General features: G+C 63.5%; 55 protein-coding genes (1 of these 55 only partly in view). 23 read left to right on the forward strand and 32 right to left on the reverse strand.

What is annotated here, in order from left to right; translation table 11 throughout:
- Positions 1-325 precede the first annotated feature (325 nt).
- The 3 genes from ASD99_RS16520 to ASD99_RS16530 all read left to right on the forward strand — a co-directional run bounded on the left by ASD99_RS16520 (position 326) and on the right by ASD99_RS16530 (position 3353).
- Entirely contained in the window at positions 326-1312 is a 987-nt protein-coding gene (locus tag ASD99_RS16520; protein WP_056592322.1) for a sulfate ABC transporter substrate-binding protein, read from the forward strand.
- A 358-nt stretch (positions 1313-1670) separates the two neighbouring features.
- Positions 1671-2120, forward strand: coding sequence for an RrF2 family transcriptional regulator (locus ASD99_RS16525; protein WP_056592326.1), 450 nt, complete (start codon positions 1671-1673; stop codon positions 2118-2120).
- Between the two features lie 81 nt (positions 2121-2201).
- Positions 2202-3353: a hypothetical protein gene (locus tag ASD99_RS16530; protein WP_056592329.1), complete on the forward strand. Its 1152-nt coding sequence runs from the start codon at positions 2202-2204 to the stop codon at positions 3351-3353.
- On the opposite strand, the gene ASD99_RS16535 is transcribed toward ASD99_RS16530, so the two are convergent.
- The 7 genes from ASD99_RS16535 to ASD99_RS16565 form a co-directional block, all read right to left on the reverse strand.
- The gene (locus ASD99_RS16535; protein ID WP_056592332.1) at positions 3348-3896 is read right to left on the reverse strand and encodes a gluconokinase; all 549 of its coding nucleotides are present in this window, start codon (positions 3894-3896) and stop codon (positions 3348-3350) included. The genes ASD99_RS16530 and ASD99_RS16535 overlap by 6 nt on opposite strands.
- A 2-nt stretch (positions 3897-3898) precedes the next feature.
- Positions 3899-4885, reverse strand: coding sequence for an ABC transporter permease (locus ASD99_RS16540; protein WP_056592335.1), 987 nt, complete (start codon positions 4883-4885; stop codon positions 3899-3901).
- Positions 4882-5862, reverse strand: coding sequence for an ABC transporter permease (locus ASD99_RS16545; protein WP_056592338.1), 981 nt, complete (start codon positions 5860-5862; stop codon positions 4882-4884). The genes ASD99_RS16540 and ASD99_RS16545 overlap by 4 nt, the downstream gene beginning before the upstream one ends.
- Positions 5859-7406 carry a sugar ABC transporter ATP-binding protein gene (locus ASD99_RS16550; protein ID WP_056592341.1) on the reverse strand — a complete coding sequence of 516 codons (1548 nt, stop codon included), beginning with the start codon at positions 7404-7406 and terminating at the stop codon, positions 5859-5861. Before ASD99_RS16550 ends, ASD99_RS16545 begins: the two co-directional genes overlap by 4 nt.
- Positions 7407-7486: 80 nt before the next feature.
- Entirely contained in the window at positions 7487-8614 is a 1128-nt protein-coding gene (locus ASD99_RS16555; protein ID WP_056592345.1) for a sugar ABC transporter substrate-binding protein, read from the reverse strand.
- A 290-nt stretch (positions 8615-8904) separates the two neighbouring features.
- A complete protein-coding gene (locus ASD99_RS16560) occupies positions 8905-9933 on the reverse strand; it encodes a LacI family DNA-binding transcriptional regulator (RefSeq protein ID WP_056592348.1) in 1029 nt (342 codons plus the stop codon).
- 182 nt (positions 9934-10115) lie between these two features.
- A complete protein-coding gene (locus ASD99_RS16565) occupies positions 10116-11345 on the reverse strand; it encodes an MFS transporter (RefSeq protein ID WP_056592350.1) in 1230 nt (409 codons plus the stop codon).
- A gap of 178 nt (positions 11346-11523) precedes the next feature.
- Here ASD99_RS16565 and ASD99_RS16570 point away from each other — a divergent pair, with 178 nt between their 5' ends.
- A complete protein-coding gene (locus ASD99_RS16570; RefSeq protein ID WP_057144299.1) occupies positions 11524-11814 on the forward strand; it encodes a DUF3175 domain-containing protein in 291 nt (96 codons plus the stop codon).
- 17 nt (positions 11815-11831) lie between these two features.
- Here ASD99_RS16570 and ASD99_RS16575 read toward each other — a convergent pair whose 3' ends face one another.
- The gene (locus tag ASD99_RS16575) at positions 11832-12608 is read right to left on the reverse strand and encodes a FadR/GntR family transcriptional regulator (RefSeq protein ID WP_056592356.1); all 777 of its coding nucleotides are present in this window, start codon (positions 12606-12608) and stop codon (positions 11832-11834) included.
- Positions 12609-12853: 245 nt separating this feature from the next.
- Positions 12854-13750: an NAD-dependent epimerase/dehydratase family protein gene (locus tag ASD99_RS16580; RefSeq protein WP_057144331.1), complete on the reverse strand. Its 897-nt coding sequence runs from the start codon at positions 13748-13750 to the stop codon at positions 12854-12856.
- Between the two features lie 119 nt (positions 13751-13869).
- On the opposite strand from ASD99_RS16580, the gene ASD99_RS16585 reads away from it, so the two are divergent.
- A complete protein-coding gene (locus ASD99_RS16585; RefSeq protein WP_056590344.1) occupies positions 13870-14808 on the forward strand; it encodes an NAD(P)-dependent oxidoreductase in 939 nt (312 codons plus the stop codon).
- A gap of 24 nt (positions 14809-14832) precedes the next feature.
- Here the strand turns inward: ASD99_RS16585 and ASD99_RS16590 are convergent, their stop codons facing one another.
- Together ASD99_RS16590 and ASD99_RS16595 are read right to left on the reverse strand one after the other, a co-directional pair.
- The gene (locus ASD99_RS16590; protein WP_056590341.1) at positions 14833-15615 is read right to left on the reverse strand and encodes a FadR/GntR family transcriptional regulator; all 783 of its coding nucleotides are present in this window, start codon (positions 15613-15615) and stop codon (positions 14833-14835) included.
- 181 nt (positions 15616-15796) lie between these two features.
- On the reverse strand, positions 15797-16786 hold the full coding sequence (locus ASD99_RS16595) for a sugar-binding protein (RefSeq protein ID WP_056590338.1): 990 nt from the start codon (positions 16784-16786) through the stop codon (positions 15797-15799).
- Positions 16787-17254: 468 nt separating this feature from the next.
- Here ASD99_RS16595 and ASD99_RS16600 point away from each other — a divergent pair, with 468 nt between their 5' ends.
- From ASD99_RS16600 to ASD99_RS16655, 12 genes are all read left to right on the forward strand, one after another.
- Entirely contained in the window at positions 17255-17995 is a 741-nt protein-coding gene (locus ASD99_RS16600; protein ID WP_056590335.1) for an ATP-binding cassette domain-containing protein, read from the forward strand.
- 41 nt (positions 17996-18036) lie between these two features.
- A complete protein-coding gene (locus ASD99_RS16605) occupies positions 18037-19035 on the forward strand; it encodes an ABC transporter permease (protein ID WP_056590332.1) in 999 nt (332 codons plus the stop codon).
- A 13-nt stretch (positions 19036-19048) separates the two neighbouring features.
- Entirely contained in the window at positions 19049-19816 is a 768-nt protein-coding gene (locus tag ASD99_RS16610; protein ID WP_056590329.1) for an SDR family oxidoreductase, read from the forward strand.
- A 181-nt stretch (positions 19817-19997) separates the two neighbouring features.
- Positions 19998-20825, forward strand: a complete 828-nt coding sequence (locus tag ASD99_RS16615; RefSeq protein ID WP_056590327.1) for an AraC family transcriptional regulator — start codon at positions 19998-20000, stop codon at positions 20823-20825.
- 137 nt (positions 20826-20962) lie between these two features.
- Entirely contained in the window at positions 20963-21406 is a 444-nt protein-coding gene (locus ASD99_RS16620) for an SRPBCC family protein (RefSeq protein WP_056590324.1), read from the forward strand.
- A 13-nt stretch (positions 21407-21419) separates the two neighbouring features.
- A complete protein-coding gene (locus ASD99_RS16625) occupies positions 21420-22214 on the forward strand; it encodes an FAD binding domain-containing protein (RefSeq protein WP_056590317.1) in 795 nt (264 codons plus the stop codon).
- Between the two features lie 60 nt (positions 22215-22274).
- Positions 22275-22757: a (2Fe-2S)-binding protein gene (locus ASD99_RS16630; RefSeq protein WP_057144300.1), complete on the forward strand. Its 483-nt coding sequence runs from the start codon at positions 22275-22277 to the stop codon at positions 22755-22757.
- Positions 22758-22770: 13 nt separating this feature from the next.
- Entirely contained in the window at positions 22771-24138 is a 1368-nt protein-coding gene (locus ASD99_RS35145; protein WP_056590310.1) for a xanthine dehydrogenase family protein molybdopterin-binding subunit, read from the forward strand.
- A gap of 1 nt (position 24139) precedes the next feature.
- The gene (locus tag ASD99_RS35150; protein WP_023756899.1) at positions 24140-25144 is read left to right on the forward strand and encodes a xanthine dehydrogenase family protein molybdopterin-binding subunit; all 1005 of its coding nucleotides are present in this window, start codon (positions 24140-24142) and stop codon (positions 25142-25144) included.
- 8 nt (positions 25145-25152) lie between these two features.
- On the forward strand, positions 25153-26034 hold the full coding sequence (locus tag ASD99_RS16645) for an AAA family ATPase (RefSeq protein WP_057144301.1): 882 nt from the start codon (positions 25153-25155) through the stop codon (positions 26032-26034).
- Between the two features lie 5 nt (positions 26035-26039).
- Positions 26040-27158: a vWA domain-containing protein gene (locus ASD99_RS16650; protein WP_244497774.1), complete on the forward strand. Its 1119-nt coding sequence runs from the start codon at positions 26040-26042 to the stop codon at positions 27156-27158.
- Positions 27158-28045: an amidohydrolase family protein gene (locus ASD99_RS16655; protein ID WP_057144332.1), complete on the forward strand. Its 888-nt coding sequence runs from the start codon at positions 27158-27160 to the stop codon at positions 28043-28045. The genes ASD99_RS16650 and ASD99_RS16655 overlap by 1 nt, the downstream gene beginning before the upstream one ends.
- 54 nt (positions 28046-28099) lie before the next feature.
- Here ASD99_RS16655 and ASD99_RS16660 read toward each other — a convergent pair whose 3' ends face one another.
- The 7 genes from ASD99_RS16660 to ASD99_RS16690 form a co-directional block, all read right to left on the reverse strand.
- Positions 28100-28507: a carboxymuconolactone decarboxylase family protein gene (locus ASD99_RS16660; protein ID WP_056590301.1), complete on the reverse strand. Its 408-nt coding sequence runs from the start codon at positions 28505-28507 to the stop codon at positions 28100-28102.
- Positions 28508-28792: 285 nt separating this feature from the next.
- A complete protein-coding gene (locus ASD99_RS16665) occupies positions 28793-30289 on the reverse strand; it encodes a sugar ABC transporter ATP-binding protein (RefSeq protein ID WP_056590298.1) in 1497 nt (498 codons plus the stop codon).
- Positions 30289-31344: a hypothetical protein gene (locus tag ASD99_RS16670; protein ID WP_056590294.1), complete on the reverse strand. Its 1056-nt coding sequence runs from the start codon at positions 31342-31344 to the stop codon at positions 30289-30291. The genes ASD99_RS16665 and ASD99_RS16670 overlap by 1 nt, the downstream gene beginning before the upstream one ends.
- Complete coding sequence (locus ASD99_RS16675) at positions 31341-33464, reverse strand: ABC transporter permease (RefSeq protein WP_057144303.1); 2124 nt, start codon at positions 33462-33464, stop codon at positions 31341-31343. Before ASD99_RS16675 ends, ASD99_RS16670 begins: the two co-directional genes overlap by 4 nt.
- 82 nt (positions 33465-33546) lie before the next feature.
- A complete protein-coding gene (locus ASD99_RS16680; protein WP_056590288.1) occupies positions 33547-34572 on the reverse strand; it encodes a sugar ABC transporter substrate-binding protein in 1026 nt (341 codons plus the stop codon).
- 62 nt (positions 34573-34634) lie between these two features.
- Positions 34635-35621: an ABC transporter permease gene (locus ASD99_RS16685; protein WP_057144304.1), complete on the reverse strand. Its 987-nt coding sequence runs from the start codon at positions 35619-35621 to the stop codon at positions 34635-34637.
- A gap of 270 nt (positions 35622-35891) precedes the next feature.
- Positions 35892-37325, reverse strand: coding sequence for a DHA2 family efflux MFS transporter permease subunit (locus tag ASD99_RS16690; protein WP_056590283.1), 1434 nt, complete (start codon positions 37323-37325; stop codon positions 35892-35894).
- Between the two features lie 121 nt (positions 37326-37446).
- Between ASD99_RS16690 and ASD99_RS16695 the strand changes: the two genes are divergently transcribed.
- Positions 37447-38448 carry an ornithine cyclodeaminase family protein gene (locus ASD99_RS16695; RefSeq protein WP_057144305.1) on the forward strand — a complete coding sequence of 334 codons (1002 nt, stop codon included), beginning with the start codon at positions 37447-37449 and terminating at the stop codon, positions 38446-38448.
- On the forward strand, positions 38445-39926 hold the full coding sequence (locus ASD99_RS16700) for an HAL/PAL/TAL family ammonia-lyase (RefSeq protein WP_057144306.1): 1482 nt from the start codon (positions 38445-38447) through the stop codon (positions 39924-39926). The genes ASD99_RS16695 and ASD99_RS16700 overlap by 4 nt, the downstream gene beginning before the upstream one ends.
- Positions 39927-39935: 9 nt before the next feature.
- Here the strand turns inward: ASD99_RS16700 and purU are convergent, their stop codons facing one another.
- The 12 genes from purU to ASD99_RS16760 all read right to left on the reverse strand — a co-directional run bounded on the left by purU (position 39936) and on the right by ASD99_RS16760 (position 52095).
- Entirely contained in the window at positions 39936-40814 is an 879-nt protein-coding gene (gene purU / locus ASD99_RS16705; RefSeq protein WP_056590273.1) for a formyltetrahydrofolate deformylase, read from the reverse strand.
- Positions 40811-41611, reverse strand: a complete 801-nt coding sequence (locus ASD99_RS16710; RefSeq protein ID WP_057144307.1) for a 3-methyl-2-oxobutanoate hydroxymethyltransferase — start codon at positions 41609-41611, stop codon at positions 40811-40813. Before ASD99_RS16710 ends, purU begins: the two co-directional genes overlap by 4 nt.
- 34 nt (positions 41612-41645) lie before the next feature.
- On the reverse strand, positions 41646-41960 hold the full coding sequence (locus ASD99_RS16715; protein ID WP_057144308.1) for a MocE family 2Fe-2S type ferredoxin: 315 nt from the start codon (positions 41958-41960) through the stop codon (positions 41646-41648).
- 17 nt (positions 41961-41977) lie between these two features.
- Positions 41978-43060, reverse strand: coding sequence for a fatty acid desaturase family protein (locus ASD99_RS16720; RefSeq protein ID WP_057144333.1), 1083 nt, complete (start codon positions 43058-43060; stop codon positions 41978-41980).
- Between the two features lie 49 nt (positions 43061-43109).
- A complete protein-coding gene (locus ASD99_RS16725) occupies positions 43110-44291 on the reverse strand; it encodes an aldose 1-epimerase family protein (protein ID WP_057144309.1) in 1182 nt (393 codons plus the stop codon).
- Positions 44292-44349: 58 nt separating this feature from the next.
- Entirely contained in the window at positions 44350-45264 is a 915-nt protein-coding gene (locus tag ASD99_RS16730; RefSeq protein ID WP_056590262.1) for a sugar phosphate isomerase/epimerase family protein, read from the reverse strand.
- Positions 45265-45290: 26 nt separating this feature from the next.
- Complete coding sequence (locus ASD99_RS16735) at positions 45291-46388, reverse strand: Gfo/Idh/MocA family protein (RefSeq protein WP_057144310.1); 1098 nt, start codon at positions 46386-46388, stop codon at positions 45291-45293.
- Between the two features lie 35 nt (positions 46389-46423).
- Positions 46424-47494: an ABC transporter ATP-binding protein gene (locus ASD99_RS16740; protein ID WP_056590256.1), complete on the reverse strand. Its 1071-nt coding sequence runs from the start codon at positions 47492-47494 to the stop codon at positions 46424-46426.
- A 1-nt stretch (position 47495) separates the two neighbouring features.
- Positions 47496-48587, reverse strand: a complete 1092-nt coding sequence (locus ASD99_RS16745) for an ABC transporter ATP-binding protein (protein WP_057144311.1) — start codon at positions 48585-48587, stop codon at positions 47496-47498.
- Positions 48584-49543: a carbohydrate ABC transporter permease gene (locus ASD99_RS16750; protein ID WP_057144312.1), complete on the reverse strand. Its 960-nt coding sequence runs from the start codon at positions 49541-49543 to the stop codon at positions 48584-48586. Before ASD99_RS16750 ends, ASD99_RS16745 begins: the two co-directional genes overlap by 4 nt.
- The gene (locus ASD99_RS16755; RefSeq protein ID WP_057144313.1) at positions 49540-50400 is read right to left on the reverse strand and encodes a carbohydrate ABC transporter permease; all 861 of its coding nucleotides are present in this window, start codon (positions 50398-50400) and stop codon (positions 49540-49542) included. The genes ASD99_RS16750 and ASD99_RS16755 overlap by 4 nt, the downstream gene beginning before the upstream one ends.
- Positions 50401-50481: 81 nt before the next feature.
- Positions 50482-52095, reverse strand: a complete 1614-nt coding sequence (locus ASD99_RS16760) for an extracellular solute-binding protein (RefSeq protein WP_057144314.1) — start codon at positions 52093-52095, stop codon at positions 50482-50484.
- A gap of 335 nt (positions 52096-52430) precedes the next feature.
- On the opposite strand from ASD99_RS16760, the gene ASD99_RS16765 reads away from it, so the two are divergent.
- On the forward strand, positions 52431-53459 hold the full coding sequence (locus ASD99_RS16765; protein WP_056590241.1) for a LacI family DNA-binding transcriptional regulator: 1029 nt from the start codon (positions 52431-52433) through the stop codon (positions 53457-53459).
- A gap of 149 nt (positions 53460-53608) precedes the next feature.
- Here ASD99_RS16765 and ASD99_RS16770 read toward each other — a convergent pair whose 3' ends face one another.
- Positions 53609-54067: an aconitase X swivel domain-containing protein gene (locus tag ASD99_RS16770; RefSeq protein WP_057144315.1), complete on the reverse strand. Its 459-nt coding sequence runs from the start codon at positions 54065-54067 to the stop codon at positions 53609-53611.
- Positions 54064-55314: an aconitase X gene (locus tag ASD99_RS16775; RefSeq protein WP_057144334.1), complete on the reverse strand. Its 1251-nt coding sequence runs from the start codon at positions 55312-55314 to the stop codon at positions 54064-54066. Before ASD99_RS16775 ends, ASD99_RS16770 begins: the two co-directional genes overlap by 4 nt.
- Positions 55315-55485: 171 nt before the next feature.
- On the opposite strand from ASD99_RS16775, the gene ASD99_RS16780 reads away from it, so the two are divergent.
- The 3 genes from ASD99_RS16780 to ASD99_RS16790 all read left to right on the forward strand — a co-directional run.
- A complete protein-coding gene (locus tag ASD99_RS16780) occupies positions 55486-55701 on the forward strand; it encodes a hypothetical protein (protein WP_244482917.1) in 216 nt (71 codons plus the stop codon).
- Positions 55702-55832: 131 nt separating this feature from the next.
- Entirely contained in the window at positions 55833-56126 is a 294-nt protein-coding gene (locus ASD99_RS16785; protein WP_056590229.1) for a hypothetical protein, read from the forward strand.
- Positions 56127-56311: 185 nt separating this feature from the next.
- Positions 56312-57222, forward strand: partial view of a sensor histidine kinase gene (locus ASD99_RS16790; RefSeq protein ID WP_057144316.1) — the 5' portion only. The gene runs 160 nt beyond the window's last position; 911 of the gene's 1071 nt are visible here — the first part of the coding sequence; the start codon lies at positions 56312-56314; its stop codon lies off the right edge, out of view.

Below are 57222 nucleotides of genomic sequence, written 5' to 3' on the forward strand. Positions count from 1 at the left end.
GAGCGCCAGCGGGTCGAAATCGAACTGCCGGTCGACCACCCCGCGGCCCAGAAAAGCCGGGTGGCGTTCCGCCCCGGACGCTGGAAGCTGTTTCCGGCGGCCTGATCCCGTCACCTAAACATCGCCTCGGGAAGGATTGTGCGCGCAATCAGCGTCGTTGCAGCCCCCCGAAGAGAATCCGTTTGGGTGAAAATCCTAGTCTCAGGCTGTTTCGGCGATATTTTTTCTCGCCGGACCCTCACAGGGCCGCTGCGTGTGCCTAGTCGCCCACACCGCGCCACGGCTATGATTCAATCATAAACGCATTGCATTGGAGCCTGTTTTCATGAAGCGATTTTTCCTCGGGCTCGCCACCGTCGCCAGCCTGTTCCTCGCATCCTCCCAGGCCTGGTCGGCCGACAAATTGCTCAACGCATCCTATGATGTCGGCCGCGAACTGTTCGCGCAGGTCAACAAGGCTTTCATCGCGCAGCATCCGGGCGTCACCGTCGATCAGTCGCATGCCGGCACTTCGGCGCAGGCCCGCGCCATCGCCGAGGGCCTTGGCGCCGACGTCGTTACCTTCAACCAGATCACCGACATCGACTTTCTGGTCAAGAAGGGGCTCGTCTCGGCCGACTGGCAGAAGGATTTTCCCGATAACGCTTCGCCCTTCTATTCGCTGCCGTCTTTCCTGGTGCGCGCGGGCAACCCCAAGCACATCAAGGACTGGAACGATCTCGTGCGCGACGACGTGCAGGTGATCTTCCCCAACCCGAAAACCTCCGGCAATGCGCGCTACACCTATCTGGCGGCCACCGCCTACGCCAAGGAAGCCTTCAAGAACGACGACGCCAAGGTGAAGGAGTTCATCACCAAGCTGTTCAACAACGTACCGATCTTCGACACCGGCGGTCGCGCCGCGACCACCACCTTCGTGCAGCGCGAGATCGGTGATGTGCTGATCACCTTCGAATCGGAAACGCGCGGCATCCGCAAGGAGTATGGCGACGACAAGTTCGAGCAGGTCACGCCCTCGGTCAGTCTGCTGGCCGAATTCCCGGTCGCGATCGTCGACAAGGTCGCCGACGAGCATAGCACCCGCGATCTGGCCAAGACCTATCTCGACTTCCTCTACACCCCGGAGGGCCAGGACATCCTGGCCCAGAACGGCACCCGGGTTCGCGATGCAGCAGTGGAGGCCAAGTACAAAGCCCAGTTTCCCGATGTCCGCCTGCTGACGGTCGAAGATGTCTTCGGCGGCTGGGACAAGGTGCAGAAGGAGCATTTCGCCGCCGGCGGCCTGCTCGACCAGACCTACGGCAGCCGCTAAGAGTTGCGGCATCCCCGGAGCAATTCCAGGAAAAGCGCATAGCGCTTTCCCTCGGGAATTGCGTCAAAACAAAGAATTGGAGTGGTTCGCCGTTTCCGCAAAACGGTGAACTGCTCTAGTGGATGAGAAAGCCGGCGCTTTTGCCGGCTTTTCGTTTTCGCGCGCCGGCGATCTAGTTTTCAGCGGGACGTCGGCACCGTCCGTGCAAAACGTTACAAAGAATCAACGCGTTTGTGCCTAACGTGCGATCCGGCGGCTTGTTTTCGCGAAACATCATCGAGTGGCGAAAAACGTCATTATTTGCACACAAACAGTCGCCAGATGCGAGTGGTTGGGGCTTCAATGGGTTGATCTGGGCATGCTGACAAAAAAAGGCAAATACGGCCTCAAGGCCCTCGTGCATCTGTCCGGCCTGCCGGTCGGCCAATTGGCCTTCGTCAACGATATCGCGATGGCCAACAACATTCCGAAGAAATTCCTCGATGCCATCCTGGGCGAGCTGCGCAATGCGGGCTTCGTCCAGAGCCGCAAGGGCAAGGAAGGCGGCTATCGCCTCGCCCGGCCGGCCTCCGAAATCAAGATCGGCCATGTCGTGCGTGTGCTTGACGGGCCGCTGGCGCCGATTCCCTGCGCCAGCCGCACACAATACCAGCGCTGTGAGGATTGCGACGAGGCGACCTGCCAGGTCCGGCACATGATGCTGGAGGTGCGCCAGGCGATCGCCGAAGTGCTTGACAATCGCAGCCTCGCCGCCATGCGCGATGCCGACAATGATGATTTTCCGGTCGAGCTGACGTCGCAGATATAAACCACTGACGCGTTCGCCATCGCAAGGTTGCGCGGTCCATGCCGACGCAGTAAAGCGGGGTTCGAAGAACGGGCTGGACCGATGAGGCTGTCGTGGTTCGCAAAATCCCGCAAGGCGGCCCGCAAGCCGCCATCGGCAGCCAGTTTCCGCACTGAAATCATCGCTGACGTCTTCGTCCCGGAACGGGCCGAGGAGGTGCGTTTCTTCACCCGCAAGCTGGTTCACCCCGGCCGGCTTCGCCGCTTTTCCAACAGGGACCTCCGCGAAAGCCTGCTGTCCGTCTTCTATCTCATGGTCGCGACGGCCCTGCCGGTGCGTTGGTGGGCGCCGATCTGCGGCCGCATGTCCAGGTTTCGCCTGAAGCGCCATATGCGCAAGGAATTTCCCGCTTACGCTGCCGCCACACGCTCGGTGCTTGGTGACGGCACCGATGCACGCAAGCTGTTCGAGGGATTGCTGGCTGCGCGCCATCGCCGCCGCCTGCAGCTCGCCGCACATCTGGTGGCTCGCCGCTGGTCGCCGACGATCCGGCTGGAGGGATTGGACGGGCTGCAGTCGGCCTTGCAGCAGGGCCACGGCGCGATCCTCTGGTGCGATCAGTTCACCGCCCAGACCATCATCGGCAAGCGCGCTTTGTACGAGGCCCGTATCGAGGCGCATCAGGTGAGTGTCCACACCCATGGTATTTCCGAAACGGCATTCGGCCTGCGTTTCCTCAACCCGCCGCTGATCAATGTCGAGAACCGGTACCTGAAAAGCCGGGTCGCCTTTGATCGCGACGACGCCTATCAAGTCACAATCCGCATCCAGAAGATCCTGAAGCAGAACGGCGTGGTGACGATGACCAACACCATCCATGCCGGCACGACCTTCACCGAGGCCGCCATGGGCGAAAGCGGCTGGACCCATCTCGCCTCGGCGCCGGCGAATTTCGCCGCCAGGGGCAGAACTGCCCTATTTGCCATGTCGACCTTTGAAGTGGTTCCCTTCATCGAATACCGTGCCGTGCTCAGCCCCGCGCTGGCGCCGGAGGCGTCGGTCACCCCGGCCACGGACATGGCCAGGGATGGAACCAAGAACATGGCCGTGCAGGCGCTCTACATCCTGCTCAAGCGCGACCGCCTGCTGGAAGCGCTGAAGCGCTACCCCGAGCAGATGATGACGTGGTCCCGTCGGCAGCGGTTGACCGAGGCTCAGGACAGCACCGGCATCGGCACTGACGAAGGCTCATGACCGGCGCGTCTGGCGGACAGCGGCAGCGACGACTTCACCGACCGGGCGTGTCGCATCGAGCGTCAGTGCCCGCTCATCGGCTGCCGGCGGCTCGAGGATGGCGAACTGGCTGTCGACCAGGCTCGCCGGCATGAAGTGGCCCTTGCGGTTGCCGACGCGCCGCCTGGCCGTGGCAGGGTCGATCCGCAGGTAGAGGAAGACAATCTGCGGGCAGAAGCCACTCAGCCGGTCACGGTAGCTGCGCTTCAGTGCCGAGCAGGCGGCAACCACGCCTTCGCCCTGCCCGACCGACGCCGCGATGCGCTCGCCGATCGCGTCAAGCCAGCCTTCACGCAGTTGATCGGTGAGTGGCTCGCCGCTTGCCATGCGTGCGACGTTTTCCGGCGGATGCAGCCTGTCGCCCTCGATAAAGGTAGCGCCCAGCGCGGCCGCCAGTGCTACACCGACGGCCGACTTGCCGCAGCCGGCGACGCCCATCACCACGATGGCCGGAGGCACCGAGCCGGTAGCGCCAACTGGCGCCTGTGCTGCCTTTTCGTCCACTGTCAGCGGCTTGCCGGCGCGCGGCCGTAGAGCAGCAGCATGGCGACGATGACGACGCCGTAGATAATCTGCCGCCCCGCCTCCGGCATCTGCATGACCGACAGGATGGATTGCAGCAGCGTGATCAGGATGACACCGGCAACGGTGCCGAGATACGAGCCGCGCCCGCCCAGGATCGAGGTGCCGCCAAGCACGACAGCGGCGATCGATGGCAGCAGATAGGCATCACCCATCGATTGCGCCGCCTTGGAGGCATAACCGGCGAGCAGTACGCCGCCGAAGGCCGAGAGCCCGCCGGAGACGGCGAAAGCAATCATCACCACGCGCCGTGTATCGATGCCGGAGAGATAGGCGGCGCGCTCGCGATTGCCGATGCCGTAGACGGTGCGGCCGAAGCTGGTGCGCGTCAGCACGAACACCATTGCAGCGCCAATCAGCGCCCATATGATGACCGCGTTGGGCACGCCTGGAATGGCAAAGCCGGTCGCTAGATAGCGCATCGCGCCCGTCGCCGAATCCTGTGGCGAGAAGCCGCCAGTGTAGACGACCATAAGCCCTTGCGCGACGGCGTTGGTGGCCAGCGTGATGATCATCGAGGGAATTCTGAGATAGGCGACACCGATGCCGTTGACGACGCCGATCAGCATACCGCAGAGAATGCCGAACGGAATGGCCAGCGCCACGCCGACTGGGCCATAGGCGGCCGCCGCACAGGCCATCATCGCGCCCGCCGCCACCGCCCACGGCACCGACAGGTCGATCTGGCCGAGCAGGATGACCAGCATCATGCCGGTGGCGATGACGCCGAGGAACGACGCCACCTTGAGCTGCTGCAGCAGATATTCAGGCGACAGGAAGCTTCTGGAATAGAGGCTGCCCAGGAACAGCAAAAGCACGATGCAGGCAAAGGCCGTCAGCACCGCCGGATCGGCGCGGCGGATGAATCTGGGCATGCGGCCGGCAATGCCGCCAAGCGTCGTTTCGCTCACAGGAACCACTCCAGCCGATTACGGACCCGAAACAGGGCGAAGGCGCCGAGGCTGACGGCGACCAGCAGGATAACGCCCTGGAACAGCGGCTGCCAGAGCGGATCGAAATCGAAGACGAACAGCAGGTCGCCGATGGTGCGGAAGGCCAGAGCGCCGAAGATCGCGCCGATGGCACTGCCCTTGCCGCCGAACAGCGAGACGCCACCGAGAACCACCGCGGCGATCGAAAACAGCGTGTAGGAGTTGCCGCTGGCATAGGCCGCCTCGCCCGTATAGGTGAAGAAGGTCAGGAACAGGCCGCCGATCGCCGCCAGCAGCCCGGCCAGAGTGTAGGCAGCGAACTTGCCGCGCCGGATCGGCACGCCGGACATGTAGGCCGCAGTTTCCGACGATCCGGCCGCGTAGGCGGCGCGGCCGAGCACCGAGCGGCTGAACGGCACCCAGATCACCAGCACGATGGCCAACAGGACGACGATGCTCGCCGGCACAACACCGAACACACGGCCGGTCAGCGCATCGGCCAGGTCTTCATTGACCGAGCCGCCCGGGAATGGCCGCAGCAACAGGCCGATGCCGTAATAGACGGCGCCCGTGGCAATGGTAGCGACGATCGGCTGCAACCGGCCATAGATGACGATGGCGCCATTGAGGGCGCCGCACAGCAGCCCCACCGCCAGCACGGCGATGACGCCGAGCGTCGTCTGCATCGGCGTGCCCACCACCAGCCAGGAGGCGAGGCAGTTGGTAAGCAGGAAGATCATGCCGACGGAAAGGTCAATGCCGGCGGTGATCACCACCAGCGTCTGCGCCATGGCGACGAAGGCCAGCAGCACGCCCTTGTTCGCCGCCGTCTGCACGACATTGGCGGTGAAGCCGGCCGGATGGTTCGAGGTGTAGATGACGAACATGACGATGAAGATGCCGAGCGCCAGCAGCGTTCCGCGCTGCTCGGCCAGCCAGTAGCGCCAATCCTTCATGCGTCCGCTCCCAGGCCCACCGGGCTTTCCTCGCCTTGGATGTTGAGCGCGCTTGATATGAGCGCCCGCTCGGTGATCTCGGCGCCGGCCAGCTCGCGCTTGACCGCCCCGTCATAGAGCACCAGCACACGGTCGCAGCAGCCGATCAGCTCGTCATAGTCGGTCGAATAGAACAGGATCGCAGCACCCGCATCGGCAAGCTTGCGCATCAGCTGATACAGCTCCTGCTTGGTGCCGACATCGATGCCGCGCGTCGGATCGTTGAGCAGGATGATGCGCGGCTGGCGCATCAGCCATTTGGCGATAACCACCTTCTGCTGGTTGCCGCCCGACAGCGCGCCGACCGGGATGTCGAGGCCCGCCGTCTTGATCGCCAGAAGGCCGACCATGTCGTCGATCAGCCGCTGCTCGGCGGCGCGGTCGATGATGCCCGCGTTCGACAGCCGGTCGAGCGCTGCGAAGGACAGGTTCTCGCGCACCGTCATCGGCAGCATCAGGCCTTCGGTCTTGCGGTCCTCGGGAATGAGGGCCATGCCGATGCCGTCATCGCGCGCAACGGATGGACTGGTGATCGACACAGGCTTGCCGTCGATCAGTATCTGGCCGCTGAGGCCGCGCAGCACGCCAAAAAAGGCGAGCAGCAATTCGCGCTGGCCCTGGCCGTCGAGACCGCCGAGGCCGACCACCTCGCCTGCCCTGACGGTCAATGAGATGTCGTGCAGCCGGTCGGCCCAGGAGAGCTTGCGGGCCTCGAGCCTGGGCGCGGCCGTGGCAGGCACGGCCGCCGGCTTGGGCGGAAAGATATGGCTGTATTCGCGGCCGATCATCAGTTCGACCACTTCATTGTCGCTCTTCGAGCCGGCCGGATAGCTGGCGACGTTGCGGCCGTTGCGGAACACCGTGCACTGGTCAGCCAGCTCGGCGATCTCGTTCATGCGGTGCGAGATATAAAGCAGCGCCAGCCCTTCCGAGCGCAGCCGCTTCAGCACCGCGAAAATCTTCGAGACATCAGCCGCCGTCAGCGCCGAGGTTGCTTCGTCGAGGATGAGGATGCGCGGTTTGCGGGCCAGCGCCTTGGCAATCTCGACCATTTGCCGCCTCGACAAGGGCAGGTCCTTGACCAGAGCCAGCGGATGGATGTCGGCCGCTCCCGCACGTGCCAGCGCCTCTTCCGCAATGCGGCGCTGCGCCTTGCGGTCGATCATGCCGAAGCGTTTGGGCGGGTCGGAAATGACGATGTTGTCGGCAACGCTGAGCTCGGGGACCAGCGACAGCTCCTGGAAGATGCAGACGATGCCGGCCTTGTTGGCAGCTCCGGGTGAGGCAAAGGTCACCTCGCGCCCGTCCAGCGTCATGCGGCCCTCGTCGGGCGCCACCACGCCCGCCATGACCTTGATCAGCGTCGACTTGCCGGCGCCGTTTTCACCGAGAATGGCGTGGATGCTGCCGGCCTCCACGACAAGCTCGGCCTTTTCCAGCGCCCGCACGCCGCCATAGCGCTTGGATATGCCTTCCATGCGAAAGAGCGGAGCCACACCGTCCATCGGCCCTCCCAGGGCGATTGTGGGATTGGAAACAGGCGCCGCAGCCTAAGCTGCGGCACCAGGCGATAGCCAGTGATGATTTACTGGTTTTCCTTGGTCTGACCCATGATCTCCTGGGCGCTGAAGTTGATGCCGCAGGTCGGGAACGAGTTGCCGACGAAGAAATTGTCGGATTCCTTGGCGAAGTAATCCGTGCCTTCCTTCATGTTCGGGTCTTCGGCGATCGCCAGCGGCAGCTTCACCTCTTGCGGCACCACCTCGCCTTCGAGCGCTGCAATCGCCGTCTTGATGGCCACGGCAACCTGAGCAGGGCCCGAGCCTGCGGACGAGCACTTCAGCCCGTCGGCCGAATGCGCGGCGCAGAACTTGCGGAAACCGTTCTCGGTCTCGCCGCCGAACGGCACGAACGGATGCTTGGCGTCGATCATCGCCTGCACGATGCCGGTGTCGCCGCCCTGCCCGGTGATGCCGTCGAACGGACCGTTGGTGGCGATCGCATCGGCGGTCACCTTCTGCGCCACGCCGTCATCCCATTTTCCGGCGACTTCGGTGACGTCCCATTTCTTGCCGGAGGCGTCGAAGACCTCGTGGATGCCATTGTGGCGGTCGGTGTCGACGGAGGTGCCGGCCACGCCGCGCACTTCGAGGATCTTGCCGCCGTTCGGTATCTTGGCGACCAGCCACTTGGCCCACAATTCGCCAAGGCCCTTCTGATCGACATTGACGTTGATGGCGTCCTTGGTGTCGAGAATGTTGTCGAAGGCGACCAGCACGATGCCGGCTTCCTTGGCGCGCTTGATGACTGGCCCAAAGGCGGTCGGGTTCTGCGCGTCGGTGACAATGGCGTCATAGCCGGAATCGATGAAATTGTTGATCGCCGAAATCTGCGCCGGCACATCCTCGCCCGTCGACACGACCTTGAATTCCTTGAGCTTGGCCTTCACATCGGGCTGAGCCGCGTAGGCCTTGGCCGTCTGCACCATCTGGATGCGCCATGTGTTGGCGATATAGCCATTGGCGAAGGCGATACGGAACGGACCTTCCTTCTTGGGATATTTGAAGAATTTCGTATCCGCGCTCCACGGCGCGAAGCAGTCCGCCTGAGCGGCGGGGCCCGATACGATCTCGGGGCCGGCGGCCATGGCGGCCGAATTGAGCATGACGAATGCACTGGCGGCGACGATGCCACCAACAACTGACTTGATCATCGATATTCCTCCCGATTGCAGTTCTGATTGTGGTTTTCGCTCTGAGAAGTTTCGCGCGACGGACCGGCACCTCCCGCCTCGCCATGCGCGTTTTTGGCCGTCGGTGGTCGTCGACCCGGTTCCTCCCTTGCCGCCGCCAGCGGGGCAAAAATTATCATATTATCCATAATAAACAAGGTTTAGTTGTCGCTTATGTATAATAAACAGGCGCGACCTATTATCCGTCTCGGGATGGTAGCGCTACCAATTTTGTGTGTAAACCGGCATTCGCACAGTCGCCTCTGTGTCTTTCAACGCGCCGTGCTCTCGCGGCGCTTGAGTTCGAAACCGAGATCGACGATCCGTTGCTCCGGCCTGTTGCCGGCGATCGCCGCCAATGCCATGGCGACTGCACGCCTGCCGATCTCATAGCGATGGGTGCGGATGCTGGTGATCGATGGAAACGCCACCTGCATCATGTCGAGGTCGTTGAAGCCGACGATACCGATCGTCTTCGGCACCGCGATCGAGGCGCGATGGCACTCGAACAAGACGCCGAGCGCGATGTCGTCATTGTTGCAGAAGACACCGTCGAGGGTCGGCACCTTGGCCAGCGCGTCGCGGAGCATCTCACGGCCGAGCGATACGCTTGATAGCACCGGTGTGGTGGTGACAAGGCGCGGGTCGAACAGGCCGGCATCCTCCATCGCCGCGCGATAACCGGCAAGGCGCCGCTGCGAACGTGGATCCATGCGCGCCCCGATGAAGCCGATCCGGCGGTAGCCCGCCTCGATCAGATGTTCGGTCGCCATCCTGCCGCCGTCGAGATGCGAGAAGCCGACCATCATGTCGACGGGATCGGGTCCGGTCTCCATGACCTGAACCACCGGGCAGCCGGCGCTCTCCAGCAGCTTTCGCGAGGGCGGTGTCTGGTCGATACCGGCGACGATGAGTGCCGCCGGCCGCTGCGAGCCGAACAGCTGCAACAGCCGCTCTTCCTCGAGACCGGAATAATGGGTGTTGCCGAGTTGGATGCGGAACGGACTGGCCGACAGGCTGTCATAGATGCCGCGCACCACCTCGGCGAAGACGTTGTTGGTGAGCGACGGCACCAACACGCCGAACACTTCGGCGCGCGCCGAGGCCAGCGCCCGCGCATTCGGGTCCGGCACGTAGCCCAGTTCATTGACGGCGGCCTGGATCTGGCGGCGCAATTCTTCCGAGACACGCTCCGGCTCGCGCAAGGCGCGCGACACGGTGATGGCGCCGACACCGGCCCTGCGCGCGACATCTGATATCGTCGGGCGGCCGCCACCCCGGCGTGAGCGCGGCTTGATCACGATCCCGCTCGCTTGGAAATGCGCCCGGCAGGGCGCGGTCGCGATACGATCGTCTTTGCTGTCTCCATCTCACCGGCCTTTTGCCGCCCCAACTTGCCTTCTGGCGTCGCGCGACATCCCCCGATTGTCAAGCCAAGGCGCGCGTGCCCGGCTTACGTGCGTGTGACGACCGCCGCCTCCTGTCAGGCCATCACGGCGGCGCTGCGCCGTGCTCTCCAGAACAACAGTCCGATCGCCAGGATGTTCAGCAAATTCCAGGCGATACCATTCAGGAACGCAGCCGCGTACGAGCCGGTCAGGTCATAGATCCAGCCCGACATCCAGCCGCCGATCGCCATGCCGAAGATCGTCGCCATCATGACGATACCGATACGCTGGCCAGCCTCCTTCGCCGGCATGTAATCGCGCACGATGATCGCGTAGCAGGGCACGATGCCACCTTGCGACAGGCCGAACACCAGCGACACCACATAGAGCGACGCAAGCCCGTCGAACGGGATGTAGAACAGCAGCGACAGGCACTGTAGCACCGAGCCGATCATCAGTGTCCACACAGCGCCGATACGGTCGGCGAGAAAGCCCGATGCCAGCCGGCTGACGACGCCGCCTGCCATCATGATCGACAGCATGTCGGCGCCATGCGCCACGCCGTAGCCGAGATCCATGCAATAGGCGACGATATGCACCTGCGGCATCGACATCGCCACGCAGCAGCCGAGCCCGGCGACGACCAGCAGCACCTGCAGCGCCCCCGGTGACAGCGAGATCGGCTGCACCTCTCGGCTTCCGGGCGAACCGGCGGCGGACGCCTTCGGAGCGCCGCGCCGCAGCAACAGCACCAGCGGCACCATGGTGACCAGACAGAAGATGCCGATTGCCGCATAGGTGAAACGCCAGCCTTCCGCCTTCATCAGGGTTGGCATGATGGTCGGCCACAACGCTCCGGCAAGATAGTTGCCGGCGGCCGCCGCGGTGACGGCGACGCCGCGCCGGCGGTTGAACCAGTGGGAGATGTCGGCGATCAGCGGCCCGAAGATGACAGACGTGCCAACGCCGATCAGCACCCCTTGAGCAAGGGTGAATTGCAGGATCGAGGTCGATAGCGCCGCGAGCAGGAGGCCGGCGGAAAGCGCAATCGAAGAGATCAACGCCGGAATCCAGTAGCCCATCCGGTCGATGGCGCGGCCGATCAGCACGTTGCCGGCGGCAAAGCCGACCATGGTCGCGGTGTAGGGCATGGAGGCCGCGGCGCGGTCGACGCCGAACTCGGCCTGCACAGCGGGCAGCACGACGACAACAGCCCACATGCCGACGGCGCCGATCGTCGCCAGCAGCATCGAGATGGCAAGCCGCATCCAGGCATAGGAGCTGTCGATGCCGGGGCTCGGCCGGCTCAAGTCGGTTCGGGTCAACGCGTCTCCTAGCCGACGGTCTCGAAAATCGGCCGCCGTTTGCGCCACTATCGGCGCATTCTCAGGCCGCAGCAGCGCCACAGCGGGCAAATCCGTGGCTCCAGGCCTGAGGGAAATGCAGGAACCGATGCCAATATGCGGAGTTTCCCAACAGGCAAACCCGCAAAGGAGTCCAGCCATGACCGCCACCAAGAAAAAATGGTCGGCCGAGGTGACCGAGCATAGTGACGCAATGGATATCGAGGACCATGTCTTTAAGTTCGATGACGCGAGGAAGATCGCCGCCTCGCTCAAGCGATCCGCCGAACACAGTGACCGGCGCAAGGCCGAGCCGTTCCAGTCGGCCATGTCGATGCTGAACTTCTACATCAACCGCGCCGGCAAGAACCTGCCCGCCGCGCGCAGGCAAGTGCTCGAGAAAGCCAAGGATGAGCTGCGCACCGCCTTCGGGCGCGAGAAAGACGGTTAGAAGCGACCCGATAGCCCCTAGCGGGCGCGTATGACGCCGTCCGTGTTGGCGAGCAGCTTTCGCACCGCGTTGCGCGCCGCGTCCGGCCGCTGCAGGCGGATGTTCTTCTCGATCGCTTCGTGCAGCTTCTGGGCGTGGTTGAGATCGTCGACCTCTCGCGTCGTATAGGCAAAGAGATGATCGAAGGCGGATTCGATGAGCACGCCGAGCGGCACCAGCAGGTCGTTTCCGGAGGCACGCAGGATGGCGAGGTGAAAGCGTGTATCGGCGCGGGTGCGCTCCTGCAGGCTCGTAGCCTCTCGCATCTCGCGGCAGGCCTGGCTGATCTCGGCCATCTGCTCGTCGGTGCGCCGCATGGCGGCAAAGGCCGTCGCTTCCGGCTCGATGATGTGGCGGAACTCCTGCACGGTCTTGAGGAACACCTCGCGGTCCGGCGACGTCGCGTACCAGGCCAGCACGTCGCGATCGAGCAGGTTCCAGCGTTCCTTCGGCTCGACCCAACTGCCGATCTTGGGGCGTGAGGCCAAAAGGCTCTTGGCCATCAGCATCTTGATCGCTTCGCGCACCGCCGAACGACTGACGCTGAAGGTCTCCGACCATTTCGCTTCGTTGGGCAGGATGGTGCCGGGTGGATAGTCGCCGCGCACGATCCGCAGGCCAATCTCGCTGGCCAGCGAGGCATGGACGCTCGACCCTGGAATGCGCGCCGCGTCGGGTCGGCGAACGCCAGCCGGACGCTCGGCGGAGGCCGCTTTCCCAGGCGATTTTTCCTTGTTCGGCTTCGCGTCCCGCATAGGCTCCAGAGAGTCTGGTTTCAGCAAGCTGTCAAGCGCGGTAAGCGGCTTGCGCCGCAAAGCCGGCCGCTGTGCACAGATCAGCCCCGATCCGCAGCTTGATTGGCATGTCGAGATTGAGGTCAGGCCAAGCCGAGAATGATGGATTTCGAGAATCGGAGCGCAGCGTACTTTTGGGGTACGTGAGCACCGGAAGCGCACAAAGCCGTCATTCGCAGGCCGGCATCACCTGAATATCGACATGCCTAGCCCTGCTTGACGTATCTGCGCCAGCTATGCTCCGGGCGGAAACCCAGCACGTCGCGCGCCTTGCGGTTGGAGAGCAGCGTCTCGTATTCGCCAAGCTCAGCCTTGACCGGTACGCCAGGGTAGAACCGTTTCAAGAGTTCGGCCGTCGGCAGGTCGGACGAGGTGTCGTCATTGGCTGCGTTGAACACCTGGTAGCCGAGGCCGTCCTTCTCGATGGCGCGCAACGTGATCTGGCCAAGGTCGCGCGCGTCGACATAGCTCCAGGCAATGCGCTTGCGGAAACCCGGATCGGCGAACCATTTCGGAAACAGCGAATATTCATGTGGCTCGATGACATTGCCGATGCGCAAGGCGTAGATGTCGGTGCCGTTGCGCTGTGCGAAGGCCCGCGCCGTCTTCTCGTTGACGACCTTGGACAGCGCGTAGCTGTCCATCGGATCGACGTCATAGTCTTCGTCGAGTGGGAAATATTGGGGATCACGCGGCTCGTTGGCGAAGACGAGGCCATAGGTCGTCTCGCTGGAGGCGATGATAACCTTGCGGATGCCGAGCTTCACCGCCGCCTCGATGACATTGTAGGTGCCGAGCGCATTGATGCGGAACACCTCATTGTCGGTGGTGATCATGATGCGCGGGATGGCGGCGAAATGCACCACGGCATCGACCGGCTGCGGGCGCAGCGACGGGTCGAATTCGTGCAGGCCCATATAGCTCGACAGCGCGTTGAATACCTGCCCGCTGTCGGTGATGTCGGTGATCAGCGTGCGCACCTTGGGATTGTCGAGCGGCTTGGTGTCGATGTTGAGCACCTGACAGCCTTGCTCCAACAGATACTGCACGACATGGCGTCCGGCCTTGCCGCTGCCGCCGGTGAACATGATCCGCTTCGTCATTTTGTTCTCCACATCCTCTGGGATTTATGTGTATTGTCAGACAATATCGCAATCCGCAACCACCCTCGCCTGCAAAACGGCAGCGCCTGACATCAATCATTGCAACAGGACTTGAAGACATGAACACGACTGCCGCGAGCGAAAAGATCGGCTTCATTGGCCTTGGTCTGATGGGGCACGGGATCGCCAAGAACATCGTCGACAAGGGGTACAGCCTGACCTTTCTCGGCCGCAAGAACCGCAAGCCGGCGGAGGACCTGCTCGGTCGAGGTGCGAAGGAAGCATCGACCTCGCGTGATGTCGCGGCGGCATCGACAATCGTCTTCATCTGCGTCACCGGCTCACGCGAGGTCGAAGCTATCATTCGCGGCCCCGGCGGCCTCAAGGAGGGCTTGAAGAAGGGCTCGGTCGTCGTCGACTGCTCGACCTCCGATCCGGTCTCGACGGTGGCACTGGCGACTGAGCTCAAGGCGCTCGGCATCGATTTTGTCGACGCACCGCTCAGCCGCACACCGAAGGAGGCCTGGGAAGGCACGCTCGACGCCATGGTCGGCGCGCCGGACGCCCTCTTTGCCAGGGTGAAGCCGGTGATCGAAACCTGGGCCGGCCGCATCGTCCATATCGGCGACACCGGCGACGGCCACCGCATGAAGCTGCTCAACAATTTCATCTCGCTCGGCTACGCCGCGATCTATTCCGAGGCGCTGGCGCTGGCTGAGAAGGTCGGCATCTCGCCGCCGCGCTTCGACAGCGTCATCCGCAACGGCCGCATGGATTGCGGCTTCTACCAGACCTTCATGCGCTGGACGCTGGAGGGCGACCGCGACGCTCACAAATTCACCATCGCCAACGCCTTCAAGGACCTGACCTATCTGGAATCGATGGCCGGTGCGGCGGGGATCGCCAACCCCCTCGGCAACGCCACCAAGAACTCCTTCGCCGGCGCTCACGCCACCGGTCCGGCGGAGCAGTTCGTGCCCATGCTGGCAACGCATATCGGCAAGGTGAACGGCGTCGATCTGATGCCGACGAAGGATGGCAAGAAACAAACGATTTGAGGGATTACGAAGCAAAGGCGCCGATCACCGCCTTGACCGGCCGATCCCATCGTCGGTGTTTGCAAGCAGCTTGTGCACGGCGTTGCGCGCGGCTGCAGGGCGCTGCAAGCGGATGTTCTTCTCAATCGCTTCATGCAGCTTCTGCGCCTGCCGCTGATCGCCGATCTGCTGCGTGGTGAACGCGAAGAGATGGTCGAGCGCCGATTCGATCAACACGCCGAGCGGCACCAACAGGTCGTTGCCGGAGGCGCGCAGGATAGCCAGATGAAAACGCGTGTCGGCGCGGATACGCTCCTGCAGGCTCAAGGCCTCGCCCATTTCGCGGCAGGCTTGGCTGATCTCCACCATCTGCTCGTCACTGCGCCGCGTGGCGGCAAAGGCCGACGCTTCCGGCTCGATGATGTGGCGAAACTCCTGCACGGTGCGCAGGAACGCCTCGCGGTCGGGCGCGGTCGCATACCAGGCCAACACGTCGCGGTCGAGCAGGTTCCAACGCTCCTTCGGCTCGACCCAACTGCCGATCTTGGGGCGCGATGCCAACAGGCTTTTTGCCATCAGCATCTTGATGGCTTCGCGCACGGCTGAACGGCTGACATTGAAGATATCGGCCCATTTGGCCTCGTTGGGCAGGATGGTGCCGGGCGGATAGTCGCCACGCACGATCCGCAGGCCAATCTCGCCGGCCAGCGAGACATGGACGCTGGCTCCCGCAAAGTGCGCGGCCCCAGCCTTGCGCATGATGGCCGGACGGGAGCTGGCTTCTGCCTTGGCCCAGGCGGCTCGCTTCTTTGACTTCTCGTCCGGCATTCACGTTCCAATGCGTCGGCCGTCTGTCGTGCGGATTGGCCCGAACCTGCGCGACGCGCCGATCTCGTTGCCGAAAAATCCAGACCATGGACGCGCGAAAGCCGGCGCCTGTCGCCACAACCATTGCGTCCGTCCAGGAATTGACGGGACGCCCGTTGCCGAGCGTCCCGAAATCGAGAACCTACTTCTGGATGCAGGTGTCGACCGTCTCCTTGGTGCACTCGTCGAGGCCGGTGAACACCGGATCGGCGACGGCCTTGCCTTCGATCAGGTCGATCATCACCGACGGTGCCTTGTAGCCCATTTCGAACGGCCGCTGACCGACCAGCGCGGTCACAAGGCCATCCTTGGCGATCGCCACTTCGTCGCCGATCGTGTCGGCGGCGCCGATGACGAAGTCGTTGCTGGCCAGTCTGTCCTTGAGCGGCCCGATCAGGTCGCGGTAAGGTTGCGGCGCACCAAACAGCGGCCAGCCGCCCATGATGCCGAATGCATCGAGCTTGGGATTGGCGGCGAGGATGTCGGTCATTGCCTGCACGCCCTTGGCGCCGTCGTCATTGGTGAAAACCGGGCAGCCGGCGACTTCGGTCCAGCCACCTTCACCCGCCAGTGCGGCAAGGCCGTCCTTGCCCGACAATGCGTCGCGCATGCCCTGGGCACGGCGCAGGATGTTGTCGGCCGCGGGATTGCCCTCGATCGTACAGATAGTGCCGCCGTTCGGCTTGCCCTTCTTGATGTACTCGCCGATCTTCTTGCCCATCAGATAGTTGTCGGTGCCGAGATAGGTCTTGCGAAGGGCTGCATCTTCCTTGCTGAGATCGGCATCGACCGTCATGATCGGGATCGTCGGATTGGCGGTCTTGATCGTCTGCGCGATCAGCGGAGCGTTGGACGGCGAAATCGCCATCGCCACCGTGTCGGCCTTGCTCAGCATGTCCTGGACGATCTGCGCCTCGCCGGCTTCGTCCGAGGTCGATGCCGGACCGGTGTAGAAGCATTCATATTCCGAGCTGGCGTTTTCCTTGTTCCATTTCTCGCAGCCCTGATGGATAGCCTCGAAGAACGGATTGTCGAGACCCTTCACGACAATGACGAGCTGTTTCTTGGCCAAAGCCGGCCCGGCGCCCAACGCCATGGCGGCGACGGCGGCAAGCAAAAGTGTTTTCCTCATGTCAGTCCTCCCTTGAAACAGACGGACACGGCGTGCCCGCCACACAGATCGACCGGATGCGTGATGACAGACGTTCGTCTCGCGAGCGCTCATGTCGCCAGGACAGATCGATAAGCATTTCCAGATGCGGCTTCAAATCGGCTCAAACACACAAGGTGCCGCCGGATCCTAGACCGTGAAACCTCCGCCGATTCCGTCCGGCAAACCGCCAGCAGGGATCGGCATAATCTCCTCCGGCGCTCAGCTAATATCGGCTTGCAGCCAACGTCAATGCTATTTGTCCTACAAAACTGATTTTTAAAATAGTCCTTGCTCAAATCGTCCGACAATTGATTGACGCGCGCCGGCTTTTGCGTAAAAGAACGCTAACGCTGTCTTCGGGAGGAGCTGGGGACAGCGGGGCCAAAGCAGCGCCGGCATTCACGCCGGGAACAGCAGCAGGCCGCAAGCACGGGGAGGCAAAGGCTGGTGGCGGTTCTCGAACTCACCAACATCTCGAAGCATTTCGGCGCCATCCAGGCGGTCAACGACGTGTCGCTGTCGATCGAGCCAGGACAGGTGGTCGGCCTGATGGGCGACAACGGCGCCGGCAAGTCGACACTGGTCAAGATGATCGCCGGCAATTTCCGCCCGAGCCATGGAACCATGCACATGGATGGCAAGGAATTGATCCTGCACAAGCCGGCGGACGCCCGCCAGCACGGCATCGAGATCGTCCACCAGGACCTTGCGCTCTGCAACAATCTGACCGCCGCCGCCAATGTCTATCTTGGCCGCGAGCTGCGGCGTGGCGTCGGGCCGTTCCGCATCCTCGACTATGCGACGATGTATAGGCGCGCCGGCCAGCTCTTCGCCGAATTGAAGTCCGAGACGCGTCCGCGCGACCTCGTCAAGCAGATGTCGGGCGGCCAGCGCCAGGCGGTGGCGATCGCCCGCACCATGCTGTCGCAGGCCAAGATCGTGCTGATGGACGAGCCGACGGCGGCGATCTCGGTGCGCCAGGTGGCCGAGGTGCTGAATCTGATCCGCCATTTGCGCGACCAGGGCATATCAGTGGTGCTGATCAGTCATCGCATGCCAGACGTCTTCACCGTTGCCGACCGCGTCATCGTCATGCGGCGCGGCCGCAAGGTCGCCGACAAGACGATTGCGTCGAGTTCGCCCGAGGAAGTCACCGGGCTGATCACCGGCGCAATCGAACAGGTTTGATTTCAGCGAATCCCACCACGCACAGCAGATGAAGGTCGACGATGGCACTGACAATTGACCAGCCGATCGAACACAAGCAGCAATCCCTGCCGGCAAGGCTGTTTGCCAGCCAGACCTTCTGGGTGGTGATCGCCGTCATCCTGGCCTGTCTGTTCCTGTCGTTTGCCACCGACGCTTTCGCCACGTCGAAGAACCTCTACAACATCACCCGCAACATCACCTTCGTCGCCATCATCGCGCTCGGCATGACCTTCGTCATCATCACCGGCGGCATCGACCTGTCGGTCGGCTCGGTGCTGTGCCTGTCGTCGATGATCTTGGCCGTCACCATGCATGCCGGCTACTCGATCGAGGTCGGCATCCTGGCCTCGATCGCCACCGCGCTCGCCATCGGCGCCTTCAACGGTATCCTGATCGCCTATCTCGGCTTTCCGCCATTCGTGGTGACACTCGGCATGCTGTCGATCGCCCGCAGCCTGGCCATGGTCGCCTCCAACAACACCGTCGTCTTCCAGTTCGGGCCAGACCACGCCAAGCTTCTGGCATTGGGAGGCGGCGCCTGGGTGTTCGGCATCGCCAATCCGGTGCTTTACATGATCCTTCTGGCGCTGATCACCGGCTTCGTCCTGCGCTGGACCAAGTTCGGCCGGCACATCTTCGCCATCGGCGGCAATGAGCATGCGGCGACGCTGACCGGCGTTCCGGTGCGCCAGATCAAGGTCGCGGTCTACATGATCTCGGCGCTGTCGGCAGGCATTGCCGGCATCATCCAGACTGGCTGGCTGGGCGCCGTCACCACCAATCTCGGCACCGGCATGGAGCTCCAGGTGATCGCCGCCACCGTCATCGGCGGCGCCAATCTGGCCGGCGGTGTCGGCACCGCCTTCGGCGCCATCGTTGGCGCGGCGCTGATCGAGGTGATCCGCAACAGCCTTGGCCTGCTCGGCATCAATGCCTTCTGGCAAGGCGTCTTCATCGGCGGCGCCATCCTGTTGGCGGTGCTGTTCGACCGCATCCGCAATTTCCGCCGCAGCGACTAGGCCGGGACAGTCTGTGACAAACTCCCTGTTCAGCCTTGATGGGCGGCTTGCGCTGATCACCGGTTCTGGCCAAGGTATAGGTTTCGCCCTGGCTCGGGGCCTTGCCGAACACGGCGCCAGCGTGGTGCTCAACGGCCGCGACGCTGCCAGGATCGACAGCGCCGTCGAAAAGCTGCGCGATGCCGGCTTCAAGGCGCATGCTTCGAGTTTCGACGTCACCGATTTTCAGGCGGTCAACGCCGACGTCGCCCGCATTGAGGCCGAGATCGGGCCCATCGACATCCTCGTCAACAATGCCGGCGTGCAATTCCGCGCCCCGCTCGAAGATTTTCCCGAGGAGCAATGGGAGCGGCTGTTCAAGACCAATGTGTCGGGCGCCTTCCATGCCGGTAAGGCGGTCGCCCGCAACATGATCCCACGCGGCAAGGGCAAGATCATCAACATCGGCTCGGTGCAGAGCGAACTGGCCCGGCCGAACATCGCGCCCTACACAGCCACCAAGGGCGCGATCCGCAACCTGACGCGAGGCATGTGCGCCGACTGGGCGAGATACGGCCTGCAGATCAATGCGATCGCGCCCGGCTACTTCCGGACCGAAATGAACCAGGCGCTGGTCGACAATCCGGAATTTTCCGCGTGGCTGGAAAAACGCACGCCGGCCGGACGCTGGGGCAATGTCGACGAGTTGATCGGCGCCGCCGTGTTCCTCGCCTCCGACGCCTCGTCCTTCGTCAACGGCCATACGCTGTATGTCGATGGCGGCATGACGGCTTCGGTTTGAGGGGTTGGCATCCTCCCCAACCGCTATTCGTTCCGGTGCCTATCGCTCAGTCTGAAAATCCACAGGCATCGGCCGTCATCCGCCCCCGTCGCAGCCCCGAGTCTTGACGCGGCCCCGAACTCAGCCGCACAATCCCCGTTGCAGGCGAAGGGAGGCCAGTCGTCTGCGGGAGGAAATACCCATGACGGAAGCGATCAGGCTCTACTGGGGCCGGTTCGGACATGTTTCTGTCCTGAATGTCGCAAGCGACTTCGTCACCCATGCCCATGTCGAGGCGCATCTGATCATCTGGCTGGAAGGTACGGCCGGCGAGATGACCATCGGCCGTGAGACCGTCCGGCTTGGCCCCTGCACAGCCGCCGGCATCAACTCCTTTCAGCCGCACAGCCATGTTCTGTCGCAGAACGGAACGCCCGGTCTGTTTCTCGCCTTCTACATCGATCCCGACTGGGCGCGGCGCCGCCGCGACCTGCCTTCGTCCGCGCCGCTGTTCTCACAAGCCGCGATCACGCTTGAACCCTGGCTGCACCAGGCCGCCGCCAATCTGCTCGATCACCTCAGCGACAATGAGAGCATCGACGATATCGCCAACTACGAGATCGAGCGTTTCATCGACAGCGTGCTCGATGCCGCCGACGCCTCGGCGCCGCAGGAGGCACGTGTCCGCATCAACACCATGCAGGATTTCCGTGTCCGCAAGGCGATCCAGCTGATGAAGGCCAATGTCTGCGAGCGCATCTGCTTCGACGACGTGGCGCGCAGCGTCGGCCTGTCGCGGCCGCACTTCTTCGCGCTGTTCAAGGAACAGACCAATCTGACGCCCAACGTCTATTGGAACACGCTGCGCATGGAGGAAGCGGTGCGGCAGTTGCAGTGGTCGCAGGAGCCGCTGATCTCGGTCGCCTGCAATCTCGGCTTCACCACGCAGGGCAATTTCTCGCGCTTCTTCCGCGACCATGTCGGCGTGCCGCCGACGCTCTACCGCGAGGCCGCGCGGGCGATCGCCTGAACCAACCGCCCGCGCCCCTTTTTCAGACTCCCACCCTTTTTCAGACGCATTGATACGCGCTCAAGACGCATTGATAAGCGCCGCTGAAATGGCCGTCCTACCCTTGCACCGGATCGTTTTTGCAAGGGAAGATTTGAATGACCAAAGTCACCATCTCCAGCGTCATCGACGCGCCGGTCGAAAAGGTCTGGGCGCGCATACGCGACTTCAATGGACTGCCAGGCTGGCATCCGCGCATGGTCGAAAGCCATATCGAGGACGGCAAGGACGCCGGCGCGATCGGATGCGTGCGCAATTTCCAACTCGCCAGCGGCGCCCGCATCCGTGAAAAGCTGCTCGACTTCTCCGATCCGAATTTCCTCGTCAGCTATTCCATCCTGGAAACGCCGCAGCCGCTCACTAACCACAAGGCGACGCTGCAACTCAGGCGCGTCACCGATGGCGACCGCACCTATGCCGAATGGACCGCCAGCTTCGACGCCGCGCCCGAGGAAGCCGACAAGATTGCCGAGGGCATGGGCGCCAATGTTTTTCAGGGCGGCTTCAATGCCCTGAAAAGCCATTTCGCCGGTCAGAGCTGACAGGAGCCAAGCCATGGCGCTAGCACTGCAGACTTTTGCAACGGTGAAGGACGCCAACGCGGCGCTGAAAGCCGCTGGCACGCGCTATCTCGGTGGGGGTACACTGGTGGTCCGCGCGGCCAATGAAGGCGATGTTTCGGTCTCCGGCCTAATCCGCTCGACCGAGCCGTCTCTGTCCACCATCGCTGTTGCCGGCGGCAAGGTCCGCATCGGTGCTTCGGTGACCATGGCGGCTATTGCCCGCCATCCGGACCTCGGCACGCTTGCCAAGACCGCCCGCGCCGTTGGAGGCCCGGCGATCCGCAACATGGCGACCGTCGGCGGCAATCTGTTTGCCCCGGCTCCCTATGGCGATTTCGCCGTTGCCCTGCTGGCGCTCGACGCCACGGTCAGCACCGATGATGGCGAAACGCCGATCGAGACCTTCCTGGCCAAGCGGGACGGCAGCCGCGCCATCGTCACTTCGGTCGGGTTCACGCTTCCCCCGCAAGGCGGCTTTCGCTTCCTGAAAGTGTCCAGGGTGAAGCCGAAGGGGGTCTCGGTGCTCAGCATCGCCACTGTGCTTCAACAGGCTCCAGATGGCACCGTCTCTTCGGCGCGGATCGCGCTCGGCTGTATGGCCGACCGGCCAGTGCGTGCCAGCGCGGCGGAAAAGGCCCTGCTCGGCCGGATGCTGACCGCAGACGGCATCGCGCCTGCTTTGGCCGCAGCCAGTGATGGCACCTCGCCGATCACCGATCCGATTGCCAGCGCCTGGTATCGCAACGAAGTGCTGCCGGTCCATCTCGGCCGGCTTCTGCTCGCATAATATTTCGTTCGGGGCGCGCGTCTGTCCGATGGTTCGGGCAGGCGCGCTGGGAGGGAAAGCATGGCAAAGGTTCCGGTTCAATTCACACTCAACGGTTCTGAAAAGGCCGAATTCGTCGACAGTGGCACGACGCTGCTACACGCCTTGCGCGACAAGATCGGCGACACCTCGCCGAAGGGCGGCTGCCATCAGGGCACTTGCGGCGCCTGTTCGGTCATCATCGACGGCGAGCTCCGGCTCTCCTGCCTGACGCTGGCCGAAACCTGCGATGGCGCCGTCATCAGCACCACGTCCGGGCTTTCCGATTCTGGCGTCTTGCATCCCTTGCAGCGCGCCTTCCTCGACACCTTCGCCACGCAATGCGGCTTCTGCACGCCGGGCATGATCATGGCGGCCAAGGTGTTGCTCGACCACACACCCAATCCCAGCCGCGACGAGGTGGTCGAGGCGCTGTCGGGCAACATCTGCCGCTGCACAGGCTACGAGCCGATCATCCAGGCGGTGCTGACCGCCGCGCGGTCCAACTCTCAGAACGCGGCTTGAGGGAACAAAACGAATGGAACTGCGCAAGAATTACTTCGCCGATGTCCGCAGGGACGATCTGCACGAGATCGGCCAGCCACGGCCGCGCTCGGACTCTCCCGGCCATGTCACCGGCAAGACCGCCTTTTTTGCTGACCGCAACTTTCCCGGCATGCTCCATCTGAAGATGGTGCGCAGCCCGCATCACCATGCCCGCATCCGCTCGATCGACACGTCGGAAGCGGAAAAGCATCCGGGCGTGGTGAAAATTCTGACAGCCAAGGACGTGCCGCACAATGTCTACACCATCCTCATCCTGATCCAGATCGGGCCGGAGGACGAAACCGTGCTGGCCGACGGCAAGGTGCGTTGGAAGGGCGAGGCCGTGGTGGCGGTGCTGGCCGAGACCGAGCGCGCGGCACAAGAGGCCGCCGCCAAGGTCAAGGTCGACTATGAGGTGCTCCCGGCCGTCTTCGACATGCAGGAGGCGCTGAAGCCCGGCGCGCCGCTGGTCAACGAATATCACGGCCAGAATTACTACCTCTATGACAGCGGCGAGTGCCGCAAGGTGCGATTCGGCGATGTCGAGGCGGGCTTCACCGGCGCCGATCACGTGTTGGAGCAAAGCTACCAGTCCTCGCCGATCGAGCACGCGCCGACCGAGACCACCGGCTGCGTGGTGGCACCCGAGGGCAATGACCGCTTCACCTGCTACACCAACACGCAGGCGATGTTCTTCACGCTCGACAACACCTCGATCATCCTGCAGATGCCCGGCAGCAAATTGCATTTCGTCGGCGGCACCGTCGGCGGCGGCTTTGGCGGCAAGGTCGACGTCATCGTCGAGCCGATCGCCATCCTCGGCGCCAAATTAACCGGGCGACCGGTCTGTTTTATCTACAGCCGCGAGGAGGAGATGCAGATATCGTCACCTCGCGCGGCCGAAAAGGTCGTCATCAAGGACGGCGTCATGAAGGACGGCCGCATCGTCGCGCGCAAGGTCACCGGCTATACCGACGCCGGCGCCTATTCACGCCACTCGCCCTATGGCGCGCAGAAGGGTGCGGGGCACTATCCCGGCCCTTACACCATCCCCAATGTCTGGATCGACACCTACTGCGTCTACACCAACCGCACTCCCTCCTCCGCCATGCGTGGCTTCGGCGTCACCATCGGTGACTTCGCGCTGGAGGTGCAGATGGACAAGCTGGCGCGGCTGATCGGCATGGACCCGCTCGAATTCCGCTTCATCAACGCCTATCGCGACGGCGACATGAAGGCGCATCGCCAGCCGACCGAAGGCGCGGCGCTGATCGAATGCATGCAGGAAGCCTCGCGCGCCGCCAACTGGCCGGTGGCGGAGAAGTACATGGCGATGTCCTCCTACGTGAAGGGAGCTTGAGATGGCGATCAGGCGTGGACGCGGCGTCGCCGCGATCAACTATCCCACCGGCATGAACCTCGGCGGCGACCCGACGCAGGCCCTGGTGCATTCGACACCGACCGGCAATTTCATGGTGACGCTGTCATCGGTCGATCTCGGCCAGGGCATGAAGCAGATCATGGCGCAGATCTGCGCCGAGACGATCGGCGTGCCGACCGACCGTGTCGTCGTCGACACCGCCGACACCGACACCGGCCCGCACTGCATGGGCACCTTCGCCTCGCGCGGCACGCACCGCGCCGGCAACGCCGTCATCCAGGCCGCCAGGGAAGCCCGCCAGGTGATGCTGGAAGTGGCGGCCGAGGAGCTGGAGGTGAATGCGTCGGACCTCGAGACCGACGGCCAGGGCAACATCCTGGTCAAGGGCGCGCCGCAAAAATCGATCTCGATCTTCGACGTCGCGCTGTCGGCGCATTTCAAGCGCGGCCGCTCGATTTCCGGCCGCGGCATGTTCCTGATCCCGCGCTCCTATCCGGAAAAAGAGACCGGCGCGATGAAGCCGTCGACCTGCTACGCGCATGCCTGCACCGTGGCAGAAGTCGAGGTCGACGACGAGACCGGCGAGGTCACCGTGCTGACGGTCAAGAACGTCTTCGAGATCGGCCGCGCGCTGAACCCGAAAATGGTCGAGCAGCAGCTGGTCGGCGGCTCGTGGATGGGCATCAGCCACGCGCTCTACGAGACCACGGAACCCTACTACCCCAACCGCGACCATGGCGGCACCGACTTCAACCAGTATCTGATGCCCGGCCCCGGCGACCTCGCCGAGACCGAGATCATCGTGCTGGAGCGTCCCTCGGCAGACGGGCCATACGGTGCCAAGGGGCCGGGCGAAATGTGCGCCAACCCTCAGATCCCCGCCGTCGCCAATGCCGTCTTCGATGCCGTCGGCGTGCGCATCGATACGCTGCCGATCACGCCGGAGCGCATCTTGCGCGCGCTGAAGGCGCAAGCGGCGAACTGAGGGCTGGAATGACTGGGACAAGCGCCGAGACTGTCGCGACCTCGCCGGAGGCGGTGGCGCAGCATCTGGCCGCCTCGCGCTATCTGGCGGATGAGAGCCTGGCAACAGCCATCTTCCTGGCGATCCGGCTGGGCAAGCCGCTGCTGCTTGAAGGCGCACCGGGTGTCGGCAAGACGGAAGCGGCGAAGGCGATCGCGCAGCTGCTGGACCGCGATCTGGTGCGGCTGCAATGCTATGAAGGCATCGACGCCGCCCATGCCCTCTACGAATGGAACTACCAACGCCAGCTGCTCGCCATCCGCCATGCCGGCGAGCATGAGATCGACATCTATGACGACCGTTTCCTGATCGCCCGGCCGCTGCTGCAGGTGCTGAAGGCGCCCGAGCGGCGCGTGCTGCTGGTCGACGAGATCGATCGTTCCGACCATGAATTCGAAGCGCTGCTTTTGGAATTCCTCTCCGACTTCCAGATCAGCATTCCCGAGCGCGGCACCATCCGCGCCACCGCACAGCCGATCGTCATCCTGACCTCGAACCGCACCCGGGAACTCGCCGAAGCACTGCGGCGGCGTTGCGTCTATCACTGGATCGGCTATCCCGACGCCGAGCGCGAGGCCGCCATCATCATGCTGCGCGCCGGCGATGTGGCTGAGGCAACGGCACGTGCGGTGGCGGCAGCCGTGCAGACCATTCGCGCCCGGCCGCTCGCCAAGCCGCCCGGCATTGCCGAGGCGGTCGAATGGGCCAATGCCGCCACCATTCTGGAGAAAGGCGGCAGCCCGTGGCCGGAAGCCTTCCGCCGCGCCATCGGCGTGCTGATCAAGGACGAGGAAGATCTCTCCTACATCGCGCCGGAGCTTGGCCGGATCGTCGAGGAGGCGCTGGCGTGAGCGCGTTGCCTCGCGCGGCCACGCCCCTGCTCGGCTTCGGGCGGCTGCTGCGCCGCTACGGCTTTGCCATAGCAGCCGAGCAGGTGTCCGGCTTCATGCAAGCGGTGACATTGCTCGGCCCGCGCTCGATGGCGGATATCCGCGAGGCAGCGCTTGCGACACTGGCGCCGCCTCCCGACCGCCGCGACGAATTCGAGGCGCATTTCCAGAGCCATTTCTATGGCAACGCATCCGCCATGGTCGAAGGCGACGCCGACGAGGAAACCCGCATCAAGGATGATGGCGGCGCCGATGACCAACGACTCGAAGCCGAACAGAGACATGAAGGCGGCGAGCTGTCGTCGGCCCTGGAGCAATTGAGCACGCGCGATTTCCAGCGTGACGACGACAGGCTGACCGCCTTTCGCCGCAAGCTCGCTTCCGCCCTGCCCGCCCGCCGCTCCTTCCGCACCGTGCGCACGCATTCGCGCGGCAAGCTCGATCTGCGGCGGTCGCTCAGGGAAATCGTCAGCGCCGATGGCGATGTGCCCTCGCCGCTGCTGCGCCGCCGCCAGACCGTGCCGCGCAAGCTGCTGCTCCTTATCGACGTTTCCGGCTCGATGAAGCTGCACACCGCGGATTATCTGAAGCTCGCGCATGCCGCTGTGCAAGGCGCCGACCGTGCCGAGATCTTCACCTTCGGCACACGGCTGACCCGGATCACGTCGGCATTGCGCATCCGCGACCGCGACCAGGCGCTGGCGCACGCGGCGGCCCAGGTCGACGACTGGGACGGCGGCACCCGCATGGGACCGACACTGCTCGCCTTCCTCTCGGTGCCGCGCTTTTCAGCCTTCGCGCGCGGCGCTGCCGTCGTCATCCTGTCCGACGCGCTGGAGCGCGGCGACCATGCCGAGTTGGAGACGGCGATGCGCCGGCTGAGCGCCCGCGCCTTCAGGCTCTCGCTGGCAACGCCGTTGGCTGGCGACCCAGGCTTCCGGCCGGCAACAGCGGCGCTTCGCGCCATCCTGCCGGTGCTCGACGATCTCGTCGACGGCTCGTCGCTCGCCGGCCTCACCGATTTCATCCTGTCGCTCGCCCACCCTGCCCCAGCGGCGGCGGCAATCTGGAAGAGGGTTTCATGATGCAGAAAGCCATCGACGCGCATTTGCACATCTGGCGCCAGCAGGACCAGCCCTGGCTGGTCGGACCGATGGTGCCGCGCATCTTCGGCCCTTACGAGCCGATCCGTCGCGACTACCCGATGGAGGAATTTCTGGCCGATCAGCAGGGCGCCGGCGTCGAGAAGGCCGTCTATGTCCAGACCAACTGGGCCAAGGAGGATTTCGAGAAGGAGGTCGCCTTCCTGCAGCAGACCGCTGAAGAGACCGGCTGGCCGCATGCCATTGTCGGTTATGCCGACATGACCGTCGACGATATCAGGCCGCAGATCGACAGGCTGAAGAAATATCCGCTGCTGCGCGGCGTGCGCATGCAACTGCACTGGCACGAGACGCCGGCCTTCCGCTTCGCCGCTTCGGCCGACCAGGTCATCGACCCGAAGGTCCGCGCCAATGTGGCGCGGTTGAAGGACTATGGCCTGTCCTTCGACCTGCAGCTTTTCCCGGCGCAGATGAAGGACGGCCTCACCCTGGTCGGCGAGAACCCGCGGACCAATTTCATCCTCACCCACGCCGGCATGCTGACCGGCATGGAGCCGGAAACCACCGAGGCCTGGAAGGCAGGCCTCCGCACGCTGTCAGCGGCGCCCAATTTCTATGCCAAGCTGTCCGGCCTCGGTACCTTCGTCCACCGCAACGACCCGGCGCTGATTGCCTACATCATCGACAACGCGATCGACATTCTGGGCAGCGACCACCTGATGTTCGGCTCGAACTTCCCGATCGAGAAACTGTGGACCAGCCACGCCGAGTTGATCAAGGCGCACCGGGATGCAGTGGCCAGGCATGGTGCTGCGGCAGAGGCGGATATCTTCTGGAACACAGCGGAGAAGGTTTACCGGCCAGCGTGAGAGCGCCCTTCCCTTCTCCCCTGGGAGAAGGTGGGTCGGCGCACAGCCGCCTCGTCACTTCACCTCGAACTGCGGATCGACCGGGATCTGCAACGCCGTCACCATGTGGTTGGTCTGGCCGGCGAGCCCAATGATCGACACCAACTCGCCATGCTGGGCGTCGGTCATCCCCTTGGCACGAGCGGCGGCGGTATGCGAATGGACGCAGTAAGAGCAGCCATTGGCGGTCGACACGGCGATGTAGATCATCTCCTTGGTCAGCGGATCGATAGCGCTGTCAGTGACCATCACCACCTTCAGCTGTTCCCAGATCCGCTTCAGCGCCGGAGGATCGTTGGCCAACCCGCGCCAGAAATTGTTGACGAAATCGGATTTGCGCGTCGTGCGGATGTCGTCGAAGACGGCCTTCACGGCCGGGATTTTCTCCACCTCGGCATCGCTGAGAAGTCTTGTGGTCGCCATGGTTTTTCCCTTCGTGTGAATTGAATCAGGTCTTGAGCAATTGCGGTCAATTGTCGTGGATGATTCAGTTTTTGCAGGTCGGCGCCCCTAGCTTCCATTACGTGACGCCTCTCCAAGGGTGCAGCGGAGCAGAATCCTGCACCCCTGCGACGCCTGGAAGTCGCGGCATGGATCCTCGGGTCTGCGGCGCGTCGCTGCGCTCCTTGCTCCGCCCGTGGATGACGAAAGGACTGACGTCTTCGCCAATTACCAACGTATGCGCACCGCCAGCCACCGCCTAGGAACCTAATGCACGGCCGCATACATGATCTTCTCCTCCGTCGCCTCGGCTGGCGAAAACTCCTCGACGATGCGGCCCTGGCGGCAGACCAGGATGCGGTCGGACAGGTTCATGATCTCAGGCAGGTAGGACGAGATGACGACGACGGCCAGGCCCTCATCGGCCAGCCTGTTGATGATCTGATGGATCTCGGCGATCGCGCCGACATCGACGCCGCGCGTCGGCTCGTCGAAGATGACGATGCGCGGCTTTTGCACCAGTCCCTTGCCGATCACCACCTTCTGCTGGTTGCCGCCGGACAGCTCGACCACACGCGCATTGTCGTTGATCGCCTTGATGTTCAGCGTCTTGGTCCACTCGGCCGAAAGCGTGCGCATCTCCTGCTGGTTGATCACCCAGGCCTTTTCGCGGCCCGCCGCCAGCAGCCCGCCGAACAGGTTCTCGGCGATGCCCATCGTCTCGAAGATGCCTTCGCTCTTGCGGTCCTCGGTGACATAGACGATGCCGTCGGCCACTGCCTCGCTCGGCACGAGGTAGCGCACCGGCCTGTCGTCTAGCTCGATGGCGCCGCCGCGCAGGAAATCGCGCTTGTAGATGCCGGAGACGATCTTGAACGTTTCGGTGCGGCCCGAGCCGATCAGCCCGAACACGCCGGTGATCTGGCCCTCGAAGATCGAGAAGGAGTTATTGCGCACGACATTGCTCATCGAGATGTCCTGCACCGACAGCACCTTCTTGCCAGCCTTGCGCAGCTTGGCTTCGTCACGCTGCCGGTAGATCTGCCCCGAAAGCGTACGCCCGACCATGGCGGCGACGATCCTGTCGCGGTCGAAGGCCGATGTATCGTCGGTGATCACAAGCTCGCCGTCGCGCAGGATGGTGATGCGGTCGGCAATCATCAGCGCCTCTTCCAGCGCGTGGCTGATGAAGACGATGGAAACGCCGCTCGCCTTCAGCCGGCGGATCAACGCGAAGAAGTGGCGCTTTTCTTCCGGCGTCAGCGTCGCCGTCGGCTCGTCGAAGATGATGATCTCGGCATTGTGGTGGACGGCGCGCGCGATCTCGACCATTTGCCGCTTGGCCGCGCCCAGCGTCGCCACCATCGCATTCGGATCGACCGGAAAATTCAGCGACTGCAGGAACTGCTGTGCTGAAATATACGTGCCGCGCAGTCGGTTGAGGAATTTTTCAGTACCGAGATAAAGGTTCTGCGCCACCGTCATCGACGGCACCAGGCTGGTTTCCTGAAACACCATGGCAATGCCGGCCTCGAGGGCGGCATGCGGCGAGGCGTAGGCGATCTCGGCGCCTTTGTGGAACATCTTGCCCGACGTGGCGTCGACCACGCCGGCGATGATCTTGGTCAGCGTCGATTTGCCGGCGCCGTTCTCGCCGAGCAGTGCGTGGATCTCGCCCTTGCGCAATTCGAAGCTGACATTCTTCACCGCGGGCACGCCGCGATAATTCTTGGTGACATTCTCCAGGCGGACGATCGGTTCCATCAAAACCCTCCCGACGCGAGGTCGATCGCCAGCACGCAATCGCCGCCCCTGGAGGCGACGAACAAAACGCCGTCCTTCTCGGCGACACTGCAGATGCCGTGACGCGTGCCGTTGGCGCGGCTGTGCAGGCTGAATTGCGGCTGCATCTTCTGGTCGAGCCTGACCACCAGCCCGTAGGAGCGGCTCGGCGACCATGGCTTGTGGATGCCCATGGTGCGGATGCCGCCGCATTGCAGCGGCTCGAGGAAGCTGCGGCTGGACGCCACTGCCGGCGCGATCCAGTAGGCCGGCGGCACCTGGCTCAGCATATCCTGCCTGTAATGCGTTTCCTGCAGCACGAATTCGATCAGCCGGTTGCGCGGCGCGAACAAGGTCAACCACGCCCCGCCATCGGCGGACGGCGACAGCCGCGCTGGATAACCGGGCAGATGCGCAAGAACCGTCGAGCGGCTGCCCGTCGCGCCATCGAAACGCACCAACTGATGACGCCAGCTTTCGCTGACCAGCACATCTTTGCCGACAGGATGCAGGCCATAGGGAAAGGTTATGTCGCCGGCCACCTTGCGGAAATCGCCGCCTGCCGTGTCCCGCTTCCAGAGCGAACCGGACGCGCCCTTCTTCATCAGATCGGCGGCCCATTGCGATGGAGCATGCTCGGCCGAGCCGTTGGCCAGCCACAGCGTGCCATCGTCGGCATAGGCAAGTGCGGTGATGCAGCGGATCTCGGCCGGCAGCGAAACCTCCCCGCCGGCAATCAGCAGCTTGCCACTTTCCAGCCCGACCGTCAGTTCGCCCGATGGCGACAGCGCCAGCGCGGTGATGGGAGAGGGAAACGTATCGACCACGGTTTGGGTCGCGCCGATAGCAATCGAGTGGATGGCATTGCCGCTGGAGGCCAGCAGCCGGTCACCGGGAGCCAGCAGATTGTCAGGCTCGGTCAGCTCGGCAAACGCAGGCGCATCATCCAGCCGCGTATTGGGACGGAAAGCGCCGTCGAGCGGCGGGATGGTCACTGCCTTGCCGCGAAACAGGTCGAGCACAGGATCGAGGATCATCGCTTGGTCCCCCAATAGGAGGTGGGGCTGGTCCAGTTCGGGTCAGCGCCGGCAATCTTGTAGCGGCCGATGCGGTTGTTGAGGATGCCGCCGACGAACAGATATCCCTTGTGCTCGCGCATCGAGGTGACCATCGGATGCGCGCCGCCGGTGAGGTCGCCCAGCGCCTCGACAATGCCGCCCTTCTCCGTGAATTTCACCACGCCGCCGGTGTTGATGTTGGGGAACAGCCATTCGTCCTGCGGCAGGCGGCGGGTCATGCGCTTGCGCATGTCGGGATGACGCAGCGAGAGATCGAAGCTCGGCGTGCGCATGCCGAGCCACGCCATCCAGTAATCGCCGTCGGACGCCCGGTTGATGTTGTCGGGATAGCCCGGCATGTCGCGGATGACGCATTCGGCGGTGCCCGCCTTCGGTCCTTCCAGCCAGTAGCGATGCACGCGGCAGGCCCAGCTTTCTGCGAAAAACAGCGACTTGCCGTCATGCGCCATGCACACACCGTTGGTGTAGCGATAGCCGTCGAGCAACGTTTTCGTCGAACCGTCCTTTGGGTCGTAGACCAGCAGCCGTCCGGTGGCGCGGTTCTCGATCGAATCCAGCGCCCAGTCGTGAGCATCATAGCGCTTGGTCGAATCGGTGAAATAGATGCGGCCATCCGATGCGATGTCGCAGTCGTTGGGATCGCGCAGCCGCGCGTCGTCGACGATCGAGGTCCAGGAGCGCGAGGTCTCGGCCGACAGGCGCTTCACTTCGCGCTGCGGCGAGACGGAATAGAGCCCCATGGCGCCGACGCAGCTGATCAAATTGCCGGATTTGTCGAAGGCCAGCCCCAGCGGAAAGCCGCCAATATGGGCAAACACTTCCGATTTGACATAGTCCGGCGCGAAGAAGCGGACGATCTCGCCGTGGCGGGTGCCGCAATAGAGATTGTCGTCACGGTCGAGGATGACGTCTTCCGGCCCTTCCAGTTCGCCGAGCCCGATATGGTCGGCAACCGACAGCCGGTTGTCGAGTTCGTATGGCGTGCCTGAGCCCGGCACGGCTGACTGGGTCTCGCCCATCCTGAGATAGACCGGCGCGACATAGACCTCGTTCAGCACCTTGTGGCGGTTCTTCAGCCAGCGGATGTCGATGGTCACCGCCACCGCCAGCATGATGCCCAGCACCATCTGGTTGGTGCCGGTGCCGTAGCCCAGTCGGATCAGCCCGTTGGTCATGGTCAAGACGATGATGGCGCCCATCAGCCCCTTGATCACCGAGCCGCGCCCGCCGCCGAGACTGACGCCGCCGACTACTGCCGCCGTCAGCGCCATGATCTCGAGGTTGAGGCCGGTGCCCGGCCCTGCCCCGCTCAAGCGGCATGCGATGAGGAAGCCGCCGATCGAGGCACAGAAGCCGGAAAAGACATAAGTCATGAACACCGTGCGGCGCACGCGAATGCCGGCATTGTGCGCCGAGCGCCTGGAACCGCCGACCGCCAGCACATGCCAGCCCGGCCGCGAGCGCGTCAGCGCGATGTGGGTAATGATGGCCAGGATGATCGCCAGCCACACCGAGACGGAGAGCCCCCAGAAGGTGCTATCGCCGATGAAGTCGAGCACATCGGATGTGGCGGTCGAAAGCTGCACGTCGGCGGCATAGGTGGTGACCAGGATGTCGAACAGCGCCCGTCCGAAAATGAAGGTGACCAGCGTGGTCAGAAAGGCACGCAGCCGCAGATAGCCGACGAGGTAGCCGTTGATGGCGCCGAAGACGAGGCCGGTGGCGAGCGACGCAGCCAGCGCCAGCCAGATCGACTGTTCGAGGATGAAGAAGACGTAGACGGCGGAGAAGCAGGACAGCGCGAAGATCGAGCCGACCGACAGGTCGATGCCGCCGCCCAGCATCACCACCGTCATGCCGGTGACGACCATCGAGAACTCGCCGAGCTGGCGGGTCGATTCCTGCAGTGCGGTCAGCTTGAAGAAGCCGGGAATGACCGAGCCGAAGGTCGCCAGTGTCACCACCAGTGCCAGGAACGGAATGGCGTTGTCGGTCCAGCGTTTGGTCAGGATCTCGCCGACGACATGGTCGGGCACGAGATTGTAGCGCCAGGAGTGGAGGCGTTCGCGAACGGACATCGGCTGCTGCTATTCCATGAGGGAGCGAGGTGACCGGATCCTTCCGGCCACCTCGCTTATACTTCAGTCGAAAAAGTACGGCTTATTTCGCCGCCGCTTCAGCCTGCAGCGCCTTCAGGTCCCAGCAGCTGTCGGGCTTGAGGTCCGCCTTGGTCGTCGCCTTCTCCAGCGTGTAGATGTAGGTGTGCGAGGTGCCCGCCGGCTGGCCGCTCTGCAGCAGGAACTTGATGATGGCGTTCATGTCGCCCGACTGGCGGGCAAGATCGGTCATCACCACGGCGCCATAGGTGCCGTCCTGCAGCTTGTCGCAGTCGGCCGCCTTCTCGCCGCCGCCGGTGGTGACCAGGAACACCTTGCCATCGAGCTTGGCGTCGCGGATCGCGGCGGATGCGCCGGTAGCGTCACCATCCCAGAAATCAATGATCGAGCAGATATCCGGGTTCTGCTGCAGCATCGTCGTCGTCACGTTGCGCGAAGTCGTCGCATCCCAGTTGGAGTCGGGCTTGGCCACCACCTTGAAGTCGGGATGCTTGTCCAGAACCTTCATGATGCCGGCATACTGATAAAGGCTGGAAGAGTTGGCCTGGTCGCCCTGCACGAGGCCGATCTTCTTCGACGAGTTTTCGCCGCAGCCCTTGATCGCCGCTTCGGCCTCGAGCTGGCCAAGCCGATCCCAGTCGCTGCCGACGAAGGCGTCGGCCGGGAAGTTGGCGGGATTGTCGACCAGGATGACGTAGGTGCCGGCGGCCTGCGCCTTCTTCATCAGCTTGGAATAGGAGTTGAGGTCGGGTGCATGGATGATCAGCACATCCGGCCTGGTGTCCGAGGAGATGGCGTCCGTGATCGCCTGCGCGCCGGCATCGACGACCCAGTTCGGATCGCGCGTTTCGAACACGCCGCCCCAGGCCTCGACTTCGGTCTTCAGGTAGTGCGCCCAGCCCTGCGCCAGGTCGAAGCCCATCGCCAGAGGCACCAGCATCACGCGCTTGCCTTTGAGCGCCTGCGCGTAAGCCGCCGGGCCCGGATCGTCGGCGGCGAAGGTTGGCGCCACGAAGGCGGTGACGGCGAGTGCCGTGGCGGCGGCCATCAATGTCCTGATGAATTTCATGTCAGATCCTCTCGTTTCGATTTTCATTGCCGGTCGATCGGGATGGATCGGGCCGGGTACCCCTAGATGTCGCCTTGCTGGGCGGTCTGCTCGTCACGTGGATTGATGATACCGTCGACGATGATCGCGCCGAGCAGGATCGCCGCCTTGATCAGGTTCTGGTAGAGCAGCGGAATGTCGATGATGGTCATGGCGTTGAGCAGGATGCCGATCAGCGCCGCACCAACCAACACGTTGCGCACCCCGCCGCGCCCGCCGGACAGGCCGATGCCGCCGATCACCGCCACCAGCACGATGTCGTAGAGCAGCGTCGAATTGACGACGCGGGTGTTGATCGAATGCAGGCTGGCCGCCGTCAGCAAGCCGGCGATCAGTGCGACGAACGCTGAAAGCACGTAGCGCAGCACCAGCATCGGCCGCACCGGAATGCCGATGTTGCGCGCGGCCACCGGATTGTCGCCGGCGAAGTAGATGTAGCGGCCCCATTTGGTGTAGCGCAGGAACAGGAAGAACAGGAACGCCAGTCCGGCGAAGACGAACACTTCGATGGGAATATCGAGGAAGCGCAGGCCGCCGAGCAGCTCGACCCAATGGCCCTGCGGCACCGGCACGGCATCCTGCGTGATCAGCTGCGAGCGCACATAGCCGAAGACGAAAGAGCCTGTCGCCAGCGTCACGAAGATCGCCGGCACATCGGCGTAGGCGACGAGAAAGCCGTTGAGCAGGCCGACGGCCAGCACGCCAGCCAGCACATAGGCGAAGGCCAGCCCATCCGGCGTGCCCGAGTTCAGCAGTTGCAGATACCAGGCGACCGACATCGCCATGATCGCCACCGCCGACAGGTCGATTCCTCGGCCGATAATGACGACGGCCATGCCGAGCGCCAGCATGCCGAGCACCGACACCGAACGCACAATAGCGACAAGGTTGTTGGCATCGATGAAGCCCGGCAGGCCGATGGCAGCGGCAACGAACAGCACCACCGCGATGGCAAAGACAATGCCTTCCTGATTCAGGCTCCTGAAATTCGGCCAGCCGATCGTGTTCATGTCTGCGTTTGCCCCGATGGCAGCGCTGCCATCCCTGGGAAGAAAGCTAATCGGCTCAGTGCCGGTTCGTCAAATGAATCCGCGTTCAAAACCTGGGCTTGCAACGATATTCATCGAGTGGACGCATCGATTGCCGAAGCTGGCGCAATGCGTGGAAAACTCTGCGCTTTTGGCAATCGGTTGCGCCAATGCGGCCGCTCGCGAAAGCGTTGCACCAAGGCGAAAGGACAAGACGGAATTTATCTCCGTATCAGGCGGAAAAAATCGATCTCAATTCCCCGGCGCGTGGCCGGAAACTTCGGCGCCCGCACCCGGCGGCAGCCCGAGAAAACGCAACGCCGCCACCAGCCCGATGGCGCCGAACACCAGGAAGGCTACTCGAAAATCGACGAGGTCGAGAGCGGGCCGGTCCCTGGCGATCTGCGACAGATTGAGGATCGCCGCCGCCACCGCCACGCCGAACAGCATCGCCACCTGCTGCAGCATGGAGGACAGCGTCGCCGCCGAACTGCGCCGCGCCGCATCGATATCGGCGAAGGCCAGTGTGTTGAGTGCCGTGAACTGCATCGAGCGCGACAGGCCGGCGATCAGCATCAGCGCCACCACCAGCGCTTGTGGCGTCTGTGGCGAGATCGCCGCGCAGGCCATGATCGCCGCCGAGGCGATCAGGCCGTTGACGACCAGCACCGACCGGAAGCCGAAGCGGCGCAGCGTCGGCGTAGTCACCGTCTTCATGCCGAGATTGCCGAGGAAATAGGCAAGGATCATCATGCCGGCGTCGACGGGGCTCAGACCAAAGCCGACCTGGAACAGCAGCGGCAACAGGAATGGCGTGGCGTTGATCGCCACCCGGAAAATGGTGCCGGCGGCAAGTGTCGATATGGCGAAGGTCAGCACCTTGAACGAGGAGAGATCGAGCAGCGGATGCCGCGCGCGCCGCAGATGCCGCACCGCCAGCCAGCCGATGACGATGCCGGCCGCGATCAGCAACACCGTCGGCAGCACGGCCTCCTCGGGATGCGCGATGCGCTCGAGGCCGTAGAGCAGCAGAGCGAGCCCAGCCGATGTCAGCACGAAGCCCGGCCAGTCCAGCGGCTTGGGATCGGCCTCGCGGTCGCCCGGAATGAAGCGGGCGACCAGCGCCAGACCGATCACGCCGAGCGGGATGTTGATGAAGAAATTCCAGTGCCAAGACAGATAGGTGGTGATGAAACCGCCAAGCACAGGTCCGACCACTGGCGCGAACAGCGCCGGCCAGGTGATCAGGGCCGTAGCGTTCAGCAGCTCCGACTTCGACGCGTTGCGCAAGACGAGGATGCGCCCGACCGGCGTCATCAGCGCGCTGCCGAGCCCCTGCACGACACGTGCGGCGACGAACTGGGTCAGGTTTTGCGAGAAGCCGCAGGCGAGCGACGCCAGCGTGAACAGGACGATCGCCAGCAGGAAGATGTTGCGCGCGCCGAACCGGTCGGCAAGCCAGCCCGACAGTGGCACGAGTACCGCCATGGTCAGCATGTAGACGGTGATGCCGATGCTCATTGCCACCGCCGACACGCCGAAGGACTCCCCCATCTGCGGCAGCGAGGTCGAGATGATCGTCGAATCCAACAACTGCATGAAGAAGGCGATGGCGACGATCAGCGCCACGCGCCGCGCATTGCTGGCCGTTTCGGGTAAGGCTTCGGTGTTGGGAATGGCAGTCATGACGGAACCGGTTTGAACCGCATTTGGCCGGCCGCGTCCAGAGATAGCGCAACAAACTTTCGTGTCGCGCGGCGGCCTGCTATGGGATGAACGGGGTGTCCGAGGAAAGTGTAGGCGTCAAATGAAGCCCATCTATATCGACTACCTCAATGCCCTCGACATCGATGCCCTTGCCATGACCGATGCTGAAATCATTGCCGCCGTCGAGGCTGGCCTGGTGGCGCAAGGCAGGGGCCAGACGGTGATCGAGCCGCGCGTCCATCTCGAGCCGGACCCGTCCTTCCACGGTCATTTCAATGTCTTGCGCGGCTACGTCGCGCCGCTCGACACAGCCGGCGTCAAGATCGTCGGCGACTATGTCGACAACTACCTGCATGGCCTGCCTTCCGAATTCGGCATCCTCAATCTGTTCGATCCACGCACGGGCACACCGCGCGCCATCCTCGACGCCACCGTCATCACCGACATGCGCACCGGCGCCGTCACCGCCATCGGCGCCAAGCATCTGGCGCGCAAGAATTCAAGGGTGCTGGCCCACATCGGCGCGCGCGGCACCGCCTACTGGAATGTGCGCCTGCTCGACCATCTCTTCGACTTCGACGAGATCCGCGTCCATTCGCGCCGGCCGGAAAGCCGCGACAGTTTTGCCGCCAAACTCTCCGCCGATCTCGGCAAGACAGTGACGGCGGTGGCCGACTGGAAAAGCTGCATCGACGGCGCCGACATCGTCGTCGAGGCCTCGCGGCTGCCGGAGCCGCAGCCATTACTGAAGACGGAATGGATCAAGCCGGGCGCGCTGGTCGTGCCCTATGGCACGATGAGCGCGGTGGAACTGTCGCTGACCGACATCATGCAGAAGATAGTCGTCGACGATTGGGGCCAGTGCAAGGGCGGCAAGTTCGGCTCGCTGCGCGCCCATGTGGAGACCGGGCGGCTGAGCGAAAAGACGCTGCATGCCGAGCTCGGCCAGGTTGCCGCCGGTCTCAAGGCCGGGCGTGAAAGCGACGACGAAACGATCCTGTTCTGGCACCGCGGCCTGTCGCTGTCCGACATTGCACTCGGCAAGGCGATGCTGGCCAAGGCGCAGGCGCAAGGCATCGGCCAGAGGCTGCGCTTCGCATGACCGCGCTCGTCCTCACCGGAGCCGGCGTCGCCGTTAGCGATGTCGCTGCAGTCGCCCGCGATGGTCGCAAGGTGGAAATAGGACCCGATGTCATCGGCAGGCTCGAGAAGGCGCGAAAAGTGCTCGACCAGGCTGCCGCGTCCGGCCAGCAGATCTACGGCCTCAACACCGGGCTCGGCGCCAATCTCGGTACCGCTGTAGAGGGCGACGCCAGCACCTTCCAGCGCCAGTTGCTGGAAGGGCGCAGCGGCGCGGTCGGCGAAGCGTTGCCGGTCGAGGCCGTTCGCGCAACCATGGTCGCGCGTGCGGCGATGCTGTCGGTTGGCGGGTCCGGCCTTTCACCCTCCGTCTTCGTCGCTTTGGTCGATACGCTCAATGCCGGCGTCCATCCGGTGATGCCGTCGCTCGGCTCGATCGGCGCCGGCGATCTGGTGCTGATGACAGCACTTGCCCGCATGCTCTCCGGCGAAGGCGAAGCAGACTATCAGGGCCGTCGCATGCCGGCGGCCAAGGCGCTGATGATGGCTCGCCTCGCCCCCATCAGCCTGGCGCCCAAGGACGGGCTATCGCTGATCAACGCATCGGCGGTGTCCGCCGGCAGCGGCGCACTTGCGGTGACGGAGGCGCTGTCCGCCCTTGCCCAGCAACAGCAGGCCGGCGCTCTGACCATGGAAAGCGTCGGTGCCAACCGCACCGTCCTCGACCCGCGCCTGCATATGGCGCGTCCGGCGGCTGGCCAGCAGGAAGCAGCCAAGGCGCTGCACGATCTGCTTGCCCGAGACGAGGCGCCAGCGCCGACCACCTTGCAGGATCCGCTGTCGATCCGCTGTATGCCGTCGATCCATGGCGCGCTGATCGAGGCAATCGGCCAGGCGAGACGTGCCGTCGAGATCGAGTTGAACGCCGCCGCCGACAATCCGCTGGTGCTGAGTGATGATGAACTGGTTCTGTCGACCGGCAATTTCCACACCGCCGCACTGTCGCTCGCCTTCGAGACGCTCGGCTTGGCAATTGCCCAATGTGCGGCGGCGAGCGCCGCCCGCTTCATCCAGCTCACCGGTTCGGGCCGCAATGGCCTGCCGAAATACCTGTCGCCGGTTGGCGGCGCCTCGGCCGGCTTCGTGCCCTTGCAGAAGACGGTAACTGGGATCCTTGCCGCCATCCGCCACAAGGCCAATCCGGTCATGCTCGACTTCCTGGCCGTGTCGGAAGGCGTCGAGGATCACGCCACGCAGACACCTCTCGCGGTCGCGAAATGCGCCGGGATGATCGCGCTGTGGCGCCGCCTGATCGCCTTTGAATTGATGGCAGCCGCGCAGGCGGTCGATCTGCACGACGGTTTCACGCCGGCGCCACGCACCGCCGCAATACACACGGCAATACGCGCGCTGGTCCCGACGCTGAAGGAGGACCGGCCGCTCGGCATCGACGCCGAGGCGCTTTACGCCGCGCTTGCCGGCGGAAGCTGGCCGGCCTGACGCGGCTTCTCAGAAGACGACGGTCTTGTGGCCGTTGAGCATGACGCGGGCTTCGAGATGCAACTTGACGGCGCGCGCCAGCACCCGGCTTTCGATGTCGCGCCCGACAGCGACGAAATCCTCGGCGCTCATCGCATGAGTAACGCGTTCGGTCTCCTGATCGATGATCGGGCCCTCGTCGAGGTCGGAGGTGACGTAATGCGCCGTCGCGCCGATCAGCTTGACGCCGCGGTCGAAAGCCTGGTGGTACGGCTTGGCGCCCTTGAAGCTCGGCAGGAAGGAATGGTGGATGTTGATTGCCCGTCCAAACAACCGGTCCGACAGGCCTTTCGAAAAGACCTGCATGTAGCGCGCCAGGATGACCAGTTCCGCCCCCGTCCGATGCACCAGGTCCAGCAGCCTCTGTTCCTGTTCGACCTTGTTTTCCCTGGTGGTCGGCCAATGGTGGTAGGGGATGCCTTCCATCTCGGCGAAGCGGCGGGCATCCTCGTGATTGGAGACGATGGCGGCAACCTCCGCGTTCAGCCAGCCGACCCTGATCTGGTAGAGCAGATGGAGAAGCGCGTGGTCGAACTTGGAGACCATGACGATGATCTTCGGGCGGCGCCCCTGATCGACCAGCGCGGTCTTCATGCCGAAGCGATCGACGCTTGATTTCAGCGCCCGTTCCAGACTTTCCTTGGTCGAGCCCGGCGGGCTGATGAAGGCGATCCGCATGAAAAAGCGATTGGTCTGCCGGTCCCAGAACTGGCTGCTCTCGGCGATGTTGGCGCCGTTCGCGGCAAGCTCCGCCGTGACGGCGGCGACGACCCCCGGCCGGTCCTCGCAGGAAAGGGTAAGAATATGAACCGGAGCCTCGCCCGTCGCATCATTGTCTTGAGATTTCACGCCCCGTCGACCCTCTTCATGAACAGGCTGAGCTCAGCCGGGTCCATATGCACCACATGCTTGTCCTCGGGATATGCGCCGCTGTTCACATCGGCGACATATTCGGAGAACGCAGCGATGCGCTCGGCCTGCAAACGATCAAATTCGGCGGCGAAATTGCGATAGACCTTGGAGTGGCGGGGCATGTGGCCACGGTTCTGGCCGAGGATGTCGTCGGCGAACAGATACTGCGCGTCGCAGCCGGTGCCCGCCCCCATCGACAGCATGATCAGCGATGTCCGTTCCGAGATCGCCTTGGCCACTTCGACCGGCACGACCTCGATTTCGGCGCCGATGGCGCCAGCGGCCTGCAGCTGCTTCACCGCCGCGAAAACTTCCATGGCGGTATCCGCGGTCTTGCCAACAGCCCTGAAGCCACCGGTCCAGGTGGCACGCGACGGGATCAGGCCGACGTGGCCGATGACCGGGATATTGTCATCGGCCATCCGCTTGATCGTGGTGTAGCCGGCGCTGCAATAGACAGCGTCGGCGCCGGCCTTATAGAGCCGGAAGGCCCAGCGTACGAAATCGTCCGATGTGCCTATCTCGTAGAAATTGTCGCCTGGCATGGTGAACAGGCTGGGTGCTGCGTCGCGGTATTGCGGGTTGAGCACCAGTTCGGGCGGCACCGAGACGATGTCGACCCCTGCCCGCTCGGCGGCCTCGGCTTCGTCCATCGTCAGCACGCGCAGCATGGTCAGCTGACGCTTGCCCTTCATGGCGCGCAAATCCGCCACCGTCGGTCTTTTTCGGCTCATCTAAAGGTTCCCCTCTGTCACTCGCTACGGCAGGTCAGCCGATCTGGATCATCACTTTGCCAGCCCCGACCTTCACCGGATAAGTCGCGAGATTGACGCATACCGGCGCACCCTTGGCTGCACCTGTCTTGTAGTTGAAGCGGCCATTGTGCTTGGGGCATTCGATGATGTCGTCCATCACCAGCCCATCGGCCAGATGCGCCTTCTCATGCGTGCAGTAGCCGTCGGTTGCGAAATACTCGTCATCGGGGCTGCGATAGATGGCAAAGGTGCGGCCGCCATGGTCGAAGCGGATGACGTCCTCTTCCTCGACATCGTCAACGCCACACGCTTCAACCCAGTCGGCCATCTGTTTCTCCTGCAACTCTATTCCGCCGCCGCCGGCACGGCCAGCGCGTGGAATTCCTCCCGGTACGGCCGCGCCGTCGGCGGCAGCTCGCGCTTGAGGAAATAGTCCTCGTACTGGAGCTGCTTGATCAGCACCGGCCAGACCTCGCGATAGGCATGCCACATCGATGGATTTGGCTCCGGCAGATCGTGCTTGATCAGTTCGTGCAGCCTCGGCAGCGCGTGATAGGGCACCATCGGGAACATGTGATGTTCGACATGATAGTTCATGTTCCAGTAGATGAAGCGGCTGATCGGGTTCATGTATACGGTGCGCGTGTTCAGCCGGTGGTCAGTGACGTTGTCGGCGAGGCCGATATGCTGCAGCAGGCCGGTCAGTACCATGTGCCAGCTGCCATAGAGGCGCGGCAGGCCAATCAGGACCAGCGGCAGCAACGACCACAGGTACAGCGCCAGCGCCATCGCCGCGACATAGATGGCGATATGCCAGCGCGCGGCGGTGACCACCTTGCGCAGCTCCATCTCGGGGATGAAACTCCTTTCGTCGGGCGAGATGCCGCCGAACGCATTGCGCACCAGCGTCGGCAGCGAATAGCGGAAATCGAGAATGCCGGTGAAGGCGAGTGCGGCGCGCAGCAGGTCCGGCGGACGCATCACCGCGATCTCGGCATCACGGCCCACGATGATCGTATCGGTGTGATGGCGTGCATGGCTCCAGCGCCAGGTCACCGGATTGCGCATCAGCATGAAGCTGGCGATCTGGTAGACGACATCATTCATCCAGCGCGTACGGAAAGCGGTGCCGTGGCCGCATTCATGCCAGCGCGAGTCGCTGGAGGAGCCGTAGAGCACGCCATAGACAAGCAGGAACGGCACCACCCACCACGTACCCCAGAACCAGATGATGCCGGCGGCCGAGCCCAGTATGGCAACGATCCAGATGATCGTGTCGCGGATCGCCGGCCCGTCGGAGCGTTGCATCAGCTCCTTCATCGCCTTGCGCGCGACGTCGGTGTGATACCATTCGGCCGAGGCCAGTCCCGTCTCGATGGCGATGCGTGTGCTTTCTCCGACCAGGCTGTAGTCGCGCTTTTTTGCCATCACATCGACCTCCGATATCCGGCCCGCCAGCCGGAGCATTCGTTTCGCATCATGCCCTGTCCGCCAATCTCGGAAAATTTCCCGACGGCGCAGGATAATCCTGTTGCGGTTGCCTGGCGATCGAAGCGATCCTCGCTTCAGCCGCGGCGATCGCGCCGGCGCCGTCGAGCACCCTGAACACCGCGTCGTAAGAACGGCTGCCGCCATGCTCCAGCCATATCATCTCGCCACGTTCACGCGCCGCGAGATTGCCGAGCACATGGTGCGTCGAGGGTTCGATGCCCAACGCGTACTGCCCCGCCTGGAAATTCTGCCATTGATAGGCGCAAGGCAGCTGGTCCTTGCGCGTCACCACTTCGAAGCCAAGCCCGAGTTGATCGTTGACCACCGCCACAGGCACCTCGCCATTGGCGTCCGCCGCCATCTCATGCTGCCAGACCTGCTCGCTGAAACCCAGTCGCGGCGCTGGCATCGTGCGGTAGCCGACCTCCTGCGCCTGATAGCGCTCGCCGTCATGACCGGCCCAGACGACGTCGCGGATCGGCGCCAGATAGCGCGAACCTTCGTCAAGCAAGGGATGGCTGACATTGACGTGGTAGAAATACATATGCGGCGTGCGGTTGAAGCCGTGATTGACGACGCGGTCCGACAGCCGAATCTCGTTGCCACCGACATCGGCCTCGATGCGCCGCACCAGATGGAGATCCTCACCGAACACCGCCGATTGTTGGACGATGCCCTCGGCCCACAGCACGCAGCGGTCGCCATCCCAGGCCTCGCCATAACCGGTCAGCCGTGCCGGAATGGTGCCGACGCGGCCGTGCAGCGAATGGATCACGGTCTTCCTGCCCGGATAGTTGTAGCTCTCGGCGGGCACCTCTTCCCGACCCAATATGTGGTCGAGGCCGCAGGTCACAAGCAGGCCTGAAAACGAGCGCGCCCAGGCAAGCCCGCCTTCCCCCTCATAATCGTGCAGGCCGGGATGACGAAAGCCGCTCGGCGAATGCCAGCCGATCGCCTGGCCCTTGAAGTCGCAATCGGCGATATCAAGCGCCCGGTCGACCAGCGCGGTGAAACGCAGGCCCGAGCCGGTACGGAACTCCAGCATACGGATGCCGCGTTCCACCCCGTCGCCAAGCGTCATCAGCCGCACGCCGGCGAATTGCGACAGCATGCCTGAACGTTCCGATACCTGCCGGCGCGAAAGCGTCTTGCCGTAAAGCTCTACCATGTGACGGCCGCTTCGTTCACTGCACTGTCGTCCCTTCAACCAGCGGCGCGAGAGGCGGTCACAGACCGTTGGCGCGGAACTTCCCGTCGAGGAACTTCTTGGCGCGCGGCACGTCGTCTTCCGAGAGATGCTCGATGATGACCGGGATGTTCGGATGCTTCTGCGCCAGCCGCTGAAGATAGAGGTCGTAATTCAGCGAACCGAGGCCCGGTGCCGGCAGCTCGATCTCACCGACGCCACGGAACGTATGGCTCTCCAGCGCGTCCTCGTCGCCAATATCGGCGTGCTTCTCGGACTTGTCGCCGCCCGAACGCTTGACGTCCTTGGCGTGAGCGATCTTGATCTTGTCGGTCAGCGTGTCGAACACCTGATTCAGGATCTGGTCCATCTTGTCGATGTTGTGCGTCTCGAAATAATTGGTCGGATCCATCAAGAGGCCGAGGCCGGGATGGTCGATCTGCGCGAACATCTTCACCGTCTCCTCGACCGAACCGACGACGTTGTTGACATAGGTTTCGAGCAGGAAGACCGCGCCGTGGTCATAGGCTGTCTGGGCGAGGTCGGCGATCACCTTGCGGCATTCCTCGAACCCTTCCTCGGTCTTGTTCTTGGGGTGATGCACCCAGTCGGATTCGGTGTTGTAGGTGCCGGTTTCCGAGATCACGTAGGGTGAGCCGAAATGGCGGGCGTTGCGGATGATCTCCTTGAGGTAGCCGACGCGCTTGTCGCGCTCGGCCTTGTCGGGATGGATGATGTTGGTATAGCCCGACACGCAGCAGACCGGCAGATTGTGGTCGCGGAAGACGTCGCGCACCTTCTTGGCCTTGTCCTTGGTGATCTGCCCGGCCGACAGGTCGACATCCTTGAAATGCAGGTCGAGCTGCACCGTGTTGAAACCGAGCCCGCGGATCTTCTTCGCCGTCTCTTCGAGACCGTACGGGAAATAGCCCGTGAAAATACCTGCCTGCATCATGGTGTGAATTCCTCCCTGTAAGCGATTCAGTTGATTGAAGTTGTCGAGATTTCGGAAAGCTTGACCGTGCGGCCCTCGTCGATCGAGCGGTAGCCCGCCTCGACCAGCGCCATGGTCTTGACGTTGTCGGCGACCGACAGCGCCGGCGGCGTGCCGGTCTTCACCGCGTGCTGGAGCTGCTCCATCACGCCGATAAAGGCATGCGGGAACCACATCGTGTCCCAGCTTGGACTGACCCACTCGCCGCCGGTCGTCTCGGTCGAGGCGTAGGTCAACGTCGAGGCAGCGCCCGTCGGCCAGCCGATGGTGCCCTTGGCGACACCCTTGGTGCCGTCGACGCGCCAGCTGATGTGCTGGTCGTCCTTGTAGCCATCCTGGCGCGGGCCGGACCAGACATCCTCCAGCGACACGGCGAGCACGCCGGACGGGAAGCGCAGCGTCGACACCGTGATGCCGTCCGAGTGGTCGAATTTCGTGCGCGGATCCTTGCGCGTCAGCGTGGTGATCTCGTCGGGATCGCCGAACAGGAAGCGCAGCACATCGAGATGGTGCACGCTCATATTGGCGAGCGTCAGCCGGTCGTAGTCTTCAAGGAAGCTCTGCCAATGTGGGATGGCGTGCATGTCGATCTGCGCGAAGACGATGTCGCCCAGCGCGCCGCTGTCGATGATCTGCTTCAGCACGCGCATCGACTGGTCGTAGCGCATGTTCTGGTTGACCGAGAGGATCTTGCCGGCTTTTGCCGCCTCGTCGCGCAGCTTGACCGCTTCCTCGACCGACAATGCCAATGGCTTCTGCGCCAGGATCGCCTTGATGTGCTTCTGCTTCAGCGCATGGCGGATCAGCGCCGGCTGCTGGTCTGGCGGGAAAGCAAGATCGATGATCTCGACATTCGTATCCTCGATCAGCTTTTCGGGCGTGTCGTGGACGGTCGGGATGGCCCAGCGCGTCGCTACCTTCTCGGCGCTGGCCCTCGTGCGCGAAGCAATCGCCACCACCGGGAAGCCAGCTTCCTTGTAGGCGGCGAGATGGCACTCCGCCATGATCATGCCGGCGCCGACGCAGCCGATCCTGTGTTCCTTCGTGCGGACCTTCACGTCCGGCTCGAAGCCCTTGTGTGCCATCTGATCCTCCCGAAGCTCTTTTCTTGCGGTCGCTGTCATCGTGCCAGCGCTCCCCCGCTCTGCCCGAAATAATGCACGCGAGCCGGCTCGCAGGATATCGCCACCATGGCGTCGGGCCGGATGTCGGGCTGGCCGCGCAGCAATGCCTTCAGCCGCGCCTGGCCGGCAGCGAGCGTCACCACGGTGTAGCCGCCAAGCGGCTCGACCTCGAACACCCGCGCCGGGCGGCCTGAGCCCCCGTCCGCTTCGATGAGCCACGGTCTGACCTTGATGTCTTCCGGCCTGAGCCCGATCTCGACGGCATCAGTGGGAGCCGCCTTGTCGGCAATGCGGATCGTGCCATCGGCCGCTTCGACGCCGGCCTCACCACGCGCCGATTTCAGGATGTTCATCATCGGCGAGCCGAGCAGCCGCGCCACATAGGTGCTGGCCGGACGGTCATAAATCTCGGCCGGCGCACCGATCTGCCTGATCCTGCCATCCTCCAGGATGGCGATGCGATCGGCTACCGACATCGCCTCTTCCTGATCATGCGTGACATAGATCAGCGTCTTGCCGAGCTCGCGCTGGATACGCTTCAGCTCGACGCGCGTTTCTTCGCGCAGCCTGGCGTCAAGCGCCGAGATCGGATCGTCCATGAGATAGGCGTTGGGATCGCGCACCAGCGCACGCGCAATCGCCACACGCTGCCGCTCGCCGCCCGAAAGCTGTCCCGGCGGCTTGTGCAGGATGTGGCCGATATGCAGCTTCGCCGCGACGTCGGCGACCCGCCTTTTGATCTCGACCTCGGCGACCCGGCGTTCGACCAGGGGGAAGCGGACATTGTCGAGCGCGCTCATATGCGGAAACAGTGCCAGGTTCTGGAACACCATCGCCACGTTGCGCTCAGCCGGCGACATGGTGTTGACCGGCCTGCCGCCGATCAGGATCTCTCCGGCATCCGGTGTCTCCAACCCCAGCACCAGGCGCAGGATCGTTGACTTGCCCGACAGTGGTGGCCCGAAGAAGCAGAAGAACTCATTGTCGTTGACCGCAAACGAGGCGTCGTCGACGGCGAGTGTCTTGCCGTAGCGCTTGGTCACATTGCGGAAGACGATATCGGCCATCTCAACCCGCCCTCATCGCAAGGCCGCTAGCGGCGTCGAAGACACGCACCGACGACGCGGCAGGCGCAACAACAGCGGTGTCGCCGATCGCCAGTCCGACATCATTGTCGAACACCGTTTTCACGGCAGTCTCGCCCTGCCCGAGATGAACGATGGTGCGCGCGCCGATCCGTTCGACGAAGGTGACCTGCATGGCGAGGCCCTGCCCATCTTGCACCAGCGTCGCTTGTTCGGGCCGAAATCCGTAAAGCACCTCCCCGCGCGCCCCACGCAAAGCGGCCGCGAGTTCGCCCGGCAGCGGCGGCGTAATGCCCAATGGTCCGAGATCGACGACGAGCCCACGATCGCTCTCCGCCGGCCTGCCCTTGAGGAGGTTCATGCCCGGCGCGCCGATGAAGCGGGCGACGAAGACATTGGCCGGGTCGTTGTAGACCTCGAGCGGCGTGCCGACCTGCTGCAGCACGCCATGGTCCATGACCGCGATGCGGTCGGCCATGGTCATCGCCTCGAGCTGGTCGTGGGTGACATAGACCATGGTCTGGCGAAACTGGCGCTGCAACTGCTTCAGTTCGGTGCGCATGACGGCCCGGAAGGCGGCGTCGACATTGGAGAGCGGCTCGTCGAGCAGGAAGATCGCCGGCTCCATGATCGCCGAACGGCCGATCGCTACCCGCTGCAAGATGTTGACCGAGAGCCGGTCGGCCTTGCGGTCGAGCAGCGGTGTCAGCTGCAGCATCTCGGCGATGGCGCCGACGCGACGGTCGATCTCGGCTTTCGCGGCACCCCGCATCCTCGGCCCGTAAGCGAGGTTCTGGCGCACCGTCATATGGGTGAAGATGGCATAATTCTGGAACACGAAGCCGACGCCGCGCCGCCCCATCGGTACGCCGGCCATGTCGCGCTCGCCAAACAGGATCTTGCCGCCGGTCGGCTCTTCCATGCCGGCGATCATGTTCATCGTCGTCGACTTTCCGCAGCCCGACGGCCCGAGCAGCGCCATGAACTCGCCATCGGCAATTGCCAGGTCCATGGTCTTCAGCGCGGTGAAGTCGCCGAATTTCTTGACCAGGTTCTGCAGGTGAATGGCGCTCATGCCGGTACCTCGCGTGCCCGCGCCATGCGCTTCATGGCGAACACCGCGACGATCGAGAGCACGATCAATATGGCCAGCGCGATCGCCGCCACATAGCCCCAGATCAGGTCCTGCGTGGTGAGCTTGTAGATGTAGACGGAGATGGTCTCGGTGGCGACGCCGGGACCGCCGCCAGTCATGATGTAGAGCGTGTCGAAGATCTTGAAGTTCTCGATCACCCGGATCGCCAGCGCGATGATGATGATCGTCTTCATCTTCGGCAGCACGATGGTGACGAAGCGCTGCCACGGATTGGCGCCGAGCAGCGTCGCTGCCTTGATCTGATCCTCCGGCACGCCGACCAGGCCGGCAAGCAGGATGAGGAACATCAGCGGCGTCCACTGCCAGATGTCGGCGACCATCACCGCGATCAGCGCCAAGGTCGGGTCCGACAGCCAGGCGATGGTGACGGGAGAGCCGGCGAGCGCCGACAATATGTCGTTCACCGGGCCGCCCGACTGGAACAGCATGAAGAACATGTAGCCGGCCACCGCCGGCACCACCATCATCGGCATCAGCAGGATCGAGTAGAAGATCCGCTTGCCGGGGAAATCGTCGGCAAACAGCGTCGCCAACGCCAGCCCAAGCAGGAACTCCGCCGGCACGCAGACGATCATGACGATGGCCGTGCGCTTCAGCGCGCTCCAGAAGCGCGGATCGGCGGCAAGATCGGCGTAGTTGGCAAAGCTGTTCCACATCGACCAGGCATTCCACCAGCCGGTGCCCGACAGCGGCGACCAGTCGGTGACGCTGATGTAGAGCTGCATCAACAGCGGAAAGGCCGAGATGAACAGCACGAGGATCTGCGCCGGCAGCGTCAGCCGGAAACCCAGCCTTGCGCCTTCGTCGCGCGAAACCGGTCTTGCTCCGACGGCCGTCATCTCGTCATCTGCAATCATCGCAGTCACCGCACTCATTGCTTGAGCGCCCCGAAAGTCAGCCCGCGCACCAGGTGGCGCTGGATGGCGATGCCCATGACGACCGGCGGCACGGCCGCGATCAGGCCAAGCGCCGCCTTGGCGCCATAGAGCTGGCCGGTCATCGAGGACGACAACGAAGCCATGTAGACTGGGATCGTCACCCATTCGCGCGTCGTTAGAAGCAGCGCGATCAGATAGTCCGACCAGTTGAGAATGAAGACGAAGAGCGCTGCACTGGCCAGCGGTGCGCGCATCATCGGCAGGGTGATTCGGGTGAAGACGCGCAGCCGCGAACAGCCCTCGACCAGCGCCGCCTCCTCGATCTCGCGCGGCATGTCGTCGAAGAAGGTCTTCATCAGCCAGAAGGCGAACGGCAAGGTGACGATGCCGTAGATCAGCGCCAAGCCCCACCAGCTGTCGGTGAAATTCAGGAAGGCCCACATGATCATCACCGGGATCATCACCGCCATCGGCGGAAACAGCCTGAGTTGGATCAGCGCCAGCGGCAGGTTCTGGCCGGAGTCGAAACGCGAGAGTCCGTATGCCGCGGCAGTGCCCGCCGACATGGCGATCACCGTGCCGAACACCGCCGATAGCAGCGACGACAGGATCGGCTTCAGCGCCGTGCGGTCAAGCGCGACGATCAGATTGTTGGTCGACTCGCCAAAGACGAAACGGAAATTGCTGAGTGTCGGGTTCTTCGGCCACCATGTCAGGTCGGCACCCGTCGCCGACCATTCGGCGATCGGCTTGAACGCCATCGACACCATCCACAGGATCGGCACCAGCGTCACCCCCATGGCCGCGAAGATCGCGGCGTAGCGGAAGATCTCGAAAGGAATGGAACGCTTCATCTGGCGGCTTTGCTTGTGGCGTTGTGGGCGGAGGGGAGAAGCAGGCTCCTCCCCTCCTTCGATGTGATCCAGGGAGATGGATCAGACGATTGGATCGAGAACTGTCGGCCAGGCCTCCTTGTTGGTCTTGATGGCTTCCAGCAGCTTGTCCTCGCCGGTGCGCCGGGCGATCTTCTTCCACTCAGCCTCGGTATCGGCCATCGCCTGCTCTGACGTCTTGGCCTTGGTCAGCGCCGCCATGAGGTTCTCGTCGAGCGCATTGTGGAAGGCGGTTGCGCCGGGATAGTTGATGGTCGGCACGGTGCGGGCGACCGTCTCGCGCACAACGTCCATGTGGTAGGCATGATAGGTCTGGCGGACCAGCGGGTCGGAGAAATCCGAAAGCCGGAACGGATCGAGATAACCGCCGGGGTTGGCGCTCATCCATGCGTAGATTCGGGCGGAGCCCAGCCATTGCAGCAGGAGATAGGCAACCTCCTGGTTTTTCGACTGCGCCGAGACCATGCCGGTCAGCGAGAACCACAGCACGGAACGGCTGATCAGCTTGCCGTCGATCTCGCGGCCGGGCGGCAGCATCGAGCCGATCTTGCCGGTGACAGCCGAGTCCTTGTTACCGGCATTGTCGAGGAATTTCGGCAGGTTGGAGAAGGCGCAGGTCATCGCCGCGCCGCCCTTGGCGAAATTGCCATACTGTTCAGGCCAGCCCCAGGAGATCGCATCCGGCGAATGATGGGCGAGCGACGCGACATATTCGTTGGTGGCGGCAATGCCTTGTTCGGAATTGATCATCGGCTTGCCGTCATCGCCAAACAGGAACTGGTTGGGCGAGGCCATCGAGACATAGCGCTGATACCAGTTGGTATAGCCCCAGCCCTGGTTGCGCAGGTCGGTCGAGCCGAACAGACCCTTGTCCGGGCGCTGGAAGAAGGCGGCGATGTCGCCATGCTGCTTCCAGGTCTTCGGCGGCGCCAGATCGTAGCCGTACTTGTCCTTGAAGACCTTCTTCTCGGCTTCATCGCCGAACAGATCGGCGCGGTAGACCCAGGTCTGGAAGTCGCCGTCCAGCGACACGCCATAGTTCGAGCCGCGGTATTTGTTGAGCAGCGACACGCCCTTGGCGCCGTTGACATAGCCGGTCACCGGATCGTCCCACTCGGGCTTGTACTGCGCTACGAAGTCGTCGAGCTTGGCGATGCCGCCGGTTTCGGCGAGGTCGCCGAGGCGGTTCCATTCGGTCGAATAGATGTCGTAGGCCCCACCCTTGGTGGAGATGTCCTGCATCGTCTTGGTGAATTCCTGGCCGTTCGGCAGACCGACGATTTCGATCGGAATGCCGGTCTCCTTTTCCCACAAATCCTTGATCGACGGCGCACCGGCCGGGAACGGCTGTGTGAGCTGGCCGATCGAACCATCCGACAGGCCGAGCACGATCTTGGCAGGCGCCTTGCCGGCGCCCTTCAGCGCCTTGGCCGCCTCGATGGCGCGGCCTTCCGGCGTGTCGGCGCCATACTGGTAGCGCTCGGCCCCATCGAAGCCCGTCGGGCCGCCGATCATGCCTGGCGCCAGCGCGTCGGCCGCATAGGCGCGGCTGGGACGAATGAATTTCGGCGCAATGCCAGCGGCGGCCATGATCACGGCCGCCTTTCCTCCGGACGCCAGCAAGCGGCGCCGCGAGATGCGGATCAAATTGGACATTGAAACTCCTCCCTCAGGGCCACGTTTCCTCCACGACCCTACGAGGGATATTGACGGCAGCACGGGAAGGCTGTCAACATCATAAATAATCAAAAGACCTCATAACATTGCAAATAGGCTGAGAAATGCGCAAATCCAGGGTCCACACCTCACTCCCGATGCCTCGATTTGATGGGAACCGCCTCTCCCCGACCCTGCATAGCCCTGCCGGATCATTTGATTTAGCCCGGGAGCTTGCACATCTGCCAAGGGCGGATACATCATTTCCCATCAGAATCGCCGATGGCAGGGAAGCCGTCTCCGCCCGATCTGACGCATGCAGGAGATGAAAGACGGTGCGGTCCACCTTGACTGACATAGCCCGGGAAGCCGGTGTCTCGGCCGCCACGGTCGACCGAGTGCTCAACAACCGCCCCGGCGTGCGGGCGCGCACGCGCGAAATCGTGCTCGAAATGGCACAGCGGCTTGGCTACATCGCCGAAAGCCCGAACGGGGCACCGCCGCGGCCCTTGCCCGGCGACGTCATCCGGCTCGATTTCGCGCTGCCCGCCGGCACCAACTCCTTCATCAAGATGCTGCACCGCCAGATCGAGGCGCAGGCGCAGTCACGGCCCGACCTCGATGTGCACATCGCCACCATCGAAGGGTTCAATCCGGACGGCCTCGCCCGACTGCTGCAGGACTTGCGCGGCCAGACGCAAGGCGTCGGCGTCATTGCGCTCGACCATCCAACGGTGCGCGAAGCGATACGCTCGCTGTCGGCCAATGACATCAAGGTGGTGACCATCGCCTCCGACATCCTGCATGTGCCTAGGGTCGCCTATATCGGCATCGACAACCGCGCCGCCGGGCGGCTGGCCGGCTATCTGCTCAACCGTTTCATGGGATCAGGTCGTCCGGGCAAGGTGGCGCTGTTCGCCGGCTCGCTGTCCTATCGCGGCCATGAAGAACGCGAGATGGGGTTTCGCCATATCCTGACGGAGGAATCGCCCAATCTGCAGATCGTCGAGATGCGTGAAATGCTCGACGACCGCGAGAAGGCCTATTCGGAAGCGTCTGCCCTGCTGGAGCGGCATCCCGACCTTGCCGCGATCTACAATGTCGGCGCAGGCAACACCGGCATCGCCCGCGCGCTCAAGGAGCGCGGCCGCGCGCAGTCCATGGTCTTCCTCGGCCATGAGGTGACGGACGGCACCAAGGACCTCCTGCTCGACGGCACGCTCGACGCGGTCATCGATCAGAACCCGCGCGTCGAGGCCCGCGAAGCGCTCAACACTCTGACCCATGCGGTCCGGGGATTGCCCTATGAATTGCACCAGCCAAGGCTGCAGGTGATCTTCAAGGAGAACATCCCGGAGATTTGAGCAGCAGCTTTTCGTTTCTGGACCGAGCGCGCTTGCTAGATCGCACGTCCCGTTGTGGTGCCACTCACCGCCAACGCGCGGTTGCCGGACGCCGTGCCACGTCCAATCTCAACGAACACCCGCGCGACCAGCGGAGGCGCGATGGTCGCCTACGGGTGGCGCGATACAGCTGGATTGATGGCGGGTTGAATCGTAACGATCGCCCGGCCATCCACGCCAGTGCCGATTGCTATCCCGTCGCCGGAAGCTATGCCGGCAATATCGCACACAACCAGCGGCATATGGATCTCGTAGAGAAATTCGGCAACGATGGCACCGACCGCCAGGATCGGGTCCGGCCGCTCCAGAAGGATACCGGCCGGCGCCGTGCCCCTGCGGATCGCCTCGGCCAGGACCGAAGATGAAGACGACGAGCCGCGCCCGCTCGGCATGACCAGGATCCTGCCAGCGACATTCTGGCCGAGGCCCGGATGCGAATGGTCTGTTATGTCGCCGGTCTCGCCATCGATGCCGCCCCAGAAGCTGAGCGGCTGCGAAAACACCAGCGCCTGGCCCTCGGCCGCGCCGGCCAACTGAAAGGTGCCGGTTCGTTCCACCGGTCGCGTCATGAGGCGCTCCGCACGACATGCCCGACCGCAGCGGAGCGGATGCAATCCCTCATCTCGGCGAAGGCGACGGAGACACCGATATTGCCCGGCGCGTAGTGGGCCCATTTGCCGGAATTGGTCATCACCACGCCGTCGAGGCGCTTCAGGATCGAGGTGACATAGGTGCAGGTATCAGTGACCGGGATCAGGCCGAACGCCTCCATGCCATCAAGCGCGCCCTCGTCCTGCAGTCGCGTCAAGGTCGCACGGCCCGTGTTGACATAGATAGGGATGCGCCTGCCGGGCGCGACCTCGCGCAGCAGCGGCAACAGGCGCATCCATTCCTCGTGCGAAAAGTGCGGCGTGCCGAGCGAGACGGCCGCCAGTGGCGCACCGTCGGGCACACCAGACAGCCTGGCCAGCGCATGGTCGATATCGGCGCGGCCGATGCGGATCGTCTCGTCAGGCGCATGGCCATGGAACGCCTCATCGAGCGTTCTTGCTTCCGGCGTGATGCCGACCGCATGGAACAGCGCCACCGCGCCTGTCGTTGCCGCCGCCGCGCCCAGCGCCTTCAGCTGGTCCTCGTCGCGTGGCCGCGGCAAACCGGCAATCACCGGAATGCGGTCGCCGCTCGCCTGCCCGATGATCAGCCCGACGCCGACGAAAAGGCTGTCGCTCGGCTCGCGGTCAGGAATATCCAACTCAAACAAGATCCGGCCGCGCCGGTTCTCGCTCAGATGCAGACCCCAGGCCGGCGCCCGTCCGGTCATGGCGCAGCACAGATCGATGAAATCGCCATAACGGTTGGTGCGCGCCCCGATCACCGAATTGGCAAAGACGATGGCGTTGGATTCACCCCAGGCGATCTGTTCGCCGAAACCCGGGCGGAACCGGGTCTGGTAAGGCGCGCAGGTGAAGGTCGCCTGACAGCCGAGTTCCAGATGCGCTTTCATCAGCCGCCGCGCCGGCACCTCTTCCGCAGCTGGCATCTTCACCATGCCCGGATGGATGAGATCGAACGAGCCGACATTCAGCGTCGTCGGCACCTGGACGCGGCCACCGCCCTCGACCAGCCGCTCGACGAAATCGAGCCCCGCCTTGCCGTGGTAGAGACAGCCATCGATATGGGAGCCGGCAATATCGAGCAGACTGCCTGCCCCGACCGCATTGGAAAACGCGACCAGGATTTTCATGGCAGCGGCTGCGGACGAGCCCTGCTCGCCGTCGAGCATGGATCGGTCTCGCGCACTCAGTTCCAAGTTCATCGGCATGCTCCGGGCTCGTGCCAGTCTATGCTGTCCCTGATTGCGAACCGTCTGGCAAGACCCGGGAAGGATCAGTTTGCCGCGATCAACACCGTACTCTCCGGCGACCAGCGCAGCACAACATCCTGACCTTCCGAGTCCAGTGGCCAGAAAAATCCGAGGCTGATCGTCGTGGTCGCGTTCGATCGCGGCGAGGATGGCGAATTGTTTCCAGCCTTTGGACCCGCCGACCAGCAGAGCGACGACCGCGCCATACGCACTGCCAGGGCTCTGGCGGCAAAGCATGCCGGCGTCATCGCCTGGAGCCGCGAGGCCGACCCGACGCTGGGCGAATACGGCCCGCCGAAGACGCTTCTCGTCAGCGGCGAAGTACCTGATATGGAATGATAGGTTGGCGGCAAAGCTGGTGAAATAGAACATCGTTTTAATATAAATTCATCTGAAGGAACTGTTTTCTTTCGATCTCGTTTATCTGCAGGTCGTTTATTCCAATGACCTCGACAGAGAGGAATTCCCAAATGAACCTCAAGATGCTCACGATGGGCGCGATGGCGCTTGCGATGATGACTGGCTCGGCTTTGGCCGCTGGCAGCACCGGAACGTCGGCGCTCGACGACCCGGCGAAGATGTCGCCCTTCTTCACCGATGCCGGCATGAAGACCATGAAATCCGAGACGGAATTCAAGGCCGCCTGGATGGCCATGAAGGAAGAAGACCGCGCCGGCATGATGAAGGAATGCGGCGACGAGGCCATTGCCAAGTCGCATGACAATTTCTGCAAGATGACCAAGCAGCTCGGCGGCGCGAACTGACGTAGCAGGATTTGAGCGAGTGCCCGATATAGAACGGTCGGAGGCGGGCCAAGTGCCCGCCTTTTTTAGCGGCGATGTTGGACATCACATCACCGAGCTGGCGAATTCAATTCGCGACAACACCTGGGCAAGGGTATAGTATTGATGGTTGGAGGGGCAAAACGCCCCTCGTTTGGCTTGTGTCCATGTTTCAACCCATCGTGAATATCGAAGACGCGCAGACGCTGGCGCAGGCGATCGTCAATACGATCACCGAGCCGTTTCTCGTCCTCGACGAGCAGTTTCGCGTGCTGGCGGCCAGCCGCTCCTTCTACAACACCTTTGAAGTCGACCCGCAGCAGACCCAGGGCTCGCTGCTTTACGCGCTCGGCGACGGTCAATGGGATATTCCGGCACTTCGCCTGCTGCTGGAGACGATCATTCCCGAGAAGACCGCCATGGACGATTTCGAGGTCGAACACGATTTCCCGCGGATCGGCCGTCGCACCATGCTGCTCAATGCCCGCAAGGTGCTTTACGACCACAGTTCGGCCATTACCATCCTTCTCGCCTTCAATGACATAACGGCCCGTCGCATCATCGAGCGGGAGAAGGAGGAACTGCTCAGCCGCACCGAGGACCTGCTTCGGCAGAAAGATGTACTGCTGCGCGAGATGGAGCATCGGGTTGCCAACAGCCTGCAGATCATTGCCTCGATCCTGTTGCTGAAGGCACGCTCGGTCACGTCGGAAGAGACGCGCCAGCACCTCAAGGACGCCCATCAGCGCGTTCTGTCCGTGGCCGAGGTGCAACGCCATCTCCACACCTCAGCCGGAGTCGACGAGATCGATGTCGGCTCCTACCTTCCGAAATTGTGCAGCAGCCTCGCCTCGTCGATGGTTGGCGAAACCCAGCCGATCACGGTGACCGTGACGGCCGAAGCTGGCAGGATGGATTCGCAAAGGGCTGTCAGCCTGGGACTGATCGTTACCGAACTCGTGCTCAACGCCATCAAATATGCCTTCCCCAAGGAGAGGGCCGGCGCTCGCATCCAGGTGAGCTACGAGACCGCGGGCAGCGACTGGAAACTCACGGTTTCGGACAATGGCGTCGGCAA

Source organism: Mesorhizobium sp. Root695, from assembly GCF_001428185.1.
Lineage (GTDB): Bacteria > Pseudomonadota > Alphaproteobacteria > Rhizobiales > Rhizobiaceae > Mesorhizobium.

Bases quoted from the DNA above. Each gene is read 5' to 3' on its own strand.
- ASD99_RS16520 (WP_056592322.1), top strand. From the start codon at position 326: ATGAAGCGATTTTTCCTCGGGCTCGCCACCGTCGCCAGCCTGTTCCTC.
- ASD99_RS16525 (WP_056592326.1), top strand. From the start codon at position 1,671: ATGCTGACAAAAAAAGGCAAATACGGCCTCAAGGCCCTCGTGCATCTG.
- ASD99_RS16530 (WP_056592329.1), top strand. From the start codon at position 2,202: ATGAGGCTGTCGTGGTTCGCAAAATCCCGCAAGGCGGCCCGCAAGCCG.
- ASD99_RS16545 (WP_056592338.1), bottom strand. From the start codon at position 5,862: ATGAAGGATTGGCGCTACTGGCTGGCCGAGCAGCGCGGAACGCTGCTG.
- ASD99_RS16550 (WP_056592341.1), bottom strand. From the start codon at position 7,406: ATGGACGGTGTGGCTCCGCTCTTTCGCATGGAAGGCATATCCAAGCGC.
- ASD99_RS16555 (WP_056592345.1), bottom strand. From the start codon at position 8,614: ATGATCAAGTCAGTTGTTGGTGGCATCGTCGCCGCCAGTGCATTCGTC.
- ASD99_RS16570 (WP_057144299.1), top strand. From the start codon at position 11,524: ATGACCGCCACCAAGAAAAAATGGTCGGCCGAGGTGACCGAGCATAGT.
- ASD99_RS16575 (WP_056592356.1), bottom strand. From the start codon at position 12,608: ATGCGGGACGCGAAGCCGAACAAGGAAAAATCGCCTGGGAAAGCGGCC.
- ASD99_RS16580 (WP_057144331.1), bottom strand. From the start codon at position 13,750: ATGACGAAGCGGATCATGTTCACCGGCGGCAGCGGCAAGGCCGGACGC.
- ASD99_RS16585 (WP_056590344.1), top strand. From the start codon at position 13,870: ATGAACACGACTGCCGCGAGCGAAAAGATCGGCTTCATTGGCCTTGGT.
- ASD99_RS16590 (WP_056590341.1), bottom strand. From the start codon at position 15,615: ATGCCGGACGAGAAGTCAAAGAAGCGAGCCGCCTGGGCCAAGGCAGAA.
- ASD99_RS16595 (WP_056590338.1), bottom strand. From the start codon at position 16,786: ATGAGGAAAACACTTTTGCTTGCCGCCGTCGCCGCCATGGCGTTGGGC.
- ASD99_RS16605 (WP_056590332.1), top strand. From the start codon at position 18,037: ATGGCACTGACAATTGACCAGCCGATCGAACACAAGCAGCAATCCCTG.
- ASD99_RS16615 (WP_056590327.1), top strand. From the start codon at position 19,998: ATGACGGAAGCGATCAGGCTCTACTGGGGCCGGTTCGGACATGTTTCT.
- ASD99_RS16620 (WP_056590324.1), top strand. From the start codon at position 20,963: ATGACCAAAGTCACCATCTCCAGCGTCATCGACGCGCCGGTCGAAAAG.
- ASD99_RS16625 (WP_056590317.1), top strand. From the start codon at position 21,420: ATGGCGCTAGCACTGCAGACTTTTGCAACGGTGAAGGACGCCAACGCG.
- ASD99_RS16630 (WP_057144300.1), top strand. From the start codon at position 22,275: ATGGCAAAGGTTCCGGTTCAATTCACACTCAACGGTTCTGAAAAGGCC.
- ASD99_RS35145 (WP_056590310.1), top strand. From the start codon at position 22,771: ATGGAACTGCGCAAGAATTACTTCGCCGATGTCCGCAGGGACGATCTG.
- ASD99_RS35150 (WP_023756899.1), top strand. From the start codon at position 24,140: ATGGCGATCAGGCGTGGACGCGGCGTCGCCGCGATCAACTATCCCACC.
- ASD99_RS16645 (WP_057144301.1), top strand. From the start codon at position 25,153: ATGACTGGGACAAGCGCCGAGACTGTCGCGACCTCGCCGGAGGCGGTG.
- ASD99_RS16655 (WP_057144332.1), top strand. From the start codon at position 27,158: ATGCAGAAAGCCATCGACGCGCATTTGCACATCTGGCGCCAGCAGGAC.
- ASD99_RS16660 (WP_056590301.1), bottom strand. From the start codon at position 28,507: ATGGCGACCACAAGACTTCTCAGCGATGCCGAGGTGGAGAAAATCCCG.
- ASD99_RS16665 (WP_056590298.1), bottom strand. From the start codon at position 30,289: ATGGAACCGATCGTCCGCCTGGAGAATGTCACCAAGAATTATCGCGGC.
- ASD99_RS16670 (WP_056590294.1), bottom strand. From the start codon at position 31,344: ATGATCCTCGATCCTGTGCTCGACCTGTTTCGCGGCAAGGCAGTGACC.
- ASD99_RS16675 (WP_057144303.1), bottom strand. From the start codon at position 33,464: ATGTCCGTTCGCGAACGCCTCCACTCCTGGCGCTACAATCTCGTGCCC.
- ASD99_RS16680 (WP_056590288.1), bottom strand. From the start codon at position 34,572: ATGAAATTCATCAGGACATTGATGGCCGCCGCCACGGCACTCGCCGTC.
- ASD99_RS16685 (WP_057144304.1), bottom strand. From the start codon at position 35,621: ATGAACACGATCGGCTGGCCGAATTTCAGGAGCCTGAATCAGGAAGGC.
- ASD99_RS16690 (WP_056590283.1), bottom strand. From the start codon at position 37,325: ATGACTGCCATTCCCAACACCGAAGCCTTACCCGAAACGGCCAGCAAT.
- ASD99_RS16695 (WP_057144305.1), top strand. From the start codon at position 37,447: ATGAAGCCCATCTATATCGACTACCTCAATGCCCTCGACATCGATGCC.
- ASD99_RS16700 (WP_057144306.1), top strand. From the start codon at position 38,445: ATGACCGCGCTCGTCCTCACCGGAGCCGGCGTCGCCGTTAGCGATGTC.
- ASD99_RS16710 (WP_057144307.1), bottom strand. From the start codon at position 41,611: ATGAGCCGAAAAAGACCGACGGTGGCGGATTTGCGCGCCATGAAGGGC.
- ASD99_RS16715 (WP_057144308.1), bottom strand. From the start codon at position 41,960: ATGGCCGACTGGGTTGAAGCGTGTGGCGTTGACGATGTCGAGGAAGAG.
- ASD99_RS16720 (WP_057144333.1), bottom strand. From the start codon at position 43,060: ATGGCAAAAAAGCGCGACTACAGCCTGGTCGGAGAAAGCACACGCATC.
- ASD99_RS16725 (WP_057144309.1), bottom strand. From the start codon at position 44,291: ATGGTAGAGCTTTACGGCAAGACGCTTTCGCGCCGGCAGGTATCGGAA.
- ASD99_RS16730 (WP_056590262.1), bottom strand. From the start codon at position 45,264: ATGATGCAGGCAGGTATTTTCACGGGCTATTTCCCGTACGGTCTCGAA.
- ASD99_RS16735 (WP_057144310.1), bottom strand. From the start codon at position 46,388: ATGGCACACAAGGGCTTCGAGCCGGACGTGAAGGTCCGCACGAAGGAA.
- ASD99_RS16740 (WP_056590256.1), bottom strand. From the start codon at position 47,494: ATGGCCGATATCGTCTTCCGCAATGTGACCAAGCGCTACGGCAAGACA.
- ASD99_RS16745 (WP_057144311.1), bottom strand. From the start codon at position 48,587: ATGAGCGCCATTCACCTGCAGAACCTGGTCAAGAAATTCGGCGACTTC.
- ASD99_RS16750 (WP_057144312.1), bottom strand. From the start codon at position 49,543: ATGAGTGCGGTGACTGCGATGATTGCAGATGACGAGATGACGGCCGTC.
- ASD99_RS16755 (WP_057144313.1), bottom strand. From the start codon at position 50,400: ATGAAGCGTTCCATTCCTTTCGAGATCTTCCGCTACGCCGCGATCTTC.
- ASD99_RS16760 (WP_057144314.1), bottom strand. From the start codon at position 52,095: ATGTCCAATTTGATCCGCATCTCGCGGCGCCGCTTGCTGGCGTCCGGA.
- ASD99_RS16770 (WP_057144315.1), bottom strand. From the start codon at position 54,067: ATGACGCGACCGGTGGAACGAACCGGCACCTTTCAGTTGGCCGGCGCG.
- ASD99_RS16775 (WP_057144334.1), bottom strand. From the start codon at position 55,314: ATGAACTTGGAACTGAGTGCGCGAGACCGATCCATGCTCGACGGCGAG.
- ASD99_RS16785 (WP_056590229.1), top strand. From the start codon at position 55,833: ATGAACCTCAAGATGCTCACGATGGGCGCGATGGCGCTTGCGATGATG.